The 56,784-nt window shown below is 71.6% G+C and carries 51 protein-coding genes (2 of these 51 only partly in view); 24 read left to right on the plus strand and 27 right to left on the minus strand.

The annotated features are described in order from the left end of the window. The 5 genes from WMF43_RS09570 to nrfH all read right to left on the minus strand — a co-directional run. Positions 1-324, minus strand: partial view of an alpha/beta fold hydrolase gene (locus WMF43_RS09570; protein ID WP_437679178.1) — the start only. It extends 519 nt beyond the left edge of the window; 324 of the gene's 843 nt are visible here — the first part of the coding sequence; its start codon is at positions 322-324; its stop codon lies off the left edge, out of view. 136 nt (positions 325-460) lie between these two features. Next, the gene (locus WMF43_RS09575; protein ID WP_437679179.1) at positions 461-1,429 is read right to left on the minus strand and encodes a TIGR03885 family FMN-dependent LLM class oxidoreductase; all 969 of its coding nucleotides are present in this window, start codon (positions 1,427-1,429) and stop codon (positions 461-463) included. A gap of 129 nt (positions 1,430-1,558) precedes the next feature. Continuing rightward, entirely contained in the window at positions 1,559-2,524 is a 966-nt protein-coding gene (locus WMF43_RS09580; protein WP_437679180.1) for a M28 family peptidase, read from the minus strand. Between the two features lie 141 nt (positions 2,525-2,665). Continuing rightward, entirely contained in the window at positions 2,666-4,282 is a 1,617-nt protein-coding gene (locus tag WMF43_RS09585) for an ammonia-forming cytochrome c nitrite reductase subunit c552 (protein ID WP_437679181.1), read from the minus strand. A gap of 42 nt (positions 4,283-4,324) precedes the next feature. Continuing rightward, the gene (gene nrfH / locus WMF43_RS09590) at positions 4,325-4,864 is read right to left on the minus strand and encodes a cytochrome c nitrite reductase small subunit (protein ID WP_437679182.1); all 540 of its coding nucleotides are present in this window, start codon (positions 4,862-4,864) and stop codon (positions 4,325-4,327) included. A 243-nt stretch (positions 4,865-5,107) separates the two neighbouring features. Between nrfH and WMF43_RS09595 the strand changes: the two genes are divergently transcribed. Genes WMF43_RS09595 through WMF43_RS09615 form a run of 5 tightly spaced genes read left to right on the plus strand, consistent with a single transcriptional unit; the run spans position 5,108 to position 10,390 of the window. Beyond that, the gene (locus tag WMF43_RS09595) at positions 5,108-5,989 is read left to right on the plus strand and encodes a phytanoyl-CoA dioxygenase family protein (protein WP_437679183.1); all 882 of its coding nucleotides are present in this window, start codon (positions 5,108-5,110) and stop codon (positions 5,987-5,989) included. A gap of 8 nt (positions 5,990-5,997) precedes the next feature. Then, positions 5,998-7,149: a hypothetical protein gene (locus WMF43_RS09600; protein WP_437679184.1), complete on the plus strand. Its 1,152-nt coding sequence runs from the start codon at positions 5,998-6,000 to the stop codon at positions 7,147-7,149. After that, positions 7,146-8,387 (plus strand): MFS transporter, encoded by a 1,242-nt coding sequence (locus WMF43_RS09605; protein ID WP_437679185.1) that lies wholly within the window; start codon positions 7,146-7,148, stop codon positions 8,385-8,387. Before WMF43_RS09600 ends, WMF43_RS09605 begins: the two co-directional genes overlap by 4 nt. Before the next feature lie 60 nt (positions 8,388-8,447). After that, positions 8,448-9,353, plus strand: coding sequence for an alpha/beta fold hydrolase (locus tag WMF43_RS09610; RefSeq protein WP_437679186.1), 906 nt, complete (start codon positions 8,448-8,450; stop codon positions 9,351-9,353). Positions 9,354-9,370: 17 nt separating this feature from the next. Beyond that, positions 9,371-10,390 carry a lactonase family protein gene (locus WMF43_RS09615; protein WP_437679187.1) on the plus strand — a complete coding sequence of 340 codons (1,020 nt, stop codon included), beginning with the start codon at positions 9,371-9,373 and terminating at the stop codon, positions 10,388-10,390. A gap of 60 nt (positions 10,391-10,450) precedes the next feature. On the opposite strand, the gene WMF43_RS09620 is transcribed toward WMF43_RS09615, so the two are convergent. The 12 genes from WMF43_RS09620 to WMF43_RS09675 all read right to left on the minus strand — a co-directional run bounded on the left by WMF43_RS09620 (position 10,451) and on the right by WMF43_RS09675 (position 22,080). Continuing rightward, positions 10,451-11,269, minus strand: coding sequence for a hypothetical protein (locus tag WMF43_RS09620; RefSeq protein WP_437679188.1), 819 nt, complete (start codon positions 11,267-11,269; stop codon positions 10,451-10,453). A gap of 106 nt (positions 11,270-11,375) precedes the next feature. Beyond that, a complete protein-coding gene (locus WMF43_RS09625; RefSeq protein ID WP_437679189.1) occupies positions 11,376-12,545 on the minus strand; it encodes a peptide-N-glycosidase F-related protein in 1,170 nt (389 codons plus the stop codon). A 503-nt stretch (positions 12,546-13,048) separates the two neighbouring features. Next, complete coding sequence (locus WMF43_RS09630; RefSeq protein WP_437679190.1) at positions 13,049-14,119, minus strand: alpha/beta hydrolase; 1,071 nt, start codon at positions 14,117-14,119, stop codon at positions 13,049-13,051. Positions 14,120-14,296: 177 nt separating this feature from the next. Further along, positions 14,297-14,956, minus strand: a complete 660-nt coding sequence (locus WMF43_RS09635; protein ID WP_437679191.1) for a YIP1 family protein — start codon at positions 14,954-14,956, stop codon at positions 14,297-14,299. Between the two features lie 2 nt (positions 14,957-14,958). Beyond that, the gene (locus WMF43_RS09640; RefSeq protein WP_437679192.1) at positions 14,959-15,324 is read right to left on the minus strand and encodes a DUF2089 domain-containing protein; all 366 of its coding nucleotides are present in this window, start codon (positions 15,322-15,324) and stop codon (positions 14,959-14,961) included. A gap of 115 nt (positions 15,325-15,439) precedes the next feature. Then, positions 15,440-16,543 (minus strand): polysaccharide lyase, encoded by a 1,104-nt coding sequence (locus WMF43_RS09645; RefSeq protein ID WP_437679193.1) that lies wholly within the window; start codon positions 16,541-16,543, stop codon positions 15,440-15,442. Positions 16,544-16,641: 98 nt separating this feature from the next. After that, positions 16,642-17,334 carry a hypothetical protein gene (locus WMF43_RS09650; protein WP_437679194.1) on the minus strand — a complete coding sequence of 231 codons (693 nt, stop codon included), beginning with the start codon at positions 17,332-17,334 and terminating at the stop codon, positions 16,642-16,644. Between the two features lie 681 nt (positions 17,335-18,015). Further along, positions 18,016-18,906, minus strand: a complete 891-nt coding sequence (locus WMF43_RS09655; protein WP_437679195.1) for a galactose mutarotase — start codon at positions 18,904-18,906, stop codon at positions 18,016-18,018. A gap of 116 nt (positions 18,907-19,022) precedes the next feature. Then, positions 19,023-19,313, minus strand: a complete 291-nt coding sequence (locus WMF43_RS09660) for a hypothetical protein (protein WP_437679196.1) — start codon at positions 19,311-19,313, stop codon at positions 19,023-19,025. Between the two features lie 51 nt (positions 19,314-19,364). Next, the gene (locus WMF43_RS09665) at positions 19,365-20,633 is read right to left on the minus strand and encodes a PAS domain S-box protein (protein ID WP_437679197.1); all 1,269 of its coding nucleotides are present in this window, start codon (positions 20,631-20,633) and stop codon (positions 19,365-19,367) included. 321 nt (positions 20,634-20,954) lie between these two features. Then, positions 20,955-21,380: an organic hydroperoxide resistance protein gene (locus tag WMF43_RS09670; RefSeq protein WP_437679198.1), complete on the minus strand. Its 426-nt coding sequence runs from the start codon at positions 21,378-21,380 to the stop codon at positions 20,955-20,957. A gap of 172 nt (positions 21,381-21,552) precedes the next feature. Continuing rightward, entirely contained in the window at positions 21,553-22,080 is a 528-nt protein-coding gene (locus WMF43_RS09675; protein WP_437679199.1) for an LEA type 2 family protein, read from the minus strand. Positions 22,081-22,206: 126 nt separating this feature from the next. On the opposite strand from WMF43_RS09675, the gene WMF43_RS09680 reads away from it, so the two are divergent. After that, positions 22,207-23,160 (plus strand): alpha/beta fold hydrolase, encoded by a 954-nt coding sequence (locus tag WMF43_RS09680; protein ID WP_437679200.1) that lies wholly within the window; start codon positions 22,207-22,209, stop codon positions 23,158-23,160. 34 nt (positions 23,161-23,194) lie between these two features. On the opposite strand, the gene WMF43_RS09685 is transcribed toward WMF43_RS09680, so the two are convergent. Continuing rightward, positions 23,195-25,162: a MutS family DNA mismatch repair protein gene (locus WMF43_RS09685; RefSeq protein ID WP_437679201.1), complete on the minus strand. Its 1,968-nt coding sequence runs from the start codon at positions 25,160-25,162 to the stop codon at positions 23,195-23,197. A 160-nt stretch (positions 25,163-25,322) separates the two neighbouring features. Between WMF43_RS09685 and WMF43_RS09690 the strand changes: the two genes are divergently transcribed. The 9 genes from WMF43_RS09690 to WMF43_RS09730 all read left to right on the plus strand — a co-directional run bounded on the left by WMF43_RS09690 (position 25,323) and on the right by WMF43_RS09730 (position 33,893). Then, positions 25,323-26,312, plus strand: coding sequence for a transaldolase (locus WMF43_RS09690; protein WP_437679202.1), 990 nt, complete (start codon positions 25,323-25,325; stop codon positions 26,310-26,312). 334 nt (positions 26,313-26,646) lie between these two features. Continuing rightward, positions 26,647-27,438: a class I SAM-dependent methyltransferase gene (locus WMF43_RS09695; protein ID WP_437679203.1), complete on the plus strand. Its 792-nt coding sequence runs from the start codon at positions 26,647-26,649 to the stop codon at positions 27,436-27,438. Beyond that, entirely contained in the window at positions 27,420-28,268 is an 849-nt protein-coding gene (locus tag WMF43_RS09700; RefSeq protein WP_437679204.1) for a class I SAM-dependent methyltransferase, read from the plus strand. Before WMF43_RS09695 ends, WMF43_RS09700 begins: the two co-directional genes overlap by 19 nt. Beyond that, entirely contained in the window at positions 28,261-29,307 is a 1,047-nt protein-coding gene (locus tag WMF43_RS09705) for a polysaccharide deacetylase family protein (protein ID WP_437679205.1), read from the plus strand. The genes WMF43_RS09700 and WMF43_RS09705 overlap by 8 nt, the downstream gene beginning before the upstream one ends. 118 nt (positions 29,308-29,425) lie before the next feature. Then, complete coding sequence (locus WMF43_RS09710; protein WP_437679206.1) at positions 29,426-30,451, plus strand: hypothetical protein; 1,026 nt, start codon at positions 29,426-29,428, stop codon at positions 30,449-30,451. 170 nt (positions 30,452-30,621) lie between these two features. Then, positions 30,622-30,960: an acyl carrier protein gene (locus WMF43_RS09715; RefSeq protein WP_437679207.1), complete on the plus strand. Its 339-nt coding sequence runs from the start codon at positions 30,622-30,624 to the stop codon at positions 30,958-30,960. Further along, positions 30,957-31,901: an SAM-dependent methyltransferase gene (locus WMF43_RS09720; protein WP_437679208.1), complete on the plus strand. Its 945-nt coding sequence runs from the start codon at positions 30,957-30,959 to the stop codon at positions 31,899-31,901. Before WMF43_RS09715 ends, WMF43_RS09720 begins: the two co-directional genes overlap by 4 nt. After that, positions 31,898-33,628: an AMP-binding protein gene (locus WMF43_RS09725; protein ID WP_437679209.1), complete on the plus strand. Its 1,731-nt coding sequence runs from the start codon at positions 31,898-31,900 to the stop codon at positions 33,626-33,628. Before WMF43_RS09720 ends, WMF43_RS09725 begins: the two co-directional genes overlap by 4 nt. 43 nt (positions 33,629-33,671) lie before the next feature. Next, the gene (locus tag WMF43_RS09730; protein ID WP_437679210.1) at positions 33,672-33,893 is read left to right on the plus strand and encodes a hypothetical protein; all 222 of its coding nucleotides are present in this window, start codon (positions 33,672-33,674) and stop codon (positions 33,891-33,893) included. 426 nt (positions 33,894-34,319) lie between these two features. On the opposite strand, the gene WMF43_RS09735 is transcribed toward WMF43_RS09730, so the two are convergent. Next, positions 34,320-35,519, minus strand: a complete 1,200-nt coding sequence (locus WMF43_RS09735; RefSeq protein ID WP_437679211.1) for a glycoside hydrolase family 5 protein — start codon at positions 35,517-35,519, stop codon at positions 34,320-34,322. A gap of 523 nt (positions 35,520-36,042) precedes the next feature. Then, complete coding sequence (locus WMF43_RS09740) at positions 36,043-37,506, minus strand: carboxypeptidase regulatory-like domain-containing protein (protein ID WP_437679212.1); 1,464 nt, start codon at positions 37,504-37,506, stop codon at positions 36,043-36,045. A gap of 531 nt (positions 37,507-38,037) precedes the next feature. Between WMF43_RS09740 and WMF43_RS09745 the strand changes: the two genes are divergently transcribed. Both WMF43_RS09745 and WMF43_RS09750 read left to right on the plus strand, forming a co-directional pair. Beyond that, positions 38,038-39,414, plus strand: coding sequence for an MATE family efflux transporter (locus tag WMF43_RS09745; protein WP_437679213.1), 1,377 nt, complete (start codon positions 38,038-38,040; stop codon positions 39,412-39,414). 86 nt (positions 39,415-39,500) lie between these two features. Next, positions 39,501-39,917, plus strand: a complete 417-nt coding sequence (locus tag WMF43_RS09750; protein WP_437679214.1) for a hypothetical protein — start codon at positions 39,501-39,503, stop codon at positions 39,915-39,917. 14 nt (positions 39,918-39,931) lie between these two features. Here the strand turns inward: WMF43_RS09750 and WMF43_RS09755 are convergent, their stop codons facing one another. The 3 genes from WMF43_RS09755 to WMF43_RS09765 all read right to left on the minus strand — a co-directional run bounded on the left by WMF43_RS09755 (position 39,932) and on the right by WMF43_RS09765 (position 42,661). Beyond that, positions 39,932-40,495: a hypothetical protein gene (locus tag WMF43_RS09755; protein ID WP_437679215.1), complete on the minus strand. Its 564-nt coding sequence runs from the start codon at positions 40,493-40,495 to the stop codon at positions 39,932-39,934. 184 nt (positions 40,496-40,679) lie between these two features. After that, positions 40,680-42,089, minus strand: coding sequence for a sigma 54-interacting transcriptional regulator (locus WMF43_RS09760; protein WP_437679216.1), 1,410 nt, complete (start codon positions 42,087-42,089; stop codon positions 40,680-40,682). Between the two features lie 47 nt (positions 42,090-42,136). Next, entirely contained in the window at positions 42,137-42,661 is a 525-nt protein-coding gene (locus WMF43_RS09765; protein WP_437679217.1) for a Smr/MutS family protein, read from the minus strand. A 207-nt stretch (positions 42,662-42,868) separates the two neighbouring features. On the opposite strand from WMF43_RS09765, the gene WMF43_RS09770 reads away from it, so the two are divergent. The 3 genes from WMF43_RS09770 (at position 42,869) to WMF43_RS09780 (ending at position 44,975) form a co-directional block, all read left to right on the plus strand. Continuing rightward, the gene (locus tag WMF43_RS09770) at positions 42,869-43,693 is read left to right on the plus strand and encodes an SDR family NAD(P)-dependent oxidoreductase (RefSeq protein WP_437679218.1); all 825 of its coding nucleotides are present in this window, start codon (positions 42,869-42,871) and stop codon (positions 43,691-43,693) included. A 34-nt stretch (positions 43,694-43,727) separates the two neighbouring features. Then, positions 43,728-44,303: a PadR family transcriptional regulator gene (locus WMF43_RS09775; RefSeq protein ID WP_437679219.1), complete on the plus strand. Its 576-nt coding sequence runs from the start codon at positions 43,728-43,730 to the stop codon at positions 44,301-44,303. Between the two features lie 294 nt (positions 44,304-44,597). Beyond that, a complete protein-coding gene (locus tag WMF43_RS09780; RefSeq protein ID WP_437679220.1) occupies positions 44,598-44,975 on the plus strand; it encodes a hypothetical protein in 378 nt (125 codons plus the stop codon). 191 nt (positions 44,976-45,166) lie between these two features. On the opposite strand, the gene WMF43_RS09785 is transcribed toward WMF43_RS09780, so the two are convergent. Further along, positions 45,167-46,420 (minus strand): sensor histidine kinase, encoded by a 1,254-nt coding sequence (locus tag WMF43_RS09785; RefSeq protein WP_437679221.1) that lies wholly within the window; start codon positions 46,418-46,420, stop codon positions 45,167-45,169. Positions 46,421-46,716: 296 nt separating this feature from the next. On the opposite strand from WMF43_RS09785, the gene ligD reads away from it, so the two are divergent. Further along, entirely contained in the window at positions 46,717-49,194 is a 2,478-nt protein-coding gene (gene ligD / locus WMF43_RS09790; RefSeq protein WP_437679222.1) for a non-homologous end-joining DNA ligase, read from the plus strand. 240 nt (positions 49,195-49,434) lie between these two features. Further along, the gene (locus tag WMF43_RS09795; RefSeq protein ID WP_437679223.1) at positions 49,435-50,919 is read left to right on the plus strand and encodes an MDR family MFS transporter; all 1,485 of its coding nucleotides are present in this window, start codon (positions 49,435-49,437) and stop codon (positions 50,917-50,919) included. Between the two features lie 50 nt (positions 50,920-50,969). Here WMF43_RS09795 and WMF43_RS09800 read toward each other — a convergent pair whose 3' ends face one another. Together WMF43_RS09800 and WMF43_RS09805 are read right to left on the minus strand one after the other, a co-directional pair. Further along, positions 50,970-51,560 carry a GTP-binding protein gene (locus tag WMF43_RS09800; RefSeq protein ID WP_437679224.1) on the minus strand — a complete coding sequence of 197 codons (591 nt, stop codon included), beginning with the start codon at positions 51,558-51,560 and terminating at the stop codon, positions 50,970-50,972. A gap of 298 nt (positions 51,561-51,858) precedes the next feature. Further along, positions 51,859-52,992: a hypothetical protein gene (locus WMF43_RS09805; RefSeq protein ID WP_437679225.1), complete on the minus strand. Its 1,134-nt coding sequence runs from the start codon at positions 52,990-52,992 to the stop codon at positions 51,859-51,861. A gap of 6 nt (positions 52,993-52,998) precedes the next feature. Here WMF43_RS09805 and WMF43_RS09810 point away from each other — a divergent pair, with 6 nt between their 5' ends. Further along, positions 52,999-53,127 carry a hypothetical protein gene (locus WMF43_RS09810; protein WP_437679226.1) on the plus strand — a complete coding sequence of 43 codons (129 nt, stop codon included), beginning with the start codon at positions 52,999-53,001 and terminating at the stop codon, positions 53,125-53,127. A gap of 374 nt (positions 53,128-53,501) precedes the next feature. Here WMF43_RS09810 and WMF43_RS09815 read toward each other — a convergent pair whose 3' ends face one another. Beyond that, complete coding sequence (locus WMF43_RS09815) at positions 53,502-53,957, minus strand: hypothetical protein (RefSeq protein WP_437679227.1); 456 nt, start codon at positions 53,955-53,957, stop codon at positions 53,502-53,504. Between the two features lie 2,704 nt (positions 53,958-56,661). On the opposite strand from WMF43_RS09815, the gene WMF43_RS09820 reads away from it, so the two are divergent. Next, a protein-coding gene (locus tag WMF43_RS09820; protein ID WP_437679228.1) for a serine hydrolase domain-containing protein crosses the window boundary here: on the plus strand, positions 56,662-56,784 show its start. The gene runs 1,002 nt beyond the window's last position; only the first 123 of its 1,125 coding nucleotides appear in the window; the start codon lies at positions 56,662-56,664; its stop codon lies beyond the right edge, outside the window.

Raw genomic sequence — 56,784 nt, forward strand, 5'->3', positions numbered from 1 at the left:
GCCGCCGAACGACGAGCCCAGCACCACGGGCCGCTCGATGTCGAGCGCGTCGCAGAAGGCCCGCACGTCGTCCGCCCACGTGTCCAGGTTCCAGCGCTCGGGCCCGCCGCGGTCGCTGCGCCCCGAGCCGCGGTGGTCGAGGTAGATGACCTGCGCGACGTCGGCGAGCGCCGAGCCGAAGGGCCTGAACTCGGTGTGATCGAAGCCCGGCCCGCCGTGCAGCAGGAGCACCGTGGGGCGCTCGCGCATCGCGGGCCCGTCGGGCACGAGCTTCGACCCTTCCACATCAAAGAACAGCCGCGTGTCGCCTGCATGGACTCTCATCGTCGCGCAGTGAAATCACACCGCGCAGCGCTCCGCCAGACCCTCTGTCAGGCCGGTCGCCCGGCGTGTGGCGGATCGCCCCACCCTGTGCTGCGCTGCGCGCGCGGCGCGGCGGCTGGGCCCGCCGGGCCGCGCATCACTTGGCCAGGGCCGGGAGCACGCGCTCGCCGAAGGCCTCGATGAAGGCCTGCTGGTTCGTGGTCACGTTGTGAACATAGATGGCGTCGAAGCCGAGATCGGCGTCCTCGCGCAGCCAGGCCTCGTGCTGCGCGGGATCGGCCGAGACGCGCACCGCTGCCGCGACGTCTTCCGGGCGCACGAAGGACGCGGCCGCGTCGAAGTGCTCCGGCATCGCCAGGCTCGCGAGCAGCCGCGGCGAGATCACGTTGGTGCGCCACTGCTCGTGGGCCTCGCGCAGCGCGACGCGCTCGTCGGGGTCGTAGGCGATCTTCACCTGGAGCACCATCGGCTTGCCCTCGCCGCCGCCCTCCCGGAAGCGGCGCACCACCTCGCGGAGCTGGTCTCTCCCCTGCGACACCGTGATCAGCCCGTCGGCCCACCGGCCCACCCGCGCCGCGGTGCCCGCCGAGATCGCCGCGCCGAGGAGCCGCGGCGGCGCCGCGGGCCGCGTGTAGAGCTTCGCGCCCTCCACGACGACGCGGCCGCGGTGGGTCACGTCCTCGCCGCGCCACAGCGCCCGGATCACCTCGGCGCACTCCTCGAGGCGCGCGGTCCGCTCGGCGTGATCAGGCCACTTCTCCCCGGTGATATGCTCGTTCAGCGCCTCCCCGCTCCCGATCGAGAGCCAGAACCGGCCCGGGTACATCTCGGCCAGCGTGGCGGCCGCCTGGGCGATCACCGCGGGATGGTAGCGGTAGCCGGGGGCGCAGACCGTCCCGAACGACAGCGACGTGGCCTCCAGCGCCGCGCCGAGCCAGGACCAGGCAAAGCCGCTCTGGCCTTGCTTCTCGCTCCAGGGGAGGAAGTGGTCCGAGCACATCGCCCCCGCGAACCCGGCCTGCTCGGCGTGACGCACGTGCCGGAGCAAGGCCGAAGGGGCGAGCTGTTCGTGGGACGCGTGGTAACCGATCGCGAGCTTTCGCATGAGTTCGCCGGGATCCTTGGCGCGCCGGGCACCGGCCGGCGCGCTCCGGCGCCTGCCTCAGCAACCGGCGCGCCAGGGGCGCCTCGCGCGGCCCGGCATGGCCCGGCCGCCCGGCCGGCGGCCTCCGGCTCACTCGAGCAGGATGTCCGCCGCGGCGAGCCCGGCGGCCTGCGTCAGCCGCCGCATGTAATCCCAGTTGAGCCGGTCGACCGTGTCGCAGCGTGCGTGGTAGCAGGGGTTGCCGTCTCCCCCGAAGAAGGCCTGCGACACCGCGACCGCCGGCTTCCCGTAACGCCAGAACGCGGCGTGGTCGCTGCGATCCGTGCAGGCGTCCACCCTGTTGAGGCCGAGGTCGCCCCGCACCGCCGCGGCCTCGACGCGGGCGGCCAGCTCGGCCGAGGTGTTCTCGTCGCAGTGGATGACATGGTATCGCCCATCGTTGTTGGCGTCGTAGGCGGTCATCTCGAGATCGAGGACGCCGACCACCTGCTCCATCTGCCCCGTGCGATCGAGCATACGCGCATAGGCGTTCGAGCCGAGCAGCCCGCTCTCCTCCTGGTCGAAGGCGACGACGCGGAGCCCGATCTGGAGCGGCGCCGCCGCGAGCGCGCGCGCGATCGCGAGCGCCGACACGACCCCGGATCCGTCGTCGTCGGCGCCGGCGTTGCTGACCGAATCGTAATGCGCCGAGACGATGAGGACCCGGGACGGGTCGGCGCCGGCCTTCTCCGCGACGACGTTGACGCCGCGCTGGAAGCCGCTGTCATAAGCGTGCTCCTCGACGGTGAACCCGAGCGCCTCGTACTGCTCGCGCAGCCAGCCGCGGGCGAGGGCGCGCCCGGCGGCGGAGCCGCGCTCGCGGATAACCACGGCGCGGCCGCCGACGGTCGCGGTCGCGGCGCCGGAGAGCTCCCTGAGGCGCGCCTCGAGGAACTCCGGCTCAATGGTCATCACGGTGTCCGCGCCCACGAGCGAGCCATGGATTTCGTCGGCCGCCGGCTCGCGCAGGTCTTCTACCGCGCACGAGGCCGTGGCCAGCGCAAACGCAGCACAGATCCCGGCGACGACGCGCGAAGGATCACGGGTCGAGGTCATCGAGTCCTCCCTTTCGGGGGGCACCCTATGGATCTCGCCTCGAGGATCCAAGAACTATCTTCGCGACAAGGACGTTATCGGCGGCTCATGTCGTGTCGAATGCATGGCAGGACACAGGCGCGCTGCGGTGGACCTATCGAGTCATGGTCCAGGCTGTCGGGCCGATGAGGCCGCGGGCGCGGCCGGAGTGGCGGGGGCCGGCGACGCCGCGGGCGCGGCCGGAGCGGCAGGGGCCGACGATGCCGCGGGCGCCGACGACCCCGCGGGCGCGGCCGAGGCCCCGGGCGCGGACGGCGCTGCGGTCGCGGGCGCCGCCGCGGGCGCGGCGATCGCGCCGGCCGCCTCCCTCGGGGCGCCGTCGCGCAGCGCGAGCTGCCCGCGGCGGCAGGTGTCGATCGCCGACGCGAGGATGCGCATCGCCTCCTGCGGCGCGTGGAAGCCGGACGAGTTCTCGGCCTCGGCGAAATCGAGGAAGAACTGGCACTTGCGCTGGGCCGCGCGCGCCTCGGCGAGGGCGTCGTCGGCCATGCCCGCCTGCTTCGCCCGCTGGATGTCGCCGATCAGCGCGGTCACCGCGTCGAGCGCCCGGTTCCGCGCCTCGAAATGGCGCTCCTGGATCGTCTCCACCCGCTGCCGGAGCTCGTCCTCGGGCCACTTGTGGCACGTCTGGCACGCGCGGTTGATGTTGAGCAGCGGGCTCTGGACGTGATGATCGCTGATCTTCGCCGCGCCCACCCGCTGGTACGGCATGTGGCAGTCCGCGCAGGCCACGCCGGAGCGGGCGTGCACGCCCTGGTTCCACATCTCGAACTCGGGGTGCTGCGCCTTCAGCGTCCTCGCCCCCGAGTCGGCGTGGGTCCAGTCCGCGTGGCCGGTCTCCTCGTAGTAAGCATAGATGTCGTCGACCCGGAGCCCCTTCGCCCACGGGTACACGAGGCGCTTCTCCGGGCCCTTGAAGTAATACTCGACGTGGCACTGCCCGCAGACGTACGAGCGCATCTCCTGGCCCGTGGCCATCGTGTTGACGTCGTAGTCCTTCACGCCCATCGACGCCTTGAGCGCGCGGATCCCCTCGATGAACCCGGGCCGCGTCACCCGGAGCTGCATCGACTGCGGATCGTGGCAGTCGATGCACGAGACCGGGTGCGTCACGCGCTTGCGCGCCTCCGCGAAGGGCATCTGGTTCATCACCTCGAACCCGCGGATGAGGTCGCCGCCCCCGGCCTTCTTGTAAGGCACGTAGACCGACGCGTGGCAGTGGATGCACGTGCCCGGCTGCTTCGTCGCGGCCTGCCGCTCGGTGTACACCTGATCCTCGAGCATGTACGCGTGCCCGCGCTCCTCGCGGAAGTCGCGCGAGAAGGCGTAGCCGGCCCACATCGTCTTGAGCCGCCCGTCCTCCTCGAGCTTCGACTGCGAGACGACGCTGCGCGGATCGGCCTGGGTCGGCGTGCGCGGCACCGCCTCGCTGCCGCCGAAGCGCGTGCGCTTCTGGTCGACCGTGCGCCGGTAGCCGTCGTACTGGAGGGGGAAGTTCTTCCCCCAGACCGCCGGGTCCTCTATCGTGTCGTCAAGCTCGACGACGCGATAGAACGGGCTCTTGGCCTCCTGTTTGTGCTCGAAGATGTTGACGAGCAGCGCGGCGATCCCGGCGGTCGCGGCCGCCGTCAGGATCGTGATGAGCGGCAGGAAGCGGCGGAGCTCCGCGAACCGCTCGCGCTTCGTCGTCTCGGATCTCTCGTCCTTGGGCTCGGTCATCGTCTCATCCCTGGAAGCGGGTCGTCCCTGGAGGCGCGCGCCTCAGTGCAGGTGCCCCACCGAGTTATGGCAGCGCACGCACGAGAGCCGGGGCGCGCCGCCGTGCTCGTTGTCGATCGCGTGCACGATGTCGCCGTGGCAGCCGCGACAGGCCTCCTCCGTGATGCGGAGATTGCCGGGCTTGATCCGGATCGGGTCCGCGAAGCGCCCGGAGGTGAAGGCGAACGAGTGCCAGAACCCGTTCGTCGCCTTCGTGGCATATTTGCCGAAGAAGGTGTGGGGAGCATGGCAGTCGTTGCATCCTGCCACAGCGCGGTGGCTGGAGCGCTGCCACCCGTCGAACTGCTCGTTCATGATGTGGCAGTTGGCGCAGGCCGACGGATCGTTCTGCAGATAGGAGGCCCCTTTGGCGTACACGAACGTGTAGCCGCCGAGCCCCGCGGCCGCCCCGAGCGCGAGGCAGAGCACGAGCGGCAGGATCCGCGGCCAGCGGAGGCCTCCGCGCTTCCGGACGGGCTCGCGGGACGGCTCGTGTGCACCTCGCGGTTCCCCCTCCACGTTCTCGTCGGGCTCATGGGTCATCGGTCGTGGCACCGCGTCCCCGCTGGCAAAGCGAGTGCCACTGTCCAGGGAGGCAGGCGCGATTCCAAGGAAGCTCGCAGAAGAAGCGGCCTGAGCGGCCGGCGCGCCGCCGCGGCAGCCTCTTTCACGAGGGGCGCGGGGCCACCGGCCTGCAGTCGGTGCGCCGCGGCGCACGTCCTGCGCCCCGCGGCGGCCGTTCCCGCCGGGGCGCGGCTGCGCTATCGGTGGCGAGGAGACGCCCTCGTGAACGTTACGCCCGACACACGAAGCGCGGCCGCCGCCCCGGCCGCGGGGGCCGGCCTGCCGCCGGCGAACCACCGGATCCGGATGCCGGACTTCGAGCTCGGCGACGCCCTCACGGCCGAGCAGCGCGCCTTCCTCGACACGCACGGGTTCATCCGGTTCAAGGGCTTCGCCGGCCGCGGCGCGGTGCGCGCGCTGATCGAGGAGGTCGAGGACATCGACCGCCGGCTCGTCCGGGAGGGGAGGACCCACGTGAACGGCGTCCCGCTCCTCTTCGGCGTCCGGAAGGACGGGTCGCGCTACATCCAGCGGATGGTGTTCGCGTCGCTCTTCGGCGAGCGCCTCGGCGCGTTCCTCCGCGACGACCGCTTCCGCGCCATCCTCGACGTGGCCGGCCCCGGCTACCGGATCGCCGAGCGGGAGCGCGACGGGCTCGTGATCAACCACTACCGCCACGAGGAGGGGTCGACGTACCAGCGCCTCGGCTGGCACACCGACAGCCTGCGCGACGTCTTCTACCTCGAGAAGCCGCGGCGTTACCTGAACGTCGGCTTCTACCTCGACGACTCGCCCCTCTCGAAGGGCGGCGTGCGGCTCCTCCCCGCGTCGCACGAGCAGGGCCTCTTCTCGATGCTCACCCGCAAGGCCTATTTCATGGACCACCGGCCCGATCCCGAGGAGTACGCGCTCGAGGCCGAGGCGGGTGATCTCACGATCCACGACGGCCGCATCTGGCACCGCGTCGCGCAGGCCACGGCCACGGGCGACGCGAGCCAGCGGCGGGTCATGTACCTCCCGCTCATGACGGGCCCGCTCAAGCCGAAGCACGAGGACAGCCCGACGCCGCTGTATTTCCGGCTGAAGCGGCTCGCGGGGTACTGAGCGTCGCGATGCCGGTCGCCGTCGAGGAGGTGAGGGGCCGCGCGGAGCTCGCCGAGATCCTCGATCTCCCGCTCCGGCTGCACGCGGCCGACCCGTGGTACGTCCCGCCCCTCCGCGCGCTCGTCCTCCGGCGGCTCGACCCCGCGAACCCCTTCTTCCGCGACGCGAGCCTCCGCTTCTTCCGGGCGCGGCGCGGGCGCGAGACGGTCGGCTCCGTCTCGCTGCTCCTCGACGAGCGGCACGACCGCCACAGCGGCGAGCGCACGGCGTTCTTCGGCTTCTTCGAGTGCGAGCGCGACCCGGAGGCGGCGCGGGCGCTGCTCGGCGCGGTGAGCGAGCGCGCGGCGGCGGCGGGCGCGACGTCGCTCCGGGGCCCGCGCAACGTGACGCGCGTCGAGGACGTCGGCCTGCTGATCGAGGGGTTCGGCACGCGGCCGCCGCTGCTCGCCGGCCACCACCCGCCGTACTACCGCGAGCTCATCGAGGCCGAGGGGTTCACGAAGCGCTTCGACATGCTCGCCTACGACACGCCGCTCTTCGACGCCGCGGGGCGCCGCCGCGAGCTCCCCGAGCCGCTGCGCAGCAAGGCCGCGGCGGTGGACATCCCGGGCCTCGAGGTGCGCCGGGTCTCCTTCCGCCGCGTCTCGCGCGACATGGCGCTCGCCCACGCCGTCTTCACGGAGGCGTACCGCACGGTGCCGGACGTGGTCCCGATGTCCGCCGCGCAGTTCGTGAGCCTGGGGCGCGTGTTCGTCGCGCTCGCGGACCGCAACCTCATCCAGCTCGCGACGGTGCGCGGCGAGCCGGCGGCGTTCGCGGCGTGCCTGCCCGAGCTGAACGAGGCGTTCGCGGCGGCGCGCGGGCGGCTCCTGCCGCTCGGCTGGGCGCGCGTCGCCTGGGCGCTCCGCCGCGTCCGGACGGCGAGCTTCAAGCTGATCGGCGTCGTGCCGGCGTTCCGGTCGACGGGCCTCCACGCGAGGCTCATCCAGCACGTGGTCGACGGCCTGCGGGCGGCCGGCTATGAGCGGCTCGAGGCCTCCTTGATCCACGAGGACAACGCGCCGATGCGCCACATCGTCGAGTCGGCCGGGTGCGCGCTCTACCGGCGCTACCGCGTCTACGAGCGCCCGCTCGGGCAGAGGGAGCAGGTGCCGCGGTGACGACCGCCTCCGAGCCGAAGACGCCGCTCACGCCGTACCAGCGGCGGCTGTTCGTGTTCCTGAGCGTGGCCTCGTTCTTCGAGGGCTACGACTTCCTGGCGCTCACGCAGATCCTCCCGAACGTCGGCGCGGAGATGGGGCTCTCGCCGAGCGACGAGGGGCTGCTCGTCGGCGTGATCAACGCGGGCACGATGATCGCCTACGTGCTCGTCCGCAAGGCGGATCAGTGGGGCCGGCGGCGGGTGCTCACGATCACCATCGCCGGCTACACGCTCTTCTCGGTGCTCACGGGGCTCGCGCCGAACGTGTTCGCGTTCGCGGCCTGCCAGCTCCTCGCGCGCGTCTTCCTGATCGGCGAGTGGGCGGTCAGCATGGTGTACGCGGCCGAGGAGTACCCGAAGGACCGGCGCGGGATGGTGATCGGCGTCATCCAGGCGTTCTCGAGCCTGGGCTCCATCGTGTGCGCCGGCGTGGTGCCGCTGCTCCTCTCGACGCCGCTCGGGTGGCGCAGCGTCTATTTCGTGGGCGGCGTCCCGCTCGTGATGATGGCGGTGGCGCGGCGCGGCCTGCGCGAGACGGCGCGGTTCGAGCGGCACGCGGCCGAGCGGCGGGGCGAGGGCGCGCCGCCGTTCACGCAGATCCTGCGGTCGGCGCACCGCGGCCGGATGCTGGAGCTCGCGCTCATCTGGGGCGTGACGTACGTCTGCACGCAGAACGCGGTCACGTTCTGGAAGACGTTCGCGCTCCGGGAGCGCGGGATGACGGACGCCGAGGTGGGGGCCAGCATCACGCTCGCCGCGCTCGTCTCGACGCCGCTCATCTTCGCGTCGGGCAAGCTGATCGACGTCGCGGGCCGCCGCAGGGGCGCGGTGGTCATCTACACGCTGACCGCGGCCGGCGTGCTCGGCGCCTACGCGCTCCCGACGCAGGCCGGGCTCACCGTCGCGCTGATCTTCGCCATCTTCGGCGCGAGCGGCGTGCTTCCGGTGCTGAACGCGTACACGACCGAGCTCTTCCCGACGCATTTCCGGAGCGACGCGGTCGCCTGGTCCAACAACCTGCTCGGCCGGATCACGTACATCCTGTCGCCGATCGGCCTCGGGATCGCGGCGGAGCGGGTGGGCTGGGGGAGGGCGGTGTCGACGACGGCGGTGTTCCCGCTGATCGCGCTCGTGCTCATCCTCTGGCTGCTCCCGGAGACGCGCGGCAAGGAGCTGGAGGAGACGTCGCGGGTCTGAGCCGGCCGCCGGCGGGCGGCCCGTGGTACGGTCGTCCGCGCTCAGCGCGAGGAGGAGCCCTTGATCCAGCATCACCACGCCGATCTCGGCCAGCTACGGATGCACTACGTCACCGCGGGGGAGGGCGAGCCCGTCCTCTTCCTGCACGGCTTCCCGGAGTACTGGGGAGTATGGCGATCGGTGATCGAGGATCTCTCCCGCGATCACCGGACCATCGCGCCCGACCTGCGCGGCTACAACCTCACCTCGCGCCCCGAGGAGGTGGACGCGTACGGGATCGAGCACCTCGTCGCCGACGTGAAGGGCCTGCTCGATCACCTGGGCGTGCGGAAGGTCCGGCTCGTGGCCCAGGACTGGGGCGGCATCGTCGCGTGGTGCTTCCTGCTGCGGCATCCGGAGTACGTCGCGCGCTTCGCGACGATCAACATCACCCATCCGCACCTGTTCAACGAGGCGCTGCGCAGCGACCCCGAGCAGCAGAAGGCGAGCCAGTACATGCTGCAGTTCCGCGCGCCCGGAACCGAGGTGGCGATGGCCCAGGACGACTTCGCGTCCCTGCGCGCGGTGGTCTTCGGCGACGCGCGGGCCCACGGGGCGAAGCTCCCGGACGAGCAGGTCGAGGAGTGGCTCGCGGCCTGGAAGCAGCCCGGAGCGATTGCAGCCGGGCTCAACTATTACAGGGCCGCGGAGATCGGGCCTCCGCCTCCTGGGGAAGTGGTGGAGCGTCCGAGCAACCTGCTCGAGCGGCTCGGGATCGGGCCGGATCGTTACGGCGTGGAGGTCCCGGTCCTCGTGCTCTGGGGCGAGGGAGACCCGTATTTGATGCAGGGTGGCCTCGACAGGCTGCACCGTTACGTTCGCGACCTGCACATCCGGAAGATCCCCGGGGCGACCCACTGGGTCACGCTGCAGCGGCCGGAGCTCGTGGCGCGCTCGCTGCGCGGCTTCTTCCAGCTCCGTGATTGACATTCGGAGCCTCATCGATGACCCAGGCCGGCACCTACGCCTACGTCGCCAGCGCCGAGAGCCGCGAGATCTCGGTGCTGCGCCTCCACACCGCCGACGGATCGCTGGCGCCGGTGCAGACCGTCGTCGTCGAAGGCCAGGCCGGGCCGCTCGCGGTCTCGCCGGACCGGCGCTTCCTCTACATCGCGCTGCGCTCCGAGCCCTATGCCGTGCAGAGCTTCGCGCTGGACGCCGCCAGCGGGCAGCTCCAGCCGCTCTCGACGGCGCCGCTGCCCGACAGCATGGCGCACCTCGTCACCGATCGCAGCGGGCGCCATCTCTTCGGCGCCTCCTATGGCGGCCACAAGACCAGCGTCAGCCCGATCGGCAGCGACGGCACGGTGGGCGAGCCTGCTGCGGTGTTGCCCACGGGCCGCCACGCGCATGCCACGCTGGTGGATCCGTCGAACCGCTACGTCTTCGTCACGACCCTCGGCACGGACGAGGTGGTGCAGTGGCGCTTCGACGCCGCCACCGGCCGGCTCACGCCGAACGATCCGCCGACGCTGCCGCTGCGTCCGCAGGCCGGCCCGCGCCACCTGGTGTTCGCTCCCGACGGGCGCTTCGTCTACCTGCTCAACGAGCTGGATGCGAGCGTCGAGGCTCTGGCGCTCGACGCCGAGCGCGGCACGTTGTCGGCGGTGCAGAGCCTCTCCACGCTGCCCGAGGGCTTCTCGGGGAAGCCCTGGGCGGCCGACCTGCACCTCACGCCCGACGGCCGCTTCCTCTACACCTCGGAGCGCACGTCCAGCACGCTGGCCGGCTTCCGCGTCGATGCGCAGACCGGCCGCCTGAGCCTGGTCTCGCACGCGCCCACGGAACAGCAGCCGCGCGGCTTCCAGATCGACCCCAGCGGCCGCTGGCTCGTCGCCGCCGGGCAGCTCTCACACGCCGTGCGCGTGCACGCAATCGACGGCGCGAGCGGCCGGCTCACCCCCGTGAGGTCGTACCCGGTGGGCCGCAGTCCCCACTGGGTGGAAGTCCTGAGCTTCCCCTGAAGCTGAACACCGCAAGAAGCGCATCACCGGCCCGGTGATTGCCCCGGCCGAGGGGCGCGATCACCTGTAGAAGCCGATGTCGTCGATGTAGACGTCGAAATCCTCGCCCTGCGCGAACTGGAAACCGATCGCGTAGAGCCCTGCGAGGTCGATGGCCTGGGCGGTGGGCTCGGCGCCCCAGCCTTCGCGCGCGAGCTCCACGAACGGGATCACGACCGCGGCCCACGCCGTGCCGAGGCGCGCGGTGTAGGACCAGTGGTCGAAGCACTGGTTGGCCTCGTCCGCTCCCGACTCATCGCAGAGCCCGCCCGCGGGGTCCGAGACCTTGTCCGAGATGTGGATCTTCATGGTCGTCGCCGCGCCCGCGTCGCCGAGCCTGGCCCAGAACACGATACCGGCGTACTCCGACGCGTCGTAGGCGAGCGGGGCCATGTCCGGGCGGTTCAGCGCGAAGCGGACCCCGGCGCCCCACTCCGTGAAGCCGGACCCGAACGTGTGCATCGCCATCGTGCTCTGGCCACGCGGCGGCGTGAGCGCCTCCGGGATGAACTCGACGGGCATCTCGTCCGTGTAGACCGGTGGAGTCTGCGTGCCCGTCCCATCGTTGTAGCTGTGCCAGTAGCCGGCCCTGCCGCCCGCCTCCGCGATGGCGCCGTTGCCGTCTTCCATGTCGTCGATCAGCGCGACGTCCGTCGGGACGACCACCTCACCACCGCCGGCCCCCGCGCCACCAGTCGCCGAGGCCGACGGCAGACCGCCGGACGCGCCGCCCGCCCCTTCCGCCAGGTGGTAGCTGTCGTCCAGCCCCGCGAGCGTGGTGCACCCGCCGGCCGTGAGCGCCCACGCCGCCCCTATGCATGCTGCGCGCCTCTTCGCCATGACTTCTCCTATCACCGCCGCGCGGGCGCGGTCCACCGCCGCGCGGGAGCGCCGGCGGCGCGGCGTCAGGCGATCGGGCTATGAGGAGTGAGCGCGGCGGTCGAGGCTAGTTTTGCGGAGCGCCGAACGCGAAATACACCGCCGAGATCCGCCACGCGCCGCCCTCTGCGACCTTGGAGATCTCCCATCCGAACGTGTGGCTCCCCGGCGTGCGCAGGGCGTCCGCGTCCCAGGTGAGCGGCGGCGATTCGCTCCCCGGGCACCAGTTCGCGCGCGACGCCCTCACGCTCGAGGTCGCTCCGCACGGGTTCTCGAGGCAGTAATCGAACCCGTCGTCCTCTGGGCCGTAGTGGGTGAGCGTGCAGAGCTTCTCGCAGTCGGTGCGCCACGGCAGGAGCGTCTCGAGCTCTGCGCCGTCCACCCGGATGACGTGGCTTCTCTTGCAGAACTCCTCCGCGGGCCCGATGCACCCCGATTCCATCTCGCCGCCGCCGTGCCCGGTCACCCGGTACTCCAGGCGCGAGCTCACCGTGCCCTCGGGGACCTCCACGGCGAGCGGCCCCGGTGCGTCCGCCGTCGTTTGCGAGCCGTTGAACAGCGGGATCACCGCCAGCACCTTGCGCGGCGCGGGGCCGGGCACCACCTCGACGACCGCGCTCACGTTCCAGCCGCCGTTCGAGCCGCTCACCTCGCCGTTCGCGTCGGACCAGGTCGGAATGACCGTCCTCAGGCGGTGTTTGCCGGCGGGGAGCCCGTTGGCGACGTCGGTGATATCCACCTCCAGGTGGAGCGGCCCCCCGAACGGCGTGATCGCGCGAACGAGCTCGATCCCGGGGGGGGCCGCCGCGGGGTCGTCGGGATCGTCGAGCGACAGCTCGAAGTTGCGATCGAACGCGTCGCAGTCCGCGGGCCAGTTCTCCCCTTCCGGTGGAGGGTTGTCCTGCCACGTGTCGAACGGGTAACACGTGGTCTCGAGATCCACGACGAGCTTCACGCTCGCGAACGGCCCGTCATGGAGATCGATGTCCACGTCCGCCCGCTGGAAGTTCGGCTGGCTCGAGTCGCTCGTGATCCGGACCCGCTCGAACGCGGCGATCGTGTAGGGATCCGCGTAAGAGGGCGCAGGCGCCGCGCCCCCCGCCCCGCCCGTGCCGCCCGCGCCCGCCTGGGGTTCTCCGGGCGCCGGCGCGTCTTTGCCGCACCCGGATGCCCCCGCGAGGATCGAGGAGACCAGCGCCCCGGCGAGGGCTCGTCGTGCGAGATGTCGTACCGCCATGGGATCCTCCGAGGCGTGGAGCGCGCGTCGCGCTCCGGTCTCCATAACACGACGGCGAGCCGGCGGGGCGAGCTTTGTCAAGAGCACGGCGTGCTCGTGGGATCATCAAAGAGGTCGGACCCGAGCGAGCAAGCCTGGCCTTCGTCTTTCGTCTTTCGTCTTTCGTCCTTCGTGCTCGTCCTCGTGATCGTGATCGTGATCGCTTATATCGTCACACGTCCGCGTAGCGTACGTTCACCAGGTCGCCGCACTCCATCGTTGCGCCTCCACGCCGAACACAGTGCAAATGAGTGCTCGGTTTGCGCTCGCCGGCTTCCGTGAGCTCTCTTCGATGTTCGGGGTCATCGAGGCGGCTACCGTACCAGAGCGATCACGATCACGATCACGAGGACGAGCACGAGAGACGAAAGACGAGAGACGAAAGACGAAAGACGAAAGACGAGAGACGGGGGAGCGGTCTGGCCACAGTCCGACGGTCATTTGCCGTGGGGAATCGTTCCCCCTCACCGCGCCGAGAGGAATCCCTCAATCACCTCGAACACCCGCGGCACGACGGGAAGCCCCGGATCGCTGTACGCCCTCTGCTGCTCCTCCGCCTCCAGCGAGGCCTCCTTGAGCACATGATTCATCCCCTCGATCAGGACGAGCTCCGCGTCCCCCCGCGCCCCCGCGAGCCGCTCGGCGTCCTCCACCGCGACCTGGATGTCCGTCGTCCCTTGCACGATGACGATCGGCGCCTCAACCCACTCGATCTCGACCGCAGGATCATACGCCATCCACGAGATCATGTAAGGCTGCACGCTCGGATGAAACAGCTCCACGAGCGCTGACGGAACCTCCTCCACGAGCTGGCCGCGCTCGAGCGCCTCGATGATCCCATACGCCGTCTCCCGCAGCTCCCCGTCCGGGATCGCCCTCTCGAGCTGCTCGCGCAGCACCTCGCCGATCGGCCGCCCCGCGCCCGCGATCGAGACGTACCCGTCGATCTCGACCTCCTTCGCGACCAGCATCCCGAGCAGCGATCCCTCGCTGTGCCCCACCACCGCGATCTCCGCGAACCGCCCGTCCTCGCGCAGCCTCTTCACCCAGAGCCCCGCGTCGTCGGCGCCCATCTCGAAGCGGAACTCCCGCGCGTCCCGCGGCGCCGCGCCCACGCTCCCCCCGACCCCGGCCTTGTCGTACCGGATCGACGCGATCCCCCGGTCCCGGAGCCCCTCCGCCAGCAGCCGGTACGCGCTCGCGCCGAGGCCTGCGGCCGCGGAGTTCCCATCCCGGTCGTTCGGCCCGGAGCCGGGGATGATCACGACCGCCGGGAACGGCCCGCACCCGCCCGGCACCTCGAGGGTCCCCGCGAGCGCGCCGCGCGTGTTCTCGACCGTGATCTCGACGCTGGCCGCCTCCGGGCACGGCGGGACGTCCACCGGCGGAGGCTGCTCCCCGCCGCCCGGGAGCGGATCACTCGCGTGCGGCTCCCCGCCGCCGCCGCCCGCGCCGCCGCAGCCGACGGCGAAGGGCGCGCACGCCAGCGCGGCCACACAGGGAAGAGCGACGAGAGCGCCTCGCGCAGAACGCATGAACCAAGATCGCAACGACATCACGAACCCTCCGTGAGAGAACCAAGGATGGAGACGGTGGAGACGTGCGGCGCCGAGCGAGCGCACCCCTGCGCTCGCGGCCGGCCGCCGACAGACGACGATGCAGACGTGGAGTCGGCGCGCGCCGCGCGAGGCGAGCCGCGCGCCGGGGAGCGCTCAGCCGAGGCGCAGGAGCGCGACCTTCGAGGCGACCTCGGAGGCGATCACGAGGCCGACGAACCCGGCGATCAGGGCGGCGCCGCGCAGCCCGGAGGCGCTCTTGAAGGCCTGGTAAAGCAGCGTCAAGAACCACACGACGCAGAGGACCCCGGCGAGCAACGCGACCACCAGGCCGGGCGTGAAGCTGGGCAAGGCCGGCGGGCTCGTCGCCGGGACCGGCGCGGCGAGCAGGCCGAGGAGCAGGCCCGAGAGCGCGAGCGGCGCGCGCGCGAGCCCGGTCGCGCCGAGGAAGTCGATGAACCGCACGTCGCGCCGCAGGAGCCGCGCGTAGGCCCAGAACAGCAGGGCGGGCAGGGGCCACACGAGCGCCTGCTCGAGGAGCGCCGCCGGGTACGAGATGGCCTGCGGCGTCGCGTGCAGGTCGAGGAAGCCGTCGAACCGGACGCTGAGCCGGGTGATCGCGACGCTCAGCGCGGCGACGCCGAGCCCCGCCGCCGCGGCGACGCCCCCGCCGAAGCGCTCGAAGGGGTTGAGCGCGAGCCGAAAGCCTCGCCGGGCGGGGCGCGGCGACATCGTGGCGAGCAGCCGCTCGCCCTCCGCGGGCTTGAGGACGTTGTCGCGCACGAGCGCGCGCACACGTTCATCGGGCGTCGCCATGGTCATAAACCCACCTTTCGCAGCGCCTCCTCAGCCTCCCTGGCCGAGAGCCGCCCGTTCTCGAGCGCATCCAGGATCTCGTGCCGGCGCCGCTGGATCCCCTGCTCCAGCGCCTCCAGCCGGGCGATGACCTCATCCAGCCGGTTGCGCACGGTCGGGTAACTGACCTGAAGGTGCTGAGCCATCGCCTTCAAGCTGCCCGACGTGCGCACGAACGCGGTCACGAAGGCGAGATCCTCCGGCGAGAGCTGGAGCAACGGGGGGATCTCGAACTGCCCATCGAGGTGCGTCCCGCAGCTCTGACAGCCGAGCCGCGTCGCGCGCAGCTCGCTGTCACAGCTCGGGCACCGGACGACAAATCTTGACACGGGATGGTCCTAATATCGGCCACCCATCAACAATGTCAAGGTTGAGTTTATAAAAATTGATTCGCGAATTGATTTTGTTGAGCTGGCCGCCCGGATCCTGGCGGTCGCGCGCCGGTCAGCGGCGCGGGCGCCGCCGCGCGAACGCGAGCGCGGCGATCAGGCCTGCGAGGGCCACGGGCGCGGGCGCCCCGGGCGAGCCGACGGCGCGGCAGCTGCAGCCCTCGTCGGCCTCCTCGCCCTCGCCCGGGGCTTCGGTGCCGGTGCCGGTCGAGCCGGGCTGTCCGGCCGAGCCGGTGGACGTGGCGGTGCCGGACGTGCCGGTCGACGTCGACGTGACGGTGCCGCTCCCGCCCGTGCCGGTGGTGCCGCCCGCCTCGCCGCCAGCGCCTCCCGTGTTCTCGGCCCCGCCGGCTCCCCCGGCGCCGCCGCCGCCGCCTTCCCCGGACGGGAGCTCCGGGCGAACGTCCGCGAGCGAGTCGCCCTCCACCGCGTCGTCGAGGAAGAGGATGGGGCTGTCCGTGAACTCGCTCGGATTGCGCAGCAGGCCCACCTGCGTGATGTGGGGGTTGTCGTCGTTGAGGGTCTGCGCGCTGGCCGCGGTGACGACCTGCGCGCCGTCGAACCACACGTCGACGGAGCCCTGGCCCGCGTTCTTCGACCACTTGATGTGCATCGCGATGCGGTGCCAGACGCCCGGCGTCAGCGCGCCCGCCGCCTCCCAGTGCACCTTGTTCGTGGGCTTGCGGGTGGCAAAGCTGATGTTCTGCCCCACGACCTCGAAGGACATCATCTGGGCATACGTGTTGGTGGACTCCCAGTATCCGATCTGCGTCGGCGGGTTCGCCGCGAGCGCTTCGGGGAGGTAGATGCTCCAGGCGAAGTACGTCTCGGCGCCCTCGGCGGTGCGCGCGTCGGCGGGCCGGTGCTGCAGCTCGACGCGCTTGATGCCGTTCGGCCACGTGGCGTCGTTGGTGAGCCGGATCTGCCCGGCGCTCCGGCCCTGCAGGACCGTCGTGTTCACCACGCTGATGTTCTGCTCGTTCAGCTTGTACGACCACTGAGACAGGTCGCCCGTCTCGAAGTCTCCGGTCCAGACAGGCGCCGCGGACGCGCCCGCGGCGGCGGCGAACGTCAGCGCGGCGGCGGTCAGGGAAAACAAGCGCGGCGCGAGGCGCGGGCGGGGTGAGAACGACGAGGAAGAAGGAGATGTCAAAGTCATGCGCGGGATTCGACGCCGGTTCCGGCGGGCCGTCAACCGCGAAGCCGGCCGCGCGAGCGTGCCCGGAGCTCGTCAGGCGCGGCGCCGCGGTCCCCGGGTCATACAAGCCAGGCGCTGACCGGCGACTCCCGGTGATCCAGGCGCGACCGCCGCCGCGCCGGGGCGTGCTCCGCGCGGAGGCCGGCGTGCGCGCGCACGGCGAGCAGGGTGTTCGCGTCGTAGACCCACCGGAGCCGCTGGACCACGGCGGACGTGAAGAGGAGGCACAACGTGCCCTCGGGCGGGCCGTCGAACCGCACGACGTGCTCGCCCGAGCGAAACCCGGCGATCTCCCCCGCGCCGATCGAGATCGCGCCCTCGCCGCGGAGGCGACGCGCACGGGCGACGCTCTCGTTCCTGTAGCCGGGGGCCTCGGCGTACACGTCCACCGCCAGCCGGCCAGGGCCGAGCACGCCCACCTGGAGGTGCTCCGGGAGGCTCTGGAGCGGCTCCCCGGCGGCCGCCGGGGGCACGAGCTTGAGCAGCAGGCCGAACTCGTGCGCCTCGACGAGGCTCAGGGCGTCGGCGCTCGGCGGGGCGTAGCGCGGATCCTCCGCGGCGAGATCGAGCTCGGCGCGGAGCAGATCCCGCGCGGCGACGGACCGGACGAGCGCCTCGAACGCCGGCGCACACCCCCAGAACGCCTCCGGATCGCCGCCGGACAGCCGGCGGGCGACGTCCTTGAGAAACACCCCGAGCGCCGGCACACGCTCGGCCCGCCAGGCGACCAGATCGACGATGGATGTGGACATGGCACACTCGTCCTTTCGAGAGCAGGCGACGCTCGCGGGGGGACGGCCCCTCGACGCCCAGGAGCACCGGCGCTCCGGCGACATCGAATCAGCCGTTGATCGCTTTGTCGTCTGACCAGTCCTAGCAAGCGGAAGTCCATGACCCGTGGGATCCGCATCCGCTCACCGCGCGGCGCGCCTCGGCCGCGCTCGCGCCCTCCGCTCCGCCTCTCGGGCTCTCCTCGCGACAGACGGAGCAGACCGGCGCTCGACGCAGGGGTGAGGCGCAACCGCTGCCCGATCACGACACGAATGTCGCGGTCGAGGCGTCGTGAGCCACGGGCCGCCGGAGATGAAATCGCGCGGAGCGGATCGAGGCGATTCGTGGAGACGAAAAGCGGGAATATCGTGGCAAATTCGGGTTTCTTCCCGCACCCCCGCCTCCCTGCTCCGGTCTCTTCCCGCACCCCCGCCTCCCTGCTCCCTCGGCAGTGCTCCCCGCGCGCCGGAGCTGCGCTGCCGCCGGCGGGCCGCGTTCGATGGACGCGGTCCGCTCCTCGTCGACGCGGCGGCGGCGCGCAGCCCTGTCGTCGAGGATCCGCGGGGCGAATCGTGCTGCTGGGTTAGTGGCGCCTCGGGCGCCCTTCCATCAGAAAATCTGCACGTCGTCCGCTCGGCGCGCGCGGCGGAGACTTCCCCACATCAGGCGGCGATCTCGATCCACAACGCCCGGGTCTGTTGCGCCGGGAGGTGGATGAGGCCCTCGCCGGCGTTGAGGGCGTCGCCGGGGCAGGTCCAGGGCTCGAGGCAGACGAAGTCCCTGTCCTTCAAGGTCCACACGACCCAGCGGGTGAACTCGGGCGAGCCGCGCACGTGGATTCGCGCCCCGGGCGCGTCCGGCGCGCCCTCGATCGAGAGCGAGCTCTCGGTGGCGCCGTGATCGAGCAGGTGAAGGTCGACCTCGGGCTGGGTCAGGTCGAAGCCCGTGAAGGGAACTTCGCGCTTCGAGGTGTTGTCGAAGGCGCGCGTCGCCCGGGTCTCGATGGCGGTCCGGCGCTTGTCGGCCTGAGCGACGGCGAAGTACGGGTGGAACCCCGCGCCGAAGGGCATCGGCGGCGCGCCGCCGCCGGACTCGTTGGTGACGTGGAGGTCGATGCGGAGCGCGCGGGCGCGCAGCGTGTAGGTGAGCTCGACGCGGAAGTCCCAGGGGTACTGCGCCCGCGTCGCCTCGCTCGACCGCAGCCCGAGCCGGGCATAGGCGCCGCCCTGCGCGAACGTCCCGCGCTCGTCGAGCGACCAGGGCAGGGTGCGCGCGAAGCCGTGCTGCTTCATCTGCCCGCGCGCGCCGGCGAAGGACCAGGCGTCGCCCGTCAGCTTGCCGGGCGAGGGGAAGAGCACCGGGTTGCCGCCGCGCACGTTGGCGGCGCGATCCTCGAAGGTGGCCCGATCCAGGTAGAGCAGCTCGCGCCCGCCGAGGGATAGCTCCGACATGATGCCGCCGCGGGCGGGGGCGATCACGGCGCGGCTCGCAGCGTCGCTGTCGGCGAGCTCCACCGTGGGGATCGCGCCGTCGATTTCCTTCACGCTGAACATGGCTCCTCCGGTCTGTCGGCGAGCATGGTAGCCAGCCGCGCGGCGCGCCCGCAACGCGGGGCAGGGGCGCGGCGGCGCGGCGCGCCGGCAGGGGGACGGGCGCCGCCGCGGGCGCCTCACCGCCGGCTCAGCCACTCGAGCAGCGCGACGAGCAGCGCGAGCGCCGCGATCGGCAGCGCGATCCACCCGAGGACGATCACCCAGCCCCGGCGGAGCGAGCGGCCGCCGCGGTCCTCGCAGGCGAGGCAGATGGCCCAGACCCGCGCGCCGCCCTCGGTGAGCACGCAGCAGTCGCCGCACACGGGCGCGCGGCAGCGCGCGCACGGGCCCGCCGCCTCGGCGCCGCACCGCACGCACCGCGCGACGGCGCCGCCGCCGTCGCCGTGATGCATCAGGCCGCCGGACATCCCGGAGGACTATCCGCCCCGCGGCCCAGGGACAACCCCGGGCGCGCCGCGTCAGCGCGCGGCGCCGTCGCCGCAGCGGGCGAGCGCGTAACGCAGGGCGTTCTGGAGCAGGCCGAAGGTCATGAACGCCCCCTCGGCGCCGCCGATCTCGGTCATGGTCCGGGCGATCGCGGGCGAGATCCCCGAGACGAGGCACCTGCTGCCGAGCAGGCTCGCCGCGCGCACCACGGCGAGCAGGTGGGCCACGGTCGCGGCGTCCACCGCGCTGACGCCGGTCAGGTCGAGGACGGCGAAGCGCGCCTGCGTCCGCACGATCTCGGGGAGGAGGCGCTCCATGATCTGCGCCGCCCTCGCGGTCTCCACCGTCCCGATGACCGGCAGCACGAGGACCCCCTCCCACGCCTGGATGATGGGCGTGGACATGGCGATCATCGTCTCCTGCTGCTGCCGGAGGAGCGCCTCGGCGCGCTCGCGCTCGGTGTTCTCCTCCGCGAGCATCCGGTTCTTCTGCGCGAGCTCCTCGGCGTAGGCCTCCCGGCGCTGGAGCGCCTCCCTGAGCTCGCCCTCCAGCTGCCTGAACGACGTGATGTCCTTGGTCGTGACCGCGACGTCGTCGTCGCTCAGCGGGATGATCTGATATTGTATCCAGGTGCCCCCGCCGTCCGGCGCGCGGATCTCCCGCTCTTCGACCAGCCGCTCGCGGCTCCGGAGGGCGCGATCGATGGCAGCCACGAGCCCGAGCGCGCGGGCCTCCGGCGTGATCTCGTCGATCGTCCGGCCGATGATCGCCTCGCGCGGCGTGGACAGCAGCTCGATCAGCTTGGCGTTGGCCTCGGTGAACACGAGATCCCCGTCCGCCCCGCCCACGCCCGGCGCGCGCCGGAGCACGACGAAGATGTCCTGGCTGCCGTCGATCGCCGCCCGGAACCGGGCCTCGGCCGCGACCAGCGCCTCCTCGGCGCGCTTGCGATCGGTGACGTCGCGCGCGACGAAATAGACGACCTGCGCCTCCATGTTGGCGGATGAGTTCCACTCGATCCACCGATAGGAGCCGTCGCGGCACCGGTAACGGTTCGTGAACGTGACGCTGCCGACGCCGGCGAACGATTGCGCCGACTCCGCGAGGGTGCGCTCCCGATCGTCAGGATGGACGAAGTCGAGGAAGGGCTTGGAGAGGAGCTCTTCGCGCGAGTAACCGAGCGTCCGCTCCCAGGCCTGGCCGATGCGCTTGAAATGACCGTCGAAGCCGGCGATGCCCACCAGATCGACGGACAGCTCGAAGAAACGGCCGAGCTCGTCGAGCTGCCATGCTTGCGTCATGATAACGTCTAGCCGTATCAGCTCCGGCGCTGAGCGTCGACTTGATCAACAAGGCGCACCGCAGGCAACAGGGCGCTCCGCAGGCAACACGGCGCACCGCAGGCACCAGGGCGGCTGTCACAGGGGCGCACCGCACACAGTCTCCGAGGTCCCCAGCGCGCGTGACCCCGCGGCGCCTCTGGGGAGGAGAGGGAGGACACCAGGGGACCTAATCGTCCCGAGTGAGCCTGTGCGCGCGGCGGGGGGCGGGGAGGGCACGGCGGCGCCCCGGGCAGCCCCGGCGCGTTCCGGCGTGATCGGCGGAGAGCGCTCGTCGGTCGATCAGGCGATCTCGAGCCGGACTGGCACGTTGTTGCGCGTGGCGTTCGAGTAGGGGCAAACCTGGTGCGCCTTCTCGACCAGCTGCTCGGCTTGCGCCCGATCCACGCCCGGCAGCGAGATGCGCAGGCCGACGTCGATGCCGAACCCGCCCTCCGAGCGTGGTCCGATTCCGACGGTCGCCGTCACGGTGGTCTCGGCCGGCACCCGGATCTTCTCCTGGCCCGCCACGAACTTCATCGCTCCCAGGAAGCAGGCCGCGTACCCCGCGGCGAACAGCTGCTCCGGGTTGTTGCCGTCTCCGCCGGCGCCGCCGAGCTCCTTCGGCGTCGAGAGCTTGACGTCGAGCTTGCCGTCCGCGGTCGTGGCGCGGCCGTCGCGGCCCCCGTTGGCAGTGGCTTGGGTGGTGTATTTCACGTCGACAGGCATCGGAGCACTCCTTCGTTGCGAGAAGCCCAGCGCTGGGCGGGTTCATCCTGAGCAAGCTGATCCGAGTCCGGGCAGCCGTTCGGGACCGAGCTCACATATTGCAGAAAGTGATGCTCCGCAAGCTGCAGAGGAGAACGAAGGCAGCGCCGGCGCGATGGGTGAAAAGCCCTCTTCAGCGCAGCCCCGGCAGGGGCAGCCCCGGCAGCGAGCTCTGGACCGCCTGGACCAGCTGCTCGTGCGTGATCGTCCCCGCGAGGCGAAAAGGCACATCCACGTTGAGCGTCTCCCCGCCGATCGCGACCGTGCCGTCGACCTGATACGGGACTCCCTGGCGCTGCGCCGTCAGGGCGGCGATGCTGGTGAGATCTTGCCACTTCACCGAGAGCGGCACATCGAGGCGGGTCCACTGCTTCGAGGCCAGCTTGAGCGGCGCGGGCACGGTGACCGTGCCGACGTCGTATTTGCCGTCGAGCAGCACGTTCGCCTTGAGCGAGCGCGTGGAGAGATCGACCCCATTCGGGTTGTAGACCTGGAGCTGGACCCGGAGATCGATGCCGCGCGCGGTGATGGCGGTCACCGCGGCGAGCTCGGGGCGCAGCGTCGGCGGTTCGGGCCGCGAGCACGCGGCCAGGGTGAGGGCGGCGGCGAGGAGCAGCGAGCGCACCAGGGGAGGTGTGGCGCGGATCTGCGTGGAGCTCAACGGAAATCGCGCGCGGCCCCCGCGGCGCAGCGCGCGTGCGGCGCGCGCGCCGCGGGGATCATCGCGCGCGCCGCGCTCCCCATCGCTTGGACCTCCACGGCGACGCTCCATCTGCTATGCCCGGGCATGGGCATCCTCCCGCTCGCCGAGCGTGTCGCCAGGACGGCATTGAACCGGGCCGGAGTGCAGAGCCGCTGGGTCGACACGTCGGTCTGCCGGCTGCACCTCTACGACGGCGCGGGCACAGGTCCGCTCCCGACGATCGTCCTCCTCCACGGCATCGGCTCCTCGGCGCTCCCGTATGCGCCCGTGCTGCAGCGGCTGAGGCGGCGCGCCCGGCGCGTCATTGCCGCCGAGGCGCCGGGGCACGGGTGGAGCGCCGCGCCGGCGTGCGCGTTCACGCCGGAGTGCCTCTCCACGGCCATGAACGAGCTGCTCGATCGCGAGCTCGACGAGCCCGCCGTGGTCGTCGGCAACTCCCTCGGCGGCGCGGTCGCGGTGAGCTACGCCCTGAGCTCCCCGGACCGCGTGCGCGCGCTGGTGCTCGCGTCGCCGGCCGGCGCGTGCATGGAGCCGACGGAGCTCGAGCAGCTGCTCGGGCTGTTCAAGCTGAGGTCGCGGGCCGACGCGCGCTCGTTCTTCGCGCGCCTCTACCACCGCGTCCCCTGGTTCGCGCCGCTGGTCGCCGACGACGTCGTGCGGATGTTCTCGCGCGAGGCGATCCTCTCCTTCACGCGCTCGGCCCGGTGCGAGCACGCGTTCACGCCCGAGCAGCTCGGCTCCCTCGCGATGCCGGTCCTGCTCATCTGGGGCCGCTCGGACCGCCTGATGCCGAGCGCCAACCTCGCGTACTACCGGCGGCACCTCCCGCCGCACGCCACGATCGAGGAGCCCGAGGGGATCGGCCACTGCCCGCAGGTCGACGACCCGCGCCGCTTCGCCGACAGGGTCGCGGCGTTCGCGGAGGAGGCGCTCGCGCGGGCAGCGGGCGCGGCGGCTCAGGCCGCGCCGGCCGCGTCAGGCGCCCTCGGGCAACACGCGGCGCCGCTCGCGCAGGGGCCGGGAAAGGGGGCGGCGTAGCGGCACCGAGCCGCGCGCCGTCGCCGCCGAGCTGCTATTCCCGCCCCAGCGCCGCCGGCGCGTCTTCCGCCGCCGCGCCATCCGCCGCCGCCGCCGCGCCCCGCGCCTGCGCGGGCTCGCCGTCCGAGAAGTCGACGTCGATCCCGACGATCTTCATCAGGCGGAGCGCGTTCGCGGTCGTCACCACGCCGGCCTTCAGCTTGTAGTCGAAGCTCATCTTGTCATCGACCACGAGCTCCTCGAAGTGCATGTTGCGCACGCGACCGGAGGTCTCCTGCTCCAGCACGGAGAGCCCCATGTCGTGGGACGACACCGCGCCGATCGCCCCGCGCTCCACGAGGTGCCGCACGACCGCCCTCGCCCCGATCTGGCGCTCGCGCGCGTTCGTGCCGTGGAGGATCTCGTCGAGCAGGAACAGCACCCGCTCGCCCGCGTTCGCGCCGTCGACGACGCGCTTCAGGCGGGTGAGCTCGGCGTAGAAATGCGAGACCCCGTGCTCGAGCGAGTCCTTGATCCGCATGCTCGTCCGGACGCGGACCGGCGACAGCGCGAGCGACGACGCGCAGACCGGCGCGCCCGCGAGCGCGAGCGCCGCGTTCACGCCGATCGCGCGCAGCAGCGTGCTCTTGCCCGACATGTTCGAGCCCGTCACGAGCAGCGCCGCGCCCGCGCCCCGCAGCGCCACGTCGTTCGTCACCCGCCGGTCGCGCGGCAGGAGCGGGTGGCCGAGCCCGGTCGCCTCGAAGCGGGGCTCGCCGTCCGTCACCGCCGGGTAGGCGTAGTCCGGGTTCTCGTGCGCGAACGTCGCGAGGCTCGCCAGCGCCTCGACCTCGCCGAGCGCCCGCATCCACGCCTGCACGTGCCGGCCCGCGCGCAGCTTCCACCGCTCGAGGGCGAGCGCGCACCACACGTCCCAGAGCAGGAAGAGGTCGGCGACGAGGTGGATCAGCCCGCTGTGGCGCAGATCGGAGTAGCCCACCCGCGTCTCGAGCGCGGTCATCTCCCGCGACGCGAGCGCCCCGGTCGGCCCCACGAGCGCCGCCCGGAGCGCCTCGAGGCGCGCCGACGAGAACGCCTGCTGCTCGATGCAGGCGAGGATCGGCCGGTACCGCGCGAACGGCGCCTCGCGCGACGACGCCACGGTGAGGATCGGCTCGAGCGCCGGCCGCAGCGCGACCAGCACGAGGATCTGGAGCCCGAACGGGACGAGCCACACGTGGCGCAGGAGGCCGAGCGCCTCCGCGGGGATGAACCGGGGCGCCGCGAGCGCCGCCAGCGTGAGCGGCACCAGCACCTTCGCCGCGGTCACGAGCGCGCTCACGCGGACGCCGCCGGCGGTGCGCGCCTCCGGGCCGATCAGCGCCGGCGGCGCCTCGGCCCACGCGATGAGCGGGCCCGCCTCGCGCCCGCGCGCGCCCGCCTGCATCCCCACCACGGCGAGCTCCTCCCGGAACGCGGCGAGGCCGGCGAGCTCGCGCACCGCCTCCTGCCGCGCCGCCACGTCGGCGGCCGACGCCGGCGCCGTGAGCCAGCCCGCCAGCGTGGCCTCGCCCTCGCCGGTCTGGGCGACGTCGAGCAGCTGGAACAGCGACGCCTGCCCGAAGACGTCGAGATCCCCCGCGTAGTCGTGGTCCGGCTCGGCGAAGCGCTCGCCCCGCTCCGGGAAATCGGCGATGTCGCCGGCGACGCGCCGCTTCCCCCGCACGTAGAGCCCGATCCGCTGCTCGAGCTCCGTCATCCGGGTGACGAGGCGCGCGTGCGCGACGAGCAGCCCGAGGAACACCGCGGCCACGGCCCCGGCGGCGTACGCGACCGTCCGCGGCGCCTCGCCGAAGAGCGCGAAGCCCCCGCCCACGGCCGCGGCCACGAAGGTGACCCCGCGCAGCAGCGAGAACGTCCGCGACCGGCGCTCGAGGGCGCTCGCCTCCGCGCGCAGCACGGTGAGGCGATCGTCGTAGGCGGAGAGGACGCGCTGCGCAACAGAGCTCGGGGGGTGCTCCACGGGCCGGTGTCCATAGGCCACCCTCGGCCGTGCATCCAGCGGGGAGGCGCGGCCGCGCGCGGGGGGCCACGAAAGCTTTCCTCCAGCGGGGAGGCGCGGCCGCGCGCGGGGAGCACGAAAGCTTTGAAGCGTCCTGCCTGGCTGCCCGTACAATGGCGCCATGGACCAGAACCTGCTGGAGCGCCTCAAGGCGTACACCGTGGTCGTCGCCGACACCGGCGACATCAACTCGATCGAGAAGTACCGCCCGCAAGACGCGACGACGAACCCGTCGCTCATCACGGCGGCGGCCCAGATGTCCGAGTACGCCGACATCGTGGGCGGCGCCCTCGCGTGGGCCCGGAAGGAGGCGGGCCAGGGCGGCGACCCGAGCGCGGTCGTCAACCTCGCCTTCGACCGGCTCGCCGTCGATTTCGGCCTGCGCATCCTCGCGATCGTCCCGGGCCGGGTGTCGACCGAGGTCGACGCGCGCCTCTCCTATGACACCCAGGCGACGGTCGAGAAGGGCCGCCGCATCATCCGCCTCTACGAGGAGGCCGGCGCCTCGCGCGAGCGCGTCCTCATCAAGATCGCCTCGACCTGGGAGGGCATCCGCGCGGCGGAGATCCTCGAGAAGGAGGGCATCCACTGCAACCTGACGCTGCTCTTCGGGCTGCACCAGGCGATCGCGTGTGCCGAGGCGGGCGTGACGCTCATCTCGCCGTTCGTCGGGCGCATCCTCGACTGGTACCTGAAGGACACGGGCAGGAAGAGCTACCCGCCGGCCGAGGACCCGGGCGTCGTCTCGGTCACGCGCATCTACAACTACTACAAGCGCCACGGCTACAAGACCGAGGTGATGGGCGCGAGCTTCAGGAACCTCGACGAGATCAAGGAGCTCGCCGGCTGCGACCTGCTCACGATCGCCCCGAAGTTGCTCGCCGAGCTCGCCTCGGCGCGCGGCGAGCTGCCCCGGAAGCTCGACCCGGACGCGGCGCGCGGCATGAACATCGAGAAGATCGCGATGGATGAGGCGACGTTCCGAACGATGCACGAGGCCGACCGGATGGCGAACGAGAAGCTCAGCGAGGGCATCGACGGCTTCGCGAAGGCGCTCTCCACGCTCGAGGGGCTGCTCCTCGAGCGCCTCCAGAAGGGCTCCGCCTCCTGACCTCCCGGCGAGGCCTCGCCTGCCGGCGATGCCTCGCCTCTCCCGCCGAGGCCTCGCCCCGCCGCCGCGGCGGCTCGACGCGCCTGCCGCGCCGGGGCCGGCGCGCCGCGTCCGGGTCGGGAGCGAGGGTCGAAGGTGGGAGGGCCGGCTTGCGTGGGAGCCTCCCGGTCTTCTAGGATCACGGCTCACGGATCGCTCTCCGGGCCGCCCTCGGCCGCCCTCGGCCACCCGTGGTCGCGCGCGGCCGAGGGTGGCCGAGGGCGGCCCGGAGGGCTCTGGGCGAGAGGCGCGCCGGCAGCGCGGTCCGTCGGGTCCGTCCACCGAGGAGGCGACCATGCAGCTCACGTCGCAGGACTACTGGGAGGACCACTGGCGGACGCACCTCAGCGCCGCGGACCTGAGCGGCGGCTTCGAGCTCTACGAGGACATCGCTCCCTTCCTGCCGCGCGGAGAAGCGGTGTCGTTCCTCGAGATAGGCTGTGCCCCGGGGCGCATCCTCGCCGAGTTCTGCGGGCGCCTCGGGTTCACCGCCTACGGCCTCGACTATGCCGGCGACCCGTCGATCATCGAGCAGGCGCTCACGGCGCGCGGCATCAAGCTCGGCAAGGTCGAGAAGGGGGACTTCTTCTCCTGGAACCCGAGGGAAAAATTCGATATCGTTGCTTCCTTCGGGTTCATCGAGCACTTCGATGACGCGGGGGCCGTGATCGATCGGCATTTCGAGATGGTGAAGCCGGGGGGAATGGTGGTGGTGTCGATGCCGAACTTCGCCGGCGGCCAGAAGGCGCTCCACTGGTTGTTCGATCGCCGGAACCTGGACGGTCACAACACCCGGATCATGAACCTGCCGTTCCTCGAGGCCGCCGCCCGCCGCAACCACGCCGAGATCATCCAGGCCCGTTACACGGGCGGCCACTTCGATTTCTGGCTGGACAGGGCGGCGCCCCTCATGGCGCGGCGTGTCGTCTGGCGCCTCGTTCCGCCCATCCAGGCGCTCGCGCGCTGGATGATCCCCGGCGAGGTGAACCCCTGGTTTTCCCCCTACCTCTTCGCCATCTACAGGGCACCGGTGTCGGCCGCGGGGGCGCCGACGCATGATCCTCTCCGATGCATGATCCCAGCGTGAGCGCCATCTCCCCTCCGGCCGTCCAGGACGCGGACGCCGACCGCCGCTTCCGCGAGAGCGTGCGGCGCCACGGCTGGGACCCGGACCACAAGTTCCTCGGCGGGTACGTCGACTGGGAGTGGCGCCACAGCCGTCACGCCTACGACGACCTCTTCACGTCGGTGCGGGGCAAGAAGGTGCTCGAGTTCGGCTGCCACCTCGGCGGCACCGCGATCGTGCTCGCGACGCTCGGCGCGGACGTGACCGCGGTGGACGTCGCCCCCAAGTTCGTCGAGCTGACCCAGCTGAACGTCGAGCGCCACGGCCTCTCGGAGCGGGTGAAGGTCGTCCACGTGCCCGACACGACCCGCATGCCGTTCCCCGACGAGGCGTTCGAGCTCGTCTCGTGCAACAGCGTGCTCGAGTACGTCGAGCCCGGCCGCCTCGGCGCGGTCCAGCGCGAGATCGACCGGGTGCTCGCGCGGTGGGGGTTCATCGTCGTCCTGGGCACGAGCAACCGCCTCTGGCCGACCGACATCCACAGCCGCCGCTTCCTGATGAACTACGTGCCTCGCCGGCTGCACGGGCTCTTCCCCGGCAGGCCGGTGCACAGCGTGTTCCCCTGGGAGCTCCGGCGCGGCTTCGGCGACTACGCGGACATCTCGAAGCAGGATCACGGCCGGCTGATCGTCGATCTGAAGGCCAAGATGGGCATGACCGGGCCGCGCCTCGCGGCCTTCTCCGCGGCGAACTGGCTGCTCAGGCCGGTCGGGCTCCACGTGGGCTTCGTGTCGCCGACGATCACGATGATTCTTCAGAAGCGGGTTGGGAGAGGAGCAGGCGATGGCTGACGATAGGACGCGGGTATACATTACCGTGGATGTGGAATGCGCCGAAGAGCGCATCGACGGCGAGAGCAAGTCTCCCGCGATGGGCTACGACCTCCGCATCTGGGGCCGCTTCGTCAACCAGCGCGAGCCCCTCGGGATCGAGCTCATCATGCGCGAGCTCGAGGCGTGCGGGCAGCGCGGGACGTTCTTCGTCGAGGCGATCGGCTCGTACAGCTTCGGGATGGAGGGACTCGCGAGCGTGTGCCAGGCGCTGCACGGCCGCGGCCACGACGTGCAGCTGCACGTGCACCCCGTGCAGCGGCGCGCCGACTGGCACACCCGGGGCGAGCCGCGCGTCTCGGACGACATCGCCGACTACCCGGTCGAGGAGCAGACGCGGCTCCTGCTCGAGGGGCGCGACCTGCTCGTGCGCGCGGGCGTCCCGGCGGGCGAGCTGCTCGGCTACCGCGCCGGCAACTTCGGCGCGAACAACGACACCTGGCGGGCGATGAAGCTCGCCGGGCTCGTGCTGAGCAGCAACTACAACCCCTGCTACTTCACCAAGAACTGCAAGATGCAGTATCCGGGCGCGCGGCTCGGCCTCTTCGAGACGCCCGAGAAGGGGGTGTACGAGCTGCCGGTCTCGAACTTCATCGAGCCGACGAAGCGCTTCCGGCACCTCCAGATCACGGCGGTGTCGCTCGACGAGATCAAGCACTGCCTGCTGCGCTACCGCAGCCTCGGGGTGCGGGAGGTCACGCTGGTCACCCACTCGTTCGAGTTCTATTTCCTGGACTCGGCCGCGGCGCGGCGCGGCTACCTGAACAAGCTCAACGTGGACCGGCTCCGCGGCCTCTGCCGCTTCCTGCAGGAGAACTCGAGGGACTTCGAGGTCGACACCGTGGGCGCGCTCGCGCGCCGGCTCGCGGACGCGGCGCCCGAGGAGCGGGACAGCGCTCCCCCGTCGCTCGAGTTCCCCCAGTCGAGCGCCATCCACCACGCCCGCCGCGTCGTCGAGCAGGCCTACAAGCGCGTCGCGCAGCGGCTCACCTTCCGGTAGCCCGCCCGCGCCGGGGGGCCTCGTCCGCGCCGTCCGCGTGCCGCCCGCGTGCCGATCGCGCGCCGCGGACGCGCCGATCGCGCCCCGGATCGGCGGCCTCCGGTGCTAAGTAGCCCCCATGCGGCTCATCGGACAGATCCACATCACGCTCAAGGGCAGCATCGTCCAGCGCAACCCGACGGTCTGGGAGAAGCTCAAGCGCGGCTTCGGCGCCAGCGTGGACCTCGACACCGACCGGATGCGCGTGGAGCTCGAGGCCACCGCCGTGGTCGATCAGGTGAAGCGGGCGCTCGGCCGGCTGGGGGTCGGCAACGCGCTCTCGCTGGTCATCGACGACACCGTCATCTTCCAGGACACCGACGGCAAGCCGGACGATCTGCCGGATCTCATGCTCGCGCTGTCCGAGCACGCCTCGCTGTTCGGGCGCGGCTTTCGCGAGCTCAGGTTCGCCGCCGAGCACGAGGAGGCGGGGCTGCACCTCGTCATCGAGACGCGGGCCCGCACCGAGCACCTCCAGGACGAGCCCGCCGCGCTCGTCTCGGTCGGCGGGCGCGTGCAGGACCTCGAGCCGCGCCGCGGCGAGTCCGGGGACGAGTACCGCCGCCGCGTCGAGCCCCTCACCAAGGATCCGGCGCTGTTCGAGGCCGCGCGGCTCCAGTTCGAGTCGTTCGTCGGGCGCCTCGAGGCCGCCCTCAAGGCGGCGATGCCGGAGGCGCGCGTGGAGCAGCACCACGCCGACGCCCGCGTGGTGCACGCGCCCGACGGCGGCGCGCCGGGACCACACCCGGTCGGCCCCACGCACCCGGGCTACGACCCGTTCATGGTCTATTACCCGCCGAGCCCCCTCGGGATGATGCTCGACGTGATGCTCATCTCGTCGTTCATGCACATGCTCTCCCCGCCCCACATCCTCGTGGTGAACCCGGCGGGCGCGACGCTCGGCACGGCCCAGGAGGCGGCCGCGAACCCCGACGTCCTGAACGCGGCCGATGACGGCGGCGGCGACGACGAGGCGGACGGCGGCGACGGCGGCGACGACGACGGCGGCGACGGCGACGATGACGGCGATCCGTGGGCGGACGACGGCGGCGACGTCGACGACGGCGGCGGCGATTTCGGGGACGTCGGCGACTTCGGCGACTGACCTGCTCGCGCGCGGGCGAGGAGAAGCCGGCGAGCGGGCTCGTCCTCTATGGACGACGCTGGGCAGGCGTGTTACCCGCCCAAGACGGCCGTGACCGGCGCCGGCGCTGGAGTGCAATCGCGCTGGCGCGCAGAAGGTCGCGCGCGCCGAACCCTGAGCAGGAGAGCGCGATGAACAGAAGCGAGGCGGCGCCGAACGGGCAGCCGAAGTCGGCGAGCGCGGGAGATCCCGAGATCGCCCGCGAGATCCGGACCATCATTGCACAGCGGTGCGGGATGAGCGTCGAGGCCGTGACGCCCGACCTCTCCCTCGAGAACGGCCTCGGCGTCGATTCGCTGGCGCTCATCGAGATCAACGTCGCCCTGGAGGAGCGATTCCAGATCGTGGCGCCGGATTTCGCCGCGCCCGATCAGGCCCAGATTCACACCGTCGGCGACGTCATCGCCTTCGTCGAGGCGCAGCTCGCGGCGCGCGGCGGCGCCGGCGCCGTCCAGCGAGGCGCGCCTTGATCGCGGCGCGCACGCGCGCCGAGCGCGAGGCGGCCGCCCGCACGCCGGAGCAGCAGCGGGAGCACGAGCGGCGCGAGGTCGCCAGCCATTACGAGAACGACCCGGAGATCTTCTCCATGGTCCTCGACAGCCGCCTCGCCTACGCGACGGGCATCTTCCTCGATCCCGCCGAGAGCCTGGAGGCGGCGCAGGAGCGAAAGTACGACTGGGTCCGCCGCGAGCTCGACATCCAGCCCGGGGAGCGCGTGCTCGACGTCGGGTGCGGCTGGGGCTCCAACCTCATCTACCTGGCCGAGCACACCGGCGGCAGCTTCCGGGGCGTCACGCTGAGCGACAAGCAGCGGGAGGAGGCGCTCCGCCGCGCCGACCGGGCGGGCGTCGCCGCCCGGGTCCAGATCGACCTCGCCCACGTCGAGGACCTCGACCTCGCGCCCGAGTCGCTCGACGCCGTGCTGTTCGTGGGCAGCATCGTGCACATGCACAACCGCGAGCGGATCCACCGGAAGATCGCCGCCGCGCTGCGCCCGGGCGGCAGGCTGCTCATCTCCGACTGCTACTTCCCGGCGCGCGCCCGCGGCGACCGCGAGAGCTCCGCCACGCAGTACATCTTCGTCGAGGCGCTCGGCTATTGCCGCCTGATCTCGCTCGCCGAGGAGCTCGGGATGATCGAGCAGGCCGGGCTCGACCTCCGGCGGGTCGAGGACCTCACGAGCTCGTACGTGCACACGGTCGCCCGGTGGATCGACAACGTGCGCGCGAACCGCGCTAGGATCGAGGCGCGCGCGCCCGGCTTCTCGCGCCTGCTCCAGACGTACATGACCGTGGGCCGGCTCTCGTTCGCGCGCCGCACCGCGCTCGAGTACATGATCGTGGCGCAGAAGCCCGGCGGCCGCGAGCGCCTCGGCGTCGCGCCGTCCCCCGAGCCGAGGCGGGCCCCGTGAGCCGCGCGCCTGCCGCGCGGACCGTCGCGGGCCTGCTCCGGGCGCGGGCCGAGGCCGCGCCGGATCGGCCCGGGTTCTACCACAAGGTCGAGGGGGAGTTCGTCGGGTGGTCCTGGGCGCAGTACTGGCGCCGCGCGTGCGCCGCGGCCTCGGGCCTCGCCGCGGCCGGGGTGCGCCCGGGCGATCGCGTGCTCCTGCTCGTCACGGACGTCGAGGTGGCGGTGCCGTGCCTCTTCGGCGTCTGGGTGCTCGGCGCGGTGCCGATCCAGGTCGGCGTGCCGTACCGGCTCACCGACGTCGCGGCGTTCCTCGGCGAGCTCCGGCGCACGGCCGCCCGCGTCGGCGCCCGCGCGCTCGTGGTCTCGTCCGCGCTGCTCGGCTTCGGGCTCGGCCAGGGCGACGGCGACGGCGGCGCGGGCGACCTCGCGCTGCTCGCCGCCGAGCCGCTGCTCGCCGCGCCGCCCGCGGGCGCGCTGCCCGACCCCGACGCCGCGCCCGGCCCCGCGCTCATCCAGCTGACCAGCGGCAGCACCGGGCACCCGCGCGGCGTGGTCATCCCGCACGATCGGCTGATGCTGCACCTCGCCGCGATGAGCGAGCGGCTCCCGGTGCGCGGCGAGGGCGCGGGGGGCGTGTCGTGGCTGCCGCTCCACCACGACATGGGGCTGCTCGGCGGCCTGCTCTTCCCGCTCTTCAACGACTTCCCCGTGCACATGCTCTCGCCGCTCGAGTTCCGGACGCGGCCGTTCTCGTGGCTCGCGGACATGGCGCGCATCCGCGGCGCCATCTCGCTGGGCCCGCCGAGCGCGTACGCCATCTGCATCGGGCTCGCCCGCCGCGCCGCCGAGGCGGGGCTGGATCTCGGCGCCTGGCGCTGCGCGATGATCGGCGCCGAGCCGATCTCCCCCGGCTTGCTCCGCCGCTTCGCCGACGCGTTCGCGCCCTGCGGCTTCCGTCTCGAGGCGTTCTTCCCGGTCTATGGGCTGGCGGAGGCGACGGTCGCCGTGACCTTCCCCGAGCTCCTCGCGCCGCCGCGCGTGCTCACCGTCGATCGCGCCCTGCTCGAGCGCGAGGGCCGGGTCGAGGAGGCCGCGCCCGGCCCGCTGGCCCTGGAGCTCTGCGGCGTGGGCAGGCCGATCCCGCACACGGAGATCCGCGTCGTGGACGCCGCGCGTCGCCCCGTCCCCGAGCGCGCGGTGGGGGAGATCGAGGTGCGCTCCGCGACCGCGATGGAGGGCTATTTCGACGACCCCGAGGCGACGGCCGAGGCGCTCGTGGACGGGTGGCTGCGCACGGGCGATCTCGGGTTCCTCGATCGAGGCACCCTGTTCGTCACCGGGCGGAAGAAGGAGGTCATCATCAAGGGCGGACACACCATGATCCCCGCCGTGATCGAGGAGATCGCGGCTCGGGTCGAGGGCGTCCGGGCCGGGTGTGTGGTCGCGGTCGGGCTCTACCTCGAGGAGCGCCAGACCGAGGCGGTCTACGTGGTCGCCGAGACGCGCGCCGACGCCTCCGAGCACGCCGGCCTGGCGGAGCGGGTGCGGGAATCGCTGCGGGCGAACGGCGTCACCGTCGATCAGGTGGTGCTGGTCCCGCCGGGCGAGCTGCCCAAGACGACGAGCGGCAAGCTGCGTCGCCGCGAGGTGGCCGAGCGGCTCCGCGAGGGCGCGGGCAGGCCGCCGGGCGGCCAGATTTCGCGGGCGCCGCTGGGCGACGTGCGTTAAATCCCGGGTTCGCTCTCCGGAGCGCAACCGAACGGGACCGTCCATGACGACTCGCTCCACGGAACAGCGCCATGTCTGTGCCGCGCCGCTCTCGCCCGAGGCGCGCGCGTGGGAGATCGAGCAGCTCAAGCGGTTCGGCCTCGAGGACGAGGACTGGACCTCGGAGGGCAAGTGTCCCTTCTGCGCGGGACAGCGCCTGTCCGTGGAGCTCGATCCGAAGGACCGGGTGCCTTTTCTCCCACCCGTGCGCGCGCGCCGGCGCTGAGCGCCCAGGGCCGCGCGCGCGCGCGCCGCACGCCCACGCCCACGCCCACGCACACGCACACGCACACGCACACGCACACGAGCAGCCTCAGCGATACTCAGCGAGCTTCGTCTAGATGGCGCGCGCCGGCGGGTGGGTCGGCGCGGCGAGGGCGGGTGGGCGCTGGCCAATCGGCAAGACTGGGGCGAGGGAGCTTGCGCATGGGACACCGCCCGGCATGTCTCCCTTCGGGCCTCGATGACTGAGACGTTATGGTGCGCGCCACACAAGGCGCGCCTGGAGGGCCGAGACACCTGGGACCTTATGGTACCTCGGTCGGTGCTCGACGCGCCCACCCGCCCCCGCCGCGCCGACCCACCCGCCGGCGCTGACGTTGGGGGGAAGGGGGCCCTGCTTCGTGGAGAGAGAGGGCGCGCCGCGAGAGGATCAGTCCTCCAGCATCTTCGCCTTCACCCACCTGCCCGAGTCGGTCAGCTGGTTGTCAGCCCACGGGCCCATGCCGCTCGATCCTGGCCTGAGGGCGGAGCAGGCCTCCGCCTTGTCGTTCAAGGCCCAGTTGGCCCAGCTGATGTCGTTGGCGTTCAGGAAGTTGATCCAGGTCTGCGCCTCGCCGGTGTCGAGCGTGCCGTTGCCGTCGGCGGCGCAGGTGCCCCACTCGGTCACGAACAACGCGAGGCCCTTGTTCAACGCCGTCTGGGCCTTGTCGCGCAGGAACTGCTTGTGCGTGGTGGCGTAGAAGTGCAGGGTGTACGCCACGTTCGAGTCGGAGAGGGGGCTGTCGGCGGCGACGTCCGCGTCCTGCGACCAGTTCGGCGAACCGACGATGACCAGGCTCTTCGTCGCGCCGGCGCGGCGGATCTCGCCGATGACCTGCTCGGCGTAGGACTTCACCGTGGACCAGTTGTTGGTGTTCAGCGGCTCGTTGAAGACCTCGAAGATGACGTTGGGCACGTCCTTGTACTGCGCCGCCACCTCGCGGAAATACTGCTTCGACAGATCGAGGTGCTCGTGCGCGTAGTGATCATGCCAGTCGATGATCACGTAAATGCCCTTGTTCACCGCCGCGTCGACGACCGCCTTCACCCGCTCCTTCTCGGCCGAAGGGTTCGTGAGGTAACCCTCCTCGTCGATCCCCATCGCGGCGCGGACGATCGTCGCGTTCCACTGGTCCACGAGCGTGTTCACGGCGGACGCGTTGTAGAACTTGCTGCCCCACTGGCTCCAGAAGAAGCTCATCCCCTTCAGCTGGACCGGGGATCCATGCTCGCCCACGACCCGGCTGTTCTTGACCGAGAGCCAGCCGTGGCGCTCCACCGGCGTGCCGGTCGGGGGCACCCCGGTGCCCGTGCTGGCCGAGGTGCTGCTGACAGAGCTCCCCGTGGTCGCCGAGGTGCTGCTGACAGAGCCCCCCGTGGTCGCCGAGGTGCTGGAGGCGCCCCCCGTGGTCGCCGTGCTCCCGGAGCTCCCCGTCGTCGCAGGCCCCTCGCCGCCGCCGCCGCCCACACCACCCCCATCCCCGTCATCCGAGCAACCGAGCAGCAGGGCCGCAGGCAACGCGACCACCGCGAGGCGCAATGACCACCTCGACACTCCAAGCACACCGCGAAGCGAGACGTTGTTCATCATGTTCTCCAAGGATCGTTCCGGATGGCGCGGCATCAAAAGCGGAGTCCGACGCCATGGCAAGCCCCCTGCGCGCCGACGGCCGAGGAGGCAATCTGGATCATGTGTTGGCTGGCATACCGTGATTGTTGTTGACAGCTCTGAAAACCGGGCAGCGAAGCAACCGGCAGGAGCGAGAGGGCGATGCCCTTCCCCGGCGCCGACGTGGCGGAGCTGTGGTGTGCAAGCAGCCGGAAGGCTTTGGCAAGAGGCGTGCCGAAGTGGGAGCTCCCGGGGGCGGAGGCCGCCCGGCGGAGCTCAGGGGGCGGGAATGCAAGGCCTACATCGGTCGGATGCAGGGCCTGCATCGACGGGGGGAGGGGGATACATCGTTCCCCTCGGTGGGCAAACGACCACCCAGGGCAACCGCCTGTCCATGGTGGGATCGACAAATCCTTCGACAAATCGAGGGGAGATGTCCCGGAAAGGGCGCCTCGGGGGCGGCGCGGCGGCGGTCGGCCGGTGCGTGGGCTGACCAGAGGCGCGCTCAGCGGGGGACCGCCGGCTCCTCGTCGTCGGGGCCGACGCAGGCCGACAGGTCGAAGAGCATGAAGAGCAGCGCCTTCTCCTGGGGGGACAAGGCGCGGCGCTCGCCGTCGTCGTCCGCGCAGCCGGTCGGGAACGGCGCCCCGGCGACGTCCTGCGTCGCCACGTGGATGTCCGTGTACACGAAGCGGCCGCACTGCTCGCCCTCGGGGAGGCCGATCGGGGTGTTGAACGTGAAGTACTTGACCCCGGGGAGCGCGCCGTAAGCGTCGTTGCGCTCGTTGTAGAGCCACCGCGTCGCGATCTCCTCGTTCACCGAGTTGACCCAGTGCTGCGGATCGTTGATCTCGATCTGGCCCGGCGTCGTCGAGGCGCCCACGTGGACGAGCCAGTCCCGCAGCGCCTGGCCCTTCGGGAACGTGGCGTCGACCAGCACGGGGAGGCCGTCGTCCGGGTCGGTCTCCTCCTCCCAGTCCGCCGTCTCGGGGAAGCGCTCCGGACCGCGGCGCAGCCAGTAGTTGTGCCAGTGCGACGCGAACACGCGCCCTCCCGCAGAGGCGTAGTCGAACATCGCCTGCAGCGCCGCCGGGGGCTTGTCATCCGCGAACTGAGACCCCTCGCACGACAGGATCACCATGTCGTACTGCATCAGCGTGTCGAGCGAGCCCCAGAGCTGCGTGGCAGGGGGGAAGAGCGCCCCGCCGTTGAGGCCGGCGCGGTACTGGTTCGTCGCCTTGTCGCCGACGATCGCGCGGCCGGAGAACAGGTTCACGCGCCCGCCGCCCGCCTCGGGCGTGAACTCCGATTCGTCGATTCCGATCTTGAACAGCAGGCACTCGAGGACGTCCGCGCCGCCCGTCGCCAGCGCGATCCTCGGGAGGTGGCCCTCTGACGCGCTGCGCGGCAGCCGGATCGAGCCCTCCTCGGTCGCGTTGTCGACGCACGCCTCGACCACCGGCAGGACGAGCTCCCGCCGCCACTTGCCGATCTGGACCACGAGCGGGATGTCCTCGCCGACCGGCGCGTCCTCCAGCACGAACCGCCCGCGCGTGTCCGTCAGCGCGGCCGCGACCGGCGCGCCGGCGAGCGTCGCGTCGCAGCGGTCGCAGCTCGCGCCGTCGGGGATGGGGAGAAGCGGCTTGTTCGGGACATAGACTAGGACGTTGTAGAGCGGGATATTGCCCGCTGGCTCGTACACCGTGCCGCTCACGGTGGTCGTGCGGCCGCCCGGACAGGCGACCCGCTGACACTCCAGCCCCACACACGCCGACGCGCCGCTCCCGGGCCCCGAGCCGCCGATCCCCGTGAGGAAAGGGTCGCCCCCGACGCCGCCGCCGACGTCGCCGCCGCCCCGAGCCGTCGTCCCGGGCGCCCCACCAAGACCCCCGCAGGAGCACGCGGCGAAGGCGGCCGGCGCCGCCGCGGCCGCCGCCACGAAGTACCCCGCTGTGCGCAATCTCGACATCCGAGCCTCCAGGCGCGGGGGCCAAAGGTGCCCTAGGCCGCCCAGTCCGAGCGTAATCGAGCGGAGGGGGAGCGGGGAAGGGACAAGCCGGAAGAAAACCCCTTTGCCGGCGCCTCGGCGAGAATGGTTGTCCGCGGGCGCGCGCGCGACGGAAGCGACGCAAGAAGAAGACAAGCCCTCGATCCGTTCGGGCGCGCCCGTGAGCCCGCCGCGCGGCTCCGCCCCGGCCAGCTTCCACAGCGGAGCACGACGGCAGACGACGGACGAACCGGAGGCCCCGCGTCCAGGCTCGCCGCGCGCTCGTCGCCGCGCGTTCGCCGCGCGTTCGCCGCGCGCTCGCCGCGCGCTCGCCGCGCGCTCGCCGGAGAAAAGGACGCGGCCACACACGAGACGACGCGGCGAGACACGGCCGGAGCGACCGGACGCGACCCGCGCGGTGGCGTGTGATGTGGTGACTCCTCTCACTCTTGCGAGTTCCGGTGTGGCCAGAAGCTTCCGGGCAGAGTAGGATGCGGCGCTTTGCGTTCCGCCATGTCTCACGCTCCACCCCCTCGCCCTCAGCTTCTGCAAATCACCTGGCCAATCTACAGCGAGCACCTCCTCCACCTGCTCGTCGGCGTGTTCGGCGTCTGGCTGGTGAGCCGCTTATCGGACGACGCCGCCGCCGCATACGGGCTGTCCAACCAGATCATGCTGACGTTCATGATCACCTTCCGCTTCGTCAGCGTCGGCGCGAGCGTGGTGGTCACCCAGTATATCGGCGCGGGGGACCGCGCCGGCGCGGAGCAGGTCGCGCGGGCCTCCCTGGGCGCCAACGCCTGGATGGGGATCGCGAGCTGCGCGATCATCGGGCTCGGCGCGAGCTCGCTCCTCTCGCTGATGAACACGCCGGCCTCGCTGATGCCGACCGCGCGGCCTTACCTGATGGCCGTCGGCGTGATGCTGGCGTTCGACGCGGTGAACTTCTCGATGGGCGCGGTGCTGCGCGCGCACACGTACACCCGCGACACGCTGCGCCTCATCCTCGTCATGTACGTCATCCAGCTCGCGCTCAGCCTGCCGCTCATGTTCGGCTTCGCCGGGTGGGAGGGGCTCGGCATGAACGGGCTCGCGCTGGCCGCGGTGATCGGCCGCGCCTGCTCCTTCTTCATGCACCGGAGGCTCTGGATCGAGCGCCTCGGGATCCGCGCGTCCTTCGAGGACTACTGGCGCATTCGCCCGGACCGCCTGCGCGAGATGCTCCACATCGGCCTGCCGGGGGCGGGCGAGAACGTGGTCTATCGCATCAGCTACATGATCATCCTGGCCATGATCGCCGACATGGGGGCCGCCGCGCTGGCCACGCACACGTACACGATGCAGATCGTGCACTTCCTGCTCCTCTTCTCCATGGCGATCGGCTTCGGGACCGAGATCGTCGTCGGGCACCGCGTCGGCGCGGGCGAGCTCCACGGGGCCGACCGCCAGGTGCGCGGCGGGCTCCTGATCGGGTTCTGCGTGTGCGTGACCACGGTGCTCGCCACCGCGCTGGTCGGCCCGCGCCTGCTCGGCCTCTTCACGCGCGATCCGGAGGTGCTCGCCACCGGCGCGACGCTGCTCTGGCTGAACCTCCTCGTCGAGCCGGGCCGCACGCTCAACCTCGTCGTCATCAACGGCCTGCGGGCGACCGGCGACGCGCGCTTCCCGGTCGGATTCGGGGTGTTCTCGATGTTCGCGGTCGCGGTCGGGCTCTCGTGGCTGCTCGGCGTCCACTTCGGCTGGGGGCTCGCCGGCGTGTGGGTGGCCTACGGCGCCGACGAGTGGGTCCGCGGGCTCGCCATGGCCGCGCGCTGGCACTACCGCGGCTGGGTGCCCCACGCGCGGCGCACCGTCCGCCGCGTGCGGCTGAGGCAGCCGCGCCCCGCCTGAGCGCCACCGGCCCGCGCGAACTCCATCGCTGCCGCCGCCGAGGTGGCATGTCGATTGCTGCTCCTCCTCGGAAAAGGAGCGTGCCCATGTCAGACAACGAGCGCAATTCGGCAGGACGAGCGGCCGCGAGCCCGGCCGCGAGCCCGCCCGGCTACGGCGGCATTTCCGAAGGCAGCGTGGGCGACCCGACCACGTCGGGGCAGAAAGGCACAGCGCCCGGGGCGGGATCCCAGGGAAGCGCTGGGGCCGGAGGAGAGCGCGAGCAGGCGCGCGACCAGGGGCGCGCGGGGGCCGCCGGAGAGCGCGAGCAGGCGCGCGGCCAGCGTGATGCCGTCGAGGGCGGCGCGGAGGAGGCGGTCGACACGCCCCGGAACGGCGGCTCGGGCAACGAGGTGATCCCCGGCGTGCTCGACGCGAACCGGCAGGTGAACTACGAGTCGAGCGCCGAGCACAAGAGCAGCTGGCCCGACGAGGGCGGGACCGGCGAGGCCGGCGCCGGATAACCGGGGACGCCGGCCTAGCCCGCCGGCGCGTTCACCTTCTCCGCCACGGCCGTGCAGAGCGCGGCGACGCCGCGCCTCGGCACGGTGACCAGCTTGTCGCGGAACGCGTCGCGGCGGTCGGTGTAGAGCTTCGACACCTTGTGCGACAGGATCGTCGAGCTCCACACCGCGACGACATCCGCCCATCGCAGATCGGCGTCGGCCTTGGCCGCGTTGCGGTGGCCCTCGCCGTCGACGATGCGGATCTCGACCTCGCCCGCGAGCAGGTGCCGCAGGTCCTCGGCCGTGCCCGGCCCCCCGCCGACCACGAGCAGCCGCTTGAGCCCGCGCGCGTGAAACGCCCCGATCATCACGAGCGCCGCGCGCTTGTTCGCAGAGCTGCCGCACATGTCGCAAACTGCGTCGGCGTCGGCCTCGACGACGCGGAGCCCGGCCTTCGCGGGCAGCTTCATGCACTCGGCGCAGCGCCGCTCGACCGGCTCCGGCGCGGGCGCCGCCGGCCGGGGGCGGCCGAGCGCCTGCTGCGCGCGCTCCGCGACGTCCGCGGGGAGAAAATCCGCCGGATGACGGGCCGTCACGGCCGGGGCGTTCTCCGCAAGCCAAAACAGCAGCTCGGTGTCAGAAATGTCGAGAGATTTTGCGAGGTTGCGCACACGGACGGATCGCGCCATTGCGACGCGACTGTGACATGACAGCGCCGGCGGCGCCCTGCCGGATCGCAGGTTCCGGCGGCTCGGTCGAGGGCGGCGGCGCGGCCGCGGCTCAGTCGAGGGCGGCGGCGCGGCGCAGGCCGTGGCGCTGGAGGAGGCGGTGGAGGTACATCCGGTCGAGGCCCGCCTTGCGCGCGGCGCGGCTCACGTTGCCGTTCGACCACTCGAGCAGGGCGGTGAGGTAGTCCCGCTCGAACCTGTCGATGATGGCGTCCTTCGCCTCCTTGAAGGGCATGTCGATGCTCGCGCCCGGGCTCGACGCGGGGGCCTCGACGGCCGGCGCCGAGGGCGCGGGGGCGCGCGGGAGCGGCTCCTTCGTGTCCAGGCCGGCGCCGTCGCCGAGCACGAGGCGGCGCTCGACGTAGTTCCGCAGCTCGCGCACGTTGCCCGGCCAGTCGTAGGCCTTCATCTCCTCGATCACCTCGGGGGGGAAGAGGTGCGCCTTGTCGACGGCGTCGAGCTCGTTGAGGAAGCAGTGGACGAGCACGCCGATGTCCTCCTTGCGCTCGCGGAGCGGCGGCACGCGCACGGTGAGCACCGAGAGGCGGTAATAGAGGTCCTCGCGGAACCTCCCGCCGTTCACCTCGCGCTCGAGGCGCCGGTTGGTGGCCGCGATGACCCGGATATCGACCTTGCGCACCCGGCTCTCGCCGAGCCGGCGCACCTCGCGCGAGGCGAGGGCGCGGAGGAGCTTCGGCTGCATCTCCAGCGGCAGCTCGCCGATCTCGTCGAGGAACACCGTGCCGCCGTCGGCCTCCTCGAAGGCGCCGGCGCGGTCGCGCGAGGCGCCGGTGAAGGAGCCGCGCACGTGGCCGAACAGCTCGCTCTCGATGAGGTTCGGCGAGATGGCGCCGCAGTCGACGATGACGAGCGGCTTCTGGGCGCGGGCGCCGCGCTGGACGAGCTCGGTGGCGATGACCTCCTTGCCCGTGCCGTTCTCGCCCTCGATGAGCACGTCCGACGCGCTCTGGGCCACGCGGTCGAGCAGGGCGAAGAGGCGCCGCATGGGGACCGACGCGCCCTGGAGCCCGCCGAAGTTGACCGCGAGCGCGAGCTCGGTCTTGCCGGCGGCGTTGGCGTCGCGGACGTGCACGACCGAGTCGCCGAGCTCGATGCGGCACTCCGGCGGGAGCGCGTCGGCGTCCCGCACGCGGACGCCGGCGATGTACGTGCCGTTCAGCGAGCCGACGTCCGTGAGCCGGAAGGTCGTGCGCACGCGCTCGAGGATGCAGTGGAAGCGGGAGACGGCGCGGTCGGCGAGCACGAGGTCGTTGCTCGGGTCGGAGCCGACGCGGATGAAGTCGCCGTCGGCCACGATCGAGCGCTGCGCGGGTTTGCCCCCCTCGCGCTCGACGGAGAGCTCGAGGCGGGGCATCGTGAGCACCTCGGCCTTGATGCGGGGCTCTGTGGCCATGACGCCGGCCAGGCTGCGGTCGTCGGGCGTGGCGGGGGGACGCGGCATGGGCCGCATCCTACCCAATCGCGGCCCGCTCCGGCAGGGCGGGCGGCTCAGGTCGTGCGATCGCCGTCCGCGGGCTTGAGCCACACGACCGTGGCGCCCCACCCGCCGCGCGAGGCCGGGGCGTCGCGGAAGCCGTCCACGGCCGGGTGGCGCGAGAGCACACCCTGGACGACGCGGCGCTGGACGCCCTTGCCGCGGCCGTGGATGACCCGGACCTCGCGGAAGCCGCGGCGCTGCGCCTCGTAGAGGTACTCCTCGACGACCGAGGCGACGTCGCGCGGGGCGAACGTGTGCAGGTCGATCGCGTCCTCGATCGGCATGACCACGATGCCGCCGTCGCCGTCGCCGTCGCCGTCGCCGTCGCCGTCGCCGCCGTCGCCGGGCGGGCCGGGTGCTCCGGGCGGCTCGTCGTCCGGCGGCAGGGCGGCGGGCGGCGCAGGCGCGCGCGGCGAGAGCGCGCGGCCGAGAAAGGCGCGGAGGCGGCGGAGCATGCACGCGGTGTAGCCGAGCGCGCGGCGGCCGTCAGCGCGCGAGGCCAGCGCGCGGGCGGCGCGCGCGCGGCGTCCGGGCACCGCCCGCGCGCCGCCTGGTGCACCCGGTTCATATATCACATTGCACATATAAACTATGTGTCTTATGGTTCGGGTGTCCTTGGTGTCCGCTTGCGCGTCCGCGCGCCGGGCGGCTGCGCGTCGCGCACCGGATCGCCGGTGCGACGCCGAGCTTCGAGGGCGCGCGTGTCCGCGGCGAGCTGGCGGCGGATCGAGGAGGGAGAGGACATGGAACTTGAGGGCAAAGTGATCGTGGTGACGGGCGCGTCGTCCGGCATCGGGCTCGCGAGCGCGAGGGCGCTCGCCCGCGAGGGCGCGCGCGTGATCCTCGCGGCGCGCTCGATGGACCGGCTCTCGGCGGAGGCCGAGCGCCTGCGCCGCGAGGGAGGAACGGCCATGGCCGTCGAGATGGACGTCACGTCCGACGCCTCGGTCGAGGCCGCGGTGGCGTCGATCCTGGAGCGGTTCGGCCGCATCGACGTCGTCATCAACAACGCCGGCAACGGCGGCAGGTTGTCCTACTGGGAGTCGACCGACGCGGCGTTCACGCGCGCGATGTTCGAGGTCCACCTGTTCGGCATGGAGCGCGTCACGCGGGCGGTCCTGCCGGCGATGCGGGCGCAGGGCTCGGGCACGGTCGTGAACATCGCCTCGACGGTGGCGTGGGTGCCCATGCCGACGGCCGCGGCCTACTGCGCGGCGAAGGCGGCGGTCGTCGCGTTCTCCGAGGCGCTGCGCGGCGAGCTCGAGGGGCGCGGCGTCCGGGTGATCGTGTTCGGGCCCCCGCACACGAGGACCGCGGCCGGCGACGCGTGGCCCCTCGAGGGGCCACGGACCTTCGCGCCCGAGTGGGTGGCCGAGGAGCTGATCCGGACGCTCCGCCGCGGCCGGCGCCGCTTCCTCGCGGGCGCGTCCAACCGCAGCCTGCTCATGATCCAGCGGGTCTCGCCCGATCTCGCGGCGCGCATCATGAAGGACATCGGGCTGCGCGCCTGCTCGAAGAGCCTCGCCGCGGACCGCGGCGCCGCCGCGGCCCCGCTTACATCACGTTGAAAATAAGGCTCATATATCTCATGATTCATGTGTCATGTCCCTCCGCGGCGCGATCCTGGGGTTCCTCTCCGTCGAGCCGACGAGCGGCTACACGCTGAAGCAGCGGTTCGACGGGTCGGTGCGATCGTTCTGGTCCGTGACCCAGAGCCAGATTTACCGGGAGCTGCACGCGCTCGAGCGCGAAGGGCTCGTCGAGGCGCGGACCGAGCCCGGGGACGGCAAGCCCGATCGGAAGGTGTACTCGCTGACGGAGGCCGGGCGGGCGGCGCTCAAGCGATGGATCGAGGAGCCGCTCGAGCCGCTCGTGCTGCGGCACCCCTTGCTGCTGAAGCTGGTCTTCGCGGCCGACGCGCCGCCGAAGAAGCTCGACGAGATCCTGGCGAGGTACGCGGCAGATACGGAGTCGCAGCGGGCCGAGTACGAGGCGCGGCTCGTGGACCCGCGGATCTTCGAGCTCGCGCGGTCGACGCGCGAGCGCGAGATCTGGCGCCTCAGCATCGAGCACGGGATCGCCTGGTGCGACACCGAGCTCCGATGGATCGAGCGCGCCCGGGGCGAGCTGTCGTCGGAGCGAGCAGGGCAGAAGAGGGCGAGCCGGAAGGCGAAGTGACCCGGCGGCGCTCCCGGCGGCGCCGGGCTCGGGAGCGCGCGGGCGTGGCCCGCGGCGCGCGGCCTGTGACCCGGCGACGGGGCGGCGCGCGGCTCGCGGCGGCGGGCTCGGCAGGAAGGTCCCGTCGCTATCGTGGAGGCTTCTCCGCTAGACATGGCGGTCCGTCCGTTCGCGACGAGCGCCCGTCCGCTCCCGTGGATGAAAGCGCTTCGGCGATGTTCTCGGCGATTGATCGGTTGCGCGTCGGCAAGTACACCACTCTCAGAAACACCGACGGAGACGGAGGGTGCCACCATGATGATGCCGATGAGCTCGATGCCGATGATGAACATGATGAACATGATGCCGATGATGGGCGGCATGATGCCCGGCATGATGATGCCGATGATGGGCGGCATGGGCATGATGGGCGGCATGATGCCCAACATGATGAACATGATGCCGATGATGGGCGGCATGATGCCCGGCATGATGAACATGATGCCCGGCATGGGCATGATGGGCGGCATGATGCCCAACATGATGAACATGATGCCGATGATGGGCGGCATGATGCCCGGCATGATGAACATGATGCCCGGCATGGGCATGATGGGGATGATGCCCAACATGATGATGCCGATGATGGGCGGCATGATGCCCAGCATGATGAAGTCGATGATGGCGGCGTGACGCCTGCGGGGGCGGCATCGCGCCGCCCTCCCAGCGCGGCGCGGATGATCCGCGCCGCTCTGCTCCTGGCGGGGTGGGCCTTCATGGGCCTGCTCCGCCAGTTGCATTTCTGGCCCTCATCTGGGCGCCGTCGGCGGAAGCAGCGATGTGGGTGAACAGGGGGCGATGGCGCTCTGGGGACTTCCGCCCGATCACGCCTCGTCCGGGTGGCCGGGCGGGCCGGTCACGAGCAAGCTCAGCCGGAACGTCGCCCCGTCGCCGGGGTTGGAGCTCACCGTCAGCGTGGCCCCGTGGGCGGCGGCGATCCTGCTCGCCAGGTAGAGCCCGAGCCCGAGCCCGGACGCCTTCCCGCCGGTCACGAAGCGCTCGAAGATCCTGGGGAGGAGCTCCGGCGGCACGCCCGCGCCGTGATCGACCACGTCGAGGTGGGCGTACTCCTTTCCTTCCCGCAAATCACTGCTGATCCGGAGGAGGACCCAGTTCCCCCTGGGAGAGTGCTTGATCGCGTTGCTGACGAGGTTGTCCAGCGCCTGCCGCAGGCGCGCCTTGTCCGCCACGACGACGAGCTCCGGCGGGCCCTGGACGCGCACCTCGACGCTGGGCGTCCCGAGCACGGCCGCGGTGTCCTTCGCCAGCGCGACCAGATCCATGGGCAGCGGCACGATCTCGAAGAGCCCCTGCTCGAGCCGGCCCACGTCCAGGAGATCCGAGACGAGCCGGCCCAGGCGCGCGACCGAGTCGTTCGCCCGCTCGAGGTCGCGCTGGTCGTTGGCCCGGCCGTCGGCCTCCGCGCGGCGCTGGAGCAGCTCGATGCGGCTCATGAGGGGCCCGAGGTAGTTGCGCAGGTCGTGCGCCACGACCGTGATCAGCTCCTCCGCGGCCTCGCGCCGGCCCTGCGCCAGCGCCGCGCTGGTGACCTGCTCGACGAGCTCCGCCCGGTGCGTCAGGGCGCCGATCCACCGCGACACCGCGCTCAGGAAGCGGAGGTCGCCCTCGGAGAAGAACTCCGGCTGGCCGGACTGCGCGGAGAGGACGCCGCGCCGCTCGCCGTCGACCTCGAGCGGGACCGCGGCGTGCGACCGGACCCCGAGCGCCTGGACGACGCCGGGCAGCTCGCCGGGCACGAGATCCACACGCCCGCTCAGGTGAGGGGCGCCGGTCAGGAAGACGCGGGCCGTCGAGCCGCCGTTCGCGACCGGCTGGACGTCGAGGCCCAGCTCCTGCTGGAGCCGACCCATCGGCGTGTTGCTCGTCCCCAGGGCGTGCAGCGTCTTTCTGCTGCGATCGTGGAGGAAGATGTCGAACTTGTCGGCGTCGAGCGCGGCGCCGAGGAGCTCGCTCGCCTGGTTGAGAGACTGCCGCAGGTCAGCCGCCGGGAGCTCGAGCAGGCGCTCGAGCGTCGCCATCAGCCGGCCCTCCTTGGAGGAAGCTTCCTTTCCGGACATGTTGCTGCTTTTCTCCGCGACCAGCTCTCGAACGCGCTTTTTTCGGGCGACGATCGGGTGGCAGCGGATGGAGGCTAAGGGGACTTCCCCGGGTTGTGCCGAGCTATCACCGGACGAGCACGGCTGAACGGCGCCGGCGGCGCGCCCCCGTGACGGCGCGCCGGCGTGACGTTCTGCACGCGGCGCCCTGGTATCGGTCACGCGCGGCGCGCCGTCAAGCGCGCTCCGCAGGCGCGCCGGGGCAGGGCTCGCTGGCCGGTTGCGCGGGCCGCGCCTGCGCTGTGCTAGGCTGATGTATGGGCCTGCGCGAATACTGGCGTAAGCGCGACTTTGCCGTCACGCCCGAGCCCCGGGGCACAGAGAGCCCCGCCGGGCCTGCCGGCGCCGAGGAGCGGACCTTCATCATCCAGAAGCACGCGGCCTCGCACCTACACTATGACTTCCGTCTCGAGCTCGAGGGCGTGCTCAAGAGCTGGTCGGTGCCGAAGGGGCCGAGCCTCGATCCCGAGGTCAAGCGGCTCGCCATGCACACGGAGGATCACCCGCTCGAGTACGGCGATTTCGAGGGCATCATCCCGAAAGGGCAGTACGGGGGCGGGACAGTGCTCCTGTGGGAGCGGGGCACGTGGGTCCCGCTCGAGGATCCGCACAAGGGGTATCGCGCCGGCAAGCTGAAGTTCCAGCTGCGGGGCGAGAAGCTCCGGGGCGGCTTCACGCTCGTGAGGACGCGCGGCCGCGACGACGACGACGAGGGGCGGAGCTGGCTGCTCATCAAGGAGAACGATGCGGAGGCGCGCCCCACGAAGGAGTACAACGTCGTGGAGTCCCGGCCCGAGAGCGTGGCCACCGGGCGGCAGCTCGACGAGATCGCCGCGGCCAAGGACCGGGTGTGGCACTCCAACCGGGCAGAGACGCCGGCGCAGGAGAAGCGGGGGGCTGGCCGGCGCGGCGCGCGCGTTGACGACGGCTGGGACCGTGTCGCGGGGCAGGTGGAGGGCGCGCGCAAGGCGGCGATGCCGGCGAAGGTGCGGCCGCAGCTGCCGAGGCACCTCCGGGCGAGCCAATCCGGGGCGGCAGCGGGCAAGTCGAAGGCGGCAGCGGGCAAGTCGAAGGCGGCGGCGAGCAAGTCGAAGACGGCAGCCGAGGTGCCGGACGGCGAGGGCTGGCTGCACGAGATCCAGTACGACGGCTGCCGGACGATGGCCCGGATCGAGGACGGACGCGTCCGGTTGCTGGACGAGAAAGGCAAGGAGATCGCGGGCCGGTTCGAGCCCATCGCGGCGGCGCTCGCGAAGCTCGGGCTGACGAGCGCGCTGCTGGACGGGGAGGTGACGCTGCTCCGGCAGGACGGCACAACGGCGCCGCCGCCGTCCAGCGACACGGCCGCTCCCGGGGAGGGCGAGGTCGTCTACTTCGTGTTCGACCTCCTGTACCTGGAGGGCCACGACCTCACCGCCTCGCCGCTCTCGGCGCGGAAGCAGGCGCTCGGGCGGCTGCTCGGCGCCTCGCAGCGCGGCGCGGGCCCGCTGCGCTACAGCGACCATATCGAGGGCTCGTGGGAGGAAGTCCTCCGGAACGGGTGCAAGCTGTCGCTGAAGGGGATCGTGTCGAAGCGGAGCGACGCGCCGTACGCGCCCGGCCGCGGCCCCGGCTGGGTCCAGGCCTCGTGCGGCGCCGCGCCGCGACAGGAGCAGGAGGAGCCGGCGCGCGGACGGGGCGAGCGCGCCGCGGCGAAGAAGACCACGAAGGGGCGCGCGGCGGAGAAGACCACGAGCGGGCGCGCGGCGGAGAAGACCACGAGCGGGCGCGCGGCGGAGAAGACCACGAAGGGGCGCGCGGCCCCGGCAAAGGGCGGCGGGCGCGGCGACGAGGGCGAGGGCGACTCGGTCGCGGGGGTGCGCCTGTCCCACCCGGATCGCGTGCTCTACCCCGAGCAGGGGATAACGAAGCGGGAGCTCGCGCTCTATTACGCGTCGATCGCCGAGCACATGGTGCCGCACGTGCAGGACCGGCCGCTCACGCTCGTGCGCTGCCCGGAAGGCACGGAGAGCGAGTGCGTGTACATGAAACACGGGCGGGCGTGGGGGCCGTCCGCGCTCCGTCGGGTGATGATCCAGGAGAAGACCAAAACGGGCGAGTACCTGGTGGCGGACTCGGCCGAAGCGCTGGTGTCGCTCGCGCAGATGGGGATCCTCGAGATCCACACGTGGAACTCCACGGTGTCGCGGCTCGAACAGCCGGATCGGGTGGTGTTCGACCTCGATCCGGATCCCTCGGTCCCGTGGGAGCGCGTCGTCGCGGCGGCCCTCCTGCTCAGGGAGCGGCTGGAGGAGCTCGATCTCGAGAGCTTCGTGAAGACGACGGGCGGGAAGGGGTTCCACGTCGTGGTGCCGCTCGCGCCGTCGAGCGGGTGGGACGAGTGCCTCGCGTTCACGAAGGCGCTCTCGGGGGAGCTCGCGCGGCGCGAGCCGGAGGCGTACACGATCGCGGTCTCGAAGGCGCAGCGGAAGGGGAAGATCTTCATCGACTACCTGCGCAACACGCGGGGCGCGACGTCGGTCGCCGCGTACTCGACGCGCGCGCGGTCGGGAGCGCCGGTGTCGGCGCCGCTCTCCTGGGACGAGCTCGGCCCGGAGCTGCGGTCGGATCACTTCACGATCAGGAACCTGCCGCAGCGGCTGGCCTCCCAGAAGGCGGACCCGTGGGCGCGCTACGGGAAGGTCCGGCAGAAAATCACGGCCGCGATGCGGCGGGCGGTGGGACTTCGTTCGTAGAGGCGCGCGGAGCCGCGTAGACGCGCATCGACGCGTGCAAGCCCAGCGCAGGCGAGCAGGCGGGCGCGGGGACGTGGGCCCCGCTCGCGCCGGCGGTGCTCGCGCGCCCCGCCCGCCTCGCGCCGGCGGCGCTCGCGCCCCGCCCGCCTCGCGCCGGCGGCGCTCGCGCCCCGCCCGCCTCGCGCGGCGACGCTGTCGCTTGCCACGCGGGCTCGGTTACACCACATCCCGTCGACCTGCATGCCTTCGGAACGCAAGACGCACCGCGCCCTCACCGTCGTGGGGCTCATCCTCGCCCTCGCCATGGCCGCCCTCGAGTCGACGGTCGTGGCCACCGCGATGCCGACCGTCATCGGTGATCTCGGCGGCATTCACCAGTACGCGTGGGTCACCACCGCCTACCTGCTCACCTCGTCGGTGCTGGTGCCCATCTGCGGCAAGCTCTCGGACATCTACGGCCGCAAGCCGGTCATGCTCTTCGGCATCGCCGTCTTCCTGATCGGCTCGATCGCGAGCGGCGCGGCGCGGTCGATGCCGCAGCTCATCGCCTTCCGCGCGCTCCAGGGGGCCGGCGCCGGGGCCATGCAGCCCATGGCCATGACCATCTCGGGCGACATCTTCGATCTGAACGAGCGGGCGCGGATCCAGGGCGTGTTCGGGGCCGCCTGGGGGCTGTTCGGCATCATCGGCCCGATGGTGGGCGGGCTCATCGTGCACTACTTCTCCTGGCGCTGGGTCTTCTACATCAACATTCCGTTCGGCCTCGCGTCCGTCGCGCTCGTGGCGACCGCGTTCCACGAGCGCATCGACCGGCGGCGCCACGAGCTCGACTTCCTCGGCGCGGCGCTCCTGTCCGCCGCGGTGGTGGCGCTGCTGCTCGCCACGGGCAAGCTGGGCGGGGGGACGACGCTGCTCGCCTCGATCGCGGCGGTGGCGCTGTTCGCCGCGTTCTTCGCGGTGGAGCGCCGCGCGCCCGAGCCGATGGTCCCGCTGCCGCTCTTCCGGCGCCCGGTGATGCTCACCTCCAACGTGGCCGGCGCCATCCTGGGCGGCGCGATGATGGGCACGATCACGTTCGTGCCGCTCTTCGTGCAGGGCGTGCTCCGCGGCAGCCCGACGGAGGCGGGCAGCGCGATCGCCCCCATGCTGATCGGCTGGCCGATCGCGAGCGCGATCGGCGGGCGGCTCATCCCCCGGGTCGGGTTCCGGCCGCTCATCCGGATCGGCCTCGGCGTCACGGCGACGGCGGGGCTCGCGCTGGCGGTCGGCGGGGCGCACGACACGCCCCTGATGCTCCGCGCGACGACGCTGGTCTTCGGCGTGGGCATGGGGCTGTCCAACGTCGCGCTGCTCATCGCGGTGCAGAGCAGCGTCGCGTGGGATCAGCGCGGGATCGCGACCGCGAGCACGATGTTCTCCCGGCTGCTCGGGGGCGTGGTGGCGGTCGGCGTGATGGGCGGCGTGCTCACGGCCGAGCTCGCCAAGGACGAGTCGATCCCCGCGGACGCGGCGAGCCGCCTGCTGACGGCCGAGGGCGCGCAGAGCCTGGATCCGTCGATCGTGCAGCACCTCGGCGCGGCGCTCACGTCCGGCCTCACGACGGTGTTCTGGATCATCGCGGCCATGGGCCTGGTCGGCTTCGTCGTGGCGCTGTGGTTTCCCCACGTTCCGCTCCAGGCCGGGGACGACAAGGCCCTCGTGCCGGGCGAGGCGGGGCTCGGCTGAATTCTCTCTTCTCTCGCCGTGATCCCTGCCAAGACGTCTGACAGACCGAACTATCGGGGGCCGCGCTGCAGCTCCTTGAGGGCGAGCTTCGCGATCGATCGCAGCGTGTCGAAGACGCCGCGGCCGCTCGCCGCCGCTGCCTCGAACTCGGGGGCTCCGTGCGGGTTGAGGAGCCGGCGGAGCTCCGCGATGGCGGCGATCTCGGCGAGATCGCGCTTGTTGTATTGGATCACGAGCGGCAGCCGACCGGGCGCGCGGCCCTCCTCGCGGAGGTTGTCCCAGAGATCGGCCATCGACTCGAGGTTCGCGTCGAGGCGCGCGCGCTGCGAGTCCGCCACGAACACGACGCCGTCCATGCCCTTCAAGATCAGCTTCCGGCTCGCCTTGTAGAAGATCTGGCCCGGAACCGTGTAGAGCTGGAGGCGGGTCTGGAAGCCGGACAACGTCCCGAGATCGAGCGGCATGAAATCGAAGAACAGCGTGCGATCGCTCTCGGTCTTGAGCGAGATCAGCTTCCCCTTCGCGCTCGGCACCGTCCGGTCGTACACGTAACGAACATTCGTCGTCTTGCCGCCGAGGCCGGGCCCGTAATACACGATCTTGCAGTAGATCTCCCGGCTCGCATAGTTGATGAACGCCATCGGGCGTGCTCCTTCGGAATGCGTGGTGCACGGGGCGGCGAGCGCCGGAGCCGGAGCGGCGGCGGCGGGCGCCAAGCCCGTGCTTGGAAACGGCGGCGAGCGCCGGGGCCAGAGTGGCGGCGGCGGGCGCCGGGCCCGTGCTGGAGGCGGCGGCGAGCGCCGGCCCCGCGATGACGGCGGCGGGCGCGAGCCCGCGCCGGAAACGGCGGCGAGCGCCCGCGCCAGAGCGAAGGCGGCGGGCGCCGGGCCGCGCAGGACGCGGGCGGCGGCTGCCTTCAGCGCGGCCGCGCGCCGGTCGTCAGCGGAACGCGTCGGCGATCGCGTGAAGGGCGGCCACGAACCCCTCCAGCGAGGCGTCGCGCGCGTGGCTGTGCTTCACCAGCCGCTCGTTCACCGCGATGAGCTCCGCGACGTCCTGGCTCGCGCCCGGGACGCGCCGGAGCTCGTGGACCGCGCGGCTCACCCGCGACGGCGGATCGAGGCACGCGAGCGCCGAGAGCGCCGCCATCGCGCTGGCCTGATCGTCCGCGGCGAGCGCCTCGCGCGCCATCCCGAGCAGCACCTGCGCAAAGGCGACCTGGATGGCCTCCAGGAAGCCACGCGAGACCTCCTTGCCGCTCCGGCCAGCCTCGCTCCACGCCAGCGTGACGAGCTCGCCCACGTCCGAGAAGGCCCGGCGCGACATCAACGCTGACAATGTCTCCAGGCCGTGCCGGTCCCAGGCGGCCCGCGTCGATAGCTGGCGCGCCACCCAGGAGAGCACGGCATACGAGGCGCCCTCCGCCCGGATCGGCCCGAGCGCGATGTCGAGCAGCGCGGCCCTCGCCACGCCGTGCGCCTCGAGCCACCCGAGCAGGTTCGCCCGCTCGGAGTCCCGCGGCGTCCGGCGCGCCTTCTCGAGGATCGCGTCCCGGAGCTCCGCCGGAAAACGGGGGATATCGGCGCTCCAGTCCTCGTCCGAGCCGCGCGCGCGCTCCATCGCCAGCGCCGCCAGCGCGCCGTCGTCGATCGAGAGCAGCCCGGCCCGCCTCGCCGCGAGGATCTTCGCCATCGGGAGATCGCGCAGCGCGGGGCGCTCCGCGCCGAGCCCGTCGAGCTCGTCGCCGTCGAGGAGCGGCGGCAGCCCCCGGTGGACCCCGGGCGTGAACATGAACCCCGAGGCCCACTGGACAGGCTCGCGCCGGCAGCGCGCGAGCACGCGCTCGTAGATCGCGAGAGGGACCTTCCCGCGCACGAGATCCGAGAGCTCAATCCATTCCTCGTCCGCGAGCTCGAGGCGCGGCACGCCGAGCACCTCGTGCTGGAAATGGGCCGGATCCCTGATCGCGATCCGGGCCAGCTGCCGGATCACCGGCCCGCTGAAGCCGCTCGCGCAGCGCGCCCTCCAGCGCAGGAGATCGGAGGTGCCGAGCTCCTCGATGTGCTCGGACAAGAAGGCATGATCGTCTGGCTCCAGCGCAGGCTGGCGGAGCACATGAAAGAACGCGACGGGACGGGCACGGCCCCCGTGCGCGCGCACCAGGGCATCGATCTCCGCCTTTCGCATGGCGTGACCTCACCCCCCTGAACCCACATGGGAGCAGGGAGCTCTTCGGGTCTATCGTCGCCTGGCGCTCGCGCGGCCCGTCATGACTCGTCGGTCGGTGGAATGACGGATCCTGTTCCTGACCGGTGGGACGAGGATAGCGCGAGCGCGCCTCCTGTCAAGCTGAGCTCGCGGGAGGGCCCTTGACGTCCGTCACGCCGCGCCGCGCCGCGCCGCGCCGCAGCGGCAACGCGACCGGACCGCGCACGTCTGGCTCGGGGTGCTGACGCTCGTGGCGCCGCGCCGATCGGTCAGGATGACCGAGCTTTCGGTCATCTTGACCGAGCAAAGCCCGGGAGGCGGCCGACCTCCCGGGCTTCGTTCTCTCCTGCTGTCAGCGCGTGGCGCGGTCAGCCCTACTTGACGAACACGAGCAGCTTCTTGATGCCGTTGACGTCGAAGACCTTGACGCCGACGACATCGCTGACGTCGACATCGTTGTTGCTGAGGACGTCGCCGACCTTGATCCCGTTGGCGACGTCGACATCCTTCAGCACGTTCTGCAGGTTGAGGATCTGGAGATTCAGGACGAGGTTGTTCAGCGTGTGGTTGAGGATGTCGATGTCGGCGTCATTGAGGACGTCCTCGAGGTACACGATCTTGATGTGCTCGGCGTTGATGACCTCGTCGTTCAGATCGATGGTGTCCGTGAGCTGAGCGGCGACGGACACGAGCCCGGCGGCCACGTTCTTGTAGTCCGGGGCGTCGGCGGCGACCGGCGTGTCCCACGACGCCAGGGCGGTCGTCGAGAGGCTGAGGGCAACAAGAGCAGCGCCAACGCCAGAGAGAACGCGAGACTTGAGCGATTTCATTTTTGTTTTATCCTCAAAATTGGGTGTTTCAGATCGTTTTGTTTCGAGCGCAGAACGCCGGTTAGCAGCCTGTCGCCAATCCATTCAACCGATCGTGTGCTCGGGCGGTTCGGGTCGTCCGACGCGCGAGTCCGTATCGATTCACCTCGACCTTTGGTCGTCGTCCGACGCTCTCGCGCCGGCCTGGAACAGCAATTTTGTATCGAGCGAGCTCCTCCGAAGAAGCCCTCTCGCGCGGCGCGCTGATTCGTAGAATCATGCGCGCTGCATCCAGTTGATATTTACTTTAGGGTGTTGCTCCGGCGCCCATGCGCTCTGTCGAAGACCGTTCCGTCTTCGTATCGGAGCTTATTCACGAAGGGTGCCAAGCGTGGTTTCGTCGTTGGCGCCGGGGATCCGCGAAGAAGTTCAGCTCTACTGTCGTTTCTGCTGCCAATCTAGCGTCGATCGGTGTGGTCCGTGCGACAAGGGCGCCTCACCACGCCGCCACACTGAGACAATAGTCCACGCGAGGTCAAGGTTCTCTCGGCGTAGTGCATTGGGCGTTGTCGACCTTGTGCTGAAATGGTATCCAACAGGTTTTTTCAGTCAAGGCGTGCCTGCGCCGCGTCAGTGCACTCTCGCTGAATTCCGGCGATTGGGCAGCGGAGGCAAACCGTCGCTGGCGCCGGCGAGCTCATCTGGACAAGCGCCGATCGCTACCGCTGAAATGCACCTCGTGCAGTCACGGCATTCCGCTGCTGCGGGGCTGCTGCGGGTGAGGAGCGGCTCATCCTTCAGCCAGCGCGCGATCCGGTGGAGCAGGCGTCGGACGCAGCTCTTGAGCGTGGGGTGGGAGAGATGGAGCTGGCCAGGAGACCTGGTTACCCGCACGGCGGGCGGAGCAGGTCGCGCGGCGTAAACGGGGCACGGCGCCTCGGATGCGAAGTCGTGAGCCGCGGGCGTGAGCGTCGTCCCCTCAACGGTTCATCCGCCGCTGCCGCGGTGCTCCTCGGCTGCGCCGGCCCCATTGGCCACGTCGGCGCCGCGAGCGCCGGAGAGCCGACCCCCGGAGAACCGGAGGCCGTCATCCAGACGGGATTGCAGAAGGAGGCATGCGAGGAGATCACAGAGGTGCTCTACGGCTCGCGCCAAACATGCTGGACTGGTCCAGCGTTACCGCTGCGTCGGGCGCGGCGCCGGGGACGCCGCTCGTCGCGAGCTCGAGCTTCACTACGCTCGATGAAGGATGGGCAGGCATCGAGTTTGTCGACCGGATCCGGGTGCTGCTCGCGCCGAACGCGCCCCCCTGCACGGCGCGCCCGCTCGCGAGGAGCGTTCGCGCCGCGTCGAGCGGCCGTGCGGACGGCGATGCCGCGCCAGATCAGCCGGCCTCGTGGTGCTTATTCACGGTTGATGCCAAGGCCGGAGTCTCACCTTGCGACGCGAAATCATAGTGGAATTCAGCGACGCTGTCGTCCGGCGCGATCTCGAAGGCAGAGCTGCCCCACTGCGCTGTCACAATGTGGCAGTCGGCCACGCCCGGCCGGCGCATCACATTGCGAGGGTGGTCAGGCCTTGTCGATCCAAGCGCCTATGGTATTCATCCTGGTTTGTCTTTCAAGGTGCCTGTGCATTGCGTCATCTCAATCCGGACGCCACCTCCCATTTGTTAGGGGAGGTCCCCACGGCGCGCCGAGCTCATCTGTTGGATCTCGGCGCGATCTGCGCCGTCGAAATTTGATCACGAAAACAGCCGTGAAATGTGGCCCTGCATCATCGACGCGCTGCATGTGGATCGACGTCGGGATCGACGCGATGCATATCGCCTGGCGCCGTGAATCGCATCGTGTCGAGGCAAGAGTACGCTGATGCGGTAACGCCCCAGGCGCTTCGTGGCAGAAACGAACTCTGCAGGAGAGGGTTCCGTCAGCCGTGAAAAGATGCACCCGGGGGAGGTGTGGCGTGGCGGCGACGGGTGCTCGGGGCGTGCGACGCGCGAGGCGCTCTCCTCGCGCGACGTGCGGGGCGTAGCCCTCCGCTCGCGCGGCGCGACGTTGCGGCGACACCCCCTGTGCGGCGCGGCGCCGGGCCCGGGGCGCCGCGGCGTCGTGAGATCGGCTCGTCGGTACCCTGCTCTGACAGCGAGAGCGTCGCGTGTCTCGCCACGCAGGGGATATGGGCTCCTCGACGAGATACCGTCGGCGACGACCGCGGCCCGGAGGCGACGGGTCGATACACCGGCGACGATGACGGGTTCGTCCGGAGTCGCCTCCGGTCGTCCGGGATGGCAGGCGGAGCGCACATTGACCTGCATCGTCCGGCAATTGATTGCGCGTCGATCTCCGCCGTGACAACCCAATCGGTGGGATCGCGCCTGGCCCCCGCGACGGGAGGGCAGCGAGACATCGCGTCGTGTCTGCGACGGTGCACGAAGGAGAGGGACATCGTCGCGCAGACGTTCAGGTGATCGCGTGGGACGCCCGCGGCGAAACCGCGCCGGCCTCGCCGGCGCGCGCCGTGGCCGTCGAACGGTTCATTCTCGAGGAGAAGGTTGAAAAGAGGCATGAGCACCCAACAACCATCGTTCAATCGAAGGCAGTTCTTGCAGGGCATGAGTCAGCTCGCCGCGGTCGCGGCCGCGACGCCGGCGCTCGGCGGAGAGGGCGCCTCTAGATGCGCCGCGGGGACCACGCTCGTCCCGGGGAGGCCCGAGGACGTGGGGATGTGCCCCGATCGGCTGGAGGACGTCTTCGCGCGGATCCAGCGCCGGGTGAACGACGGCCTGTTCCCCGGCGCCACGGCGCTCGTCGCCCGGAGCGGCGTCGTCGTGGGGCACCGGGCGTTC

Source organism: Sorangium sp. So ce131 (assembly GCF_051519095.1).
Taxonomy (GTDB): Bacteria; Myxococcota_A; Polyangia; order Polyangiales; family Polyangiaceae; genus Sorangium.

Bases quoted from the DNA above. Each gene is read 5' to 3' on its own strand.
- WMF43_RS09575 (WP_437679179.1), bottom strand. From the start codon at position 1,429: ATGCGAAAGCTCGCGATCGGTTACCACGCGTCCCACGAACAGCTCGCC.
- WMF43_RS09580 (WP_437679180.1), bottom strand. From the start codon at position 2,524: ATGACCTCGACCCGTGATCCTTCGCGCGTCGTCGCCGGGATCTGTGCT.
- WMF43_RS09585 (WP_437679181.1), bottom strand. From the start codon at position 4,282: ATGACCGAGCCCAAGGACGAGAGATCCGAGACGACGAAGCGCGAGCGG.
- nrfH (WP_437679182.1), bottom strand. From the start codon at position 4,864: ATGACCCATGAGCCCGACGAGAACGTGGAGGGGGAACCGCGAGGTGCA.
- WMF43_RS09600 (WP_437679184.1), top strand. From the start codon at position 5,998: ATGCCGGTCGCCGTCGAGGAGGTGAGGGGCCGCGCGGAGCTCGCCGAG.
- WMF43_RS09615 (WP_437679187.1), top strand. From the start codon at position 9,371: ATGACCCAGGCCGGCACCTACGCCTACGTCGCCAGCGCCGAGAGCCGC.
- WMF43_RS09620 (WP_437679188.1), bottom strand. From the start codon at position 11,269: ATGGCGAAGAGGCGCGCAGCATGCATAGGGGCGGCGTGGGCGCTCACG.
- WMF43_RS09625 (WP_437679189.1), bottom strand. From the start codon at position 12,545: ATGGCGGTACGACATCTCGCACGACGAGCCCTCGCCGGGGCGCTGGTC.
- WMF43_RS09630 (WP_437679190.1), bottom strand. From the start codon at position 14,119: ATGCGTTCTGCGCGAGGCGCTCTCGTCGCTCTTCCCTGTGTGGCCGCG.
- WMF43_RS09635 (WP_437679191.1), bottom strand. From the start codon at position 14,956: ATGGCGACGCCCGATGAACGTGTGCGCGCGCTCGTGCGCGACAACGTC.
- WMF43_RS09645 (WP_437679193.1), bottom strand. From the start codon at position 16,543: ATGACTTTGACATCTCCTTCTTCCTCGTCGTTCTCACCCCGCCCGCGC.
- WMF43_RS09650 (WP_437679194.1), bottom strand. From the start codon at position 17,334: ATGTCCACATCCATCGTCGATCTGGTCGCCTGGCGGGCCGAGCGTGTG.
- WMF43_RS09655 (WP_437679195.1), bottom strand. From the start codon at position 18,906: ATGTTCAGCGTGAAGGAAATCGACGGCGCGATCCCCACGGTGGAGCTC.
- WMF43_RS09660 (WP_437679196.1), bottom strand. From the start codon at position 19,313: ATGTCCGGCGGCCTGATGCATCACGGCGACGGCGGCGGCGCCGTCGCG.
- WMF43_RS09665 (WP_437679197.1), bottom strand. From the start codon at position 20,633: ATGACGCAAGCATGGCAGCTCGACGAGCTCGGCCGTTTCTTCGAGCTG.
- WMF43_RS09670 (WP_437679198.1), bottom strand. From the start codon at position 21,380: ATGCCTGTCGACGTGAAATACACCACCCAAGCCACTGCCAACGGGGGC.
- WMF43_RS09680 (WP_437679200.1), top strand. From the start codon at position 22,207: ATGGGCATCCTCCCGCTCGCCGAGCGTGTCGCCAGGACGGCATTGAAC.
- WMF43_RS09690 (WP_437679202.1), top strand. From the start codon at position 25,323: ATGGACCAGAACCTGCTGGAGCGCCTCAAGGCGTACACCGTGGTCGTC.
- WMF43_RS09695 (WP_437679203.1), top strand. From the start codon at position 26,647: ATGCAGCTCACGTCGCAGGACTACTGGGAGGACCACTGGCGGACGCAC.
- WMF43_RS09700 (WP_437679204.1), top strand. From the start codon at position 27,420: ATGCATGATCCCAGCGTGAGCGCCATCTCCCCTCCGGCCGTCCAGGAC.
- WMF43_RS09705 (WP_437679205.1), top strand. From the start codon at position 28,261: ATGGCTGACGATAGGACGCGGGTATACATTACCGTGGATGTGGAATGC.
- WMF43_RS09710 (WP_437679206.1), top strand. From the start codon at position 29,426: ATGCGGCTCATCGGACAGATCCACATCACGCTCAAGGGCAGCATCGTC.
- WMF43_RS09715 (WP_437679207.1), top strand. From the start codon at position 30,622: ATGAACAGAAGCGAGGCGGCGCCGAACGGGCAGCCGAAGTCGGCGAGC.
- WMF43_RS09730 (WP_437679210.1), top strand. From the start codon at position 33,672: ATGACGACTCGCTCCACGGAACAGCGCCATGTCTGTGCCGCGCCGCTC.
- WMF43_RS09735 (WP_437679211.1), bottom strand. From the start codon at position 35,519: ATGATGAACAACGTCTCGCTTCGCGGTGTGCTTGGAGTGTCGAGGTGG.
- WMF43_RS09740 (WP_437679212.1), bottom strand. From the start codon at position 37,506: ATGTCGAGATTGCGCACAGCGGGGTACTTCGTGGCGGCGGCCGCGGCG.
- WMF43_RS09745 (WP_437679213.1), top strand. From the start codon at position 38,038: ATGTCTCACGCTCCACCCCCTCGCCCTCAGCTTCTGCAAATCACCTGG.
- WMF43_RS09750 (WP_437679214.1), top strand. From the start codon at position 39,501: ATGTCAGACAACGAGCGCAATTCGGCAGGACGAGCGGCCGCGAGCCCG.
- WMF43_RS09760 (WP_437679216.1), bottom strand. From the start codon at position 42,089: ATGCCGCGTCCCCCCGCCACGCCCGACGACCGCAGCCTGGCCGGCGTC.
- WMF43_RS09770 (WP_437679218.1), top strand. From the start codon at position 42,869: ATGGAACTTGAGGGCAAAGTGATCGTGGTGACGGGCGCGTCGTCCGGC.
- WMF43_RS09775 (WP_437679219.1), top strand. From the start codon at position 43,728: ATGTCCCTCCGCGGCGCGATCCTGGGGTTCCTCTCCGTCGAGCCGACG.
- WMF43_RS09780 (WP_437679220.1), top strand. From the start codon at position 44,598: ATGATGATGCCGATGAGCTCGATGCCGATGATGAACATGATGAACATG.
- WMF43_RS09785 (WP_437679221.1), bottom strand. From the start codon at position 46,420: ATGTCCGGAAAGGAAGCTTCCTCCAAGGAGGGCCGGCTGATGGCGACG.
- ligD (WP_437679222.1), top strand. From the start codon at position 46,717: ATGGGCCTGCGCGAATACTGGCGTAAGCGCGACTTTGCCGTCACGCCC.
- WMF43_RS09795 (WP_437679223.1), top strand. From the start codon at position 49,435: ATGCCTTCGGAACGCAAGACGCACCGCGCCCTCACCGTCGTGGGGCTC.
- WMF43_RS09800 (WP_437679224.1), bottom strand. From the start codon at position 51,560: ATGGCGTTCATCAACTATGCGAGCCGGGAGATCTACTGCAAGATCGTG.
- WMF43_RS09810 (WP_437679226.1), top strand. From the start codon at position 52,999: ATGATCGTCTGGCTCCAGCGCAGGCTGGCGGAGCACATGAAAGAACGC.
- WMF43_RS09815 (WP_437679227.1), bottom strand. From the start codon at position 53,957: ATGAAATCGCTCAAGTCTCGCGTTCTCTCTGGCGTTGGCGCTGCTCTT.